A 56,839-nucleotide genomic window follows, 5' to 3' on the forward strand; every position below is an offset into this window, starting at 1 on the left:
GTAACCCTTGGCTTCTCCACCAATCAGGCGCGCCAACACGGTTGTGATCGCCGCTGTCAGTGTCGTCTTGCCATGGTCCACGTGACCAATCGTTCCAACGTTTACGTGCGGCTTCTTACGCTCAAACTTTTCTTTTGCCATGACGACCTCGATGCAAGCACCCAAAGCGGCGAGTGCGGAGTGTTAACAATAACTTGGTGCTCATGGGCAGGATCGAACTGCCGACCTCTCCCTTACCAAGGGAGTGCTCTACCACTGAGCCACATGAGCAACTATCTTTAAAGCCTGGAGCGGGTGAAGGGAATCGAACCCTCGTCTTAAGCTTGGAAGGCTTCAGCTCTACCATTGAGCTACACCCGCACACCTTGCACAACCCGAAGGCCGCACTCGGTTAAACTGCTTGAATTCTTGGTGGAGAGAGCTGGATTCGAACCAGCGTAGGCGTACGCCAACAGATTTACAGTCTGCCCCCTTTAGCCACTCGGGCATCTCTCCAAAAGAGAACCCCGGATTATGTCTTCAATTTTGAGTATCGTCAAGCCTTATGCCCCGCTTTCTACCGCCTTTCCGTCTTTTTTGTATTTTGGTTTTGGGTTTTTCCAGTGGATTGCCACTGGCGCTCACTGGCAGCACCCTGCAGGCCTGGTTAACCGTAGAAGGCGTGGACATCAAGACCATCGGCCTGTATGCGGTGGTTGGCTTTCCGTACACCTACAAGTTCATTTGGTCGCCTTTATTGGACTACATCAACCCAAAGCTTTTTGACCAGCGGCGCGGCTGGATCGTCTGGATGCAACTCGCGTGTGCTGGCCTGGTGGCTGGCCTGGCTTTTGTGGATGCGCACTCGGCCTGGACAGTGGCTGCCGTGGCTGTAGCGATTGCGTTTTGCTCGGCCACACAGGACATGGCGATTGATGCGTACAGAACAGATGTGCTGCCAGCCGAGGAACGCGGATTGGGCGCGGCCTATTATGTGACCGGCTACCGCGTGGCGATGCTCGTGTCCGGCGGGCTGGCGCTGATTTTAGCCGGGGAATGGCTGGGCTGGCGCGGCACCTATTTGTTGATGGCAGGCCTGATGGCCCTGTGTGCTGTGCTGGCGGCGTTCAGCCCAAACTTGAATGCTGCCGATGAGGCCCAAGAACCCGCCAAGCGGGCCTTGTTGGACATTGTGAAGCGATCTGCCAGCGATTTCTTGCGCAAAGATGCCGCTTGGGGCGTGCTGCTGCTGATTGTGCTTTACAAAATTGGCGATGCATTCGCTGGCTCGCTCACCACCGCCTTTTTGCTCAAGGGCCTGGGATTTACCTTGACCGAAGTCGGTGTGGTCAACAAAACCGTGAGCCTGATTGCCACATTGCTGGGCGCGTTTTTGGGTGGACACCTGATGAAACGCCTGGGGCTTTATCGCTCGCTGATGTTGTTTGGGATTGCCCAGGCTTTGTCGAACCTTACCTTCTGGGCTTTGTCGGTGACACCACCGTCCATCGAAACCATGGGCGCTGCGGTGTTTATTGAAAACCTGTGCGGCGGCATGGGCACGGCAGCCTTTGTGGCCCTGCTGACCAGCTTGTGCACGCGGGAGTTTTCGGCCACTCAATATGCCCTGCTGTCGTCATTGGCAGCGGTGGGCCGGGTTTATTTGAGCGCGCCGGCAGGCTATGTGGTGGCCAGCTTTGGCTGGAGCACCTTTTTCGTGCTGTCCACCGCTGCAGCAGTGCCCGGCTTATTGGCCTTGTTTTTCCTTCGTGCGAGCCTCCAGAAACTGGCGCGGTGAGCAATTGCGCCACTTCTGGAATGCGTGGATGAACGCCGAGGTGGATGCATAGCCCAGGCGAGCAGAGACTTCAGACACACTCAGCCCTGTAGAAACCAGCAACTCTTCGGCCATGGTTTGGCGCACCTCGGCCAACAAATCACGGAACGTGGTGCCCTCGTCGGCCAGCCGGCGGCGCAGGGTGCGTTCAGTCATGAAATGGTCACTGGCAATTTGGGCCAGACTGGGCGAGCTGGCGATGTTGGCCAACAACTTGTTGCGAATCCAAGCGGAGGTTCCGCCCCGTTGCTTGCGCAGGGACAGCAATTGCTGCATTTGACCCTCGTACAACCCAGCACTGGCCGGGCTTCCCTTGGGCAATGCGATGTCCATGGTGGAGGCATCGAACGCAATGCGGGAAACCGGCGCACCAAACGTCGGGGTACGCCCGAAAATGGCCTCGTAACGCGCCAGCTCACAACTGGGCTGATGGGCAAACTCAATCAGCTTGAGCGGCATGGCGACGCCAAACAATTCACGCTGAATAACCTGAACTGCAGAGGCATCGCGCTCAATGACGAACGTGCGAATGGCGGGCGGCAGGTCATCGGCACGCAGTGTGATGGCGGCCAAATCCTTTTCCTCCACAAACCCGATGTTGGAGAACGCATAGGTGAGGTCCAGATACCGCAAACCCAAATTCACGGCATCCCGAAATTTTGGGCTGGTGATGAGTGCATACCCCCAAATTCCAAAAGTGGTGAGGTGGTACTCCAGGCCAGCCATGAGACCCAGCCCCGGTGTGCCAGCCTGCAGACGAACCAGGTTGTGCACCACCTGCAATTCCTGCTCAGGCGTGATTTCCAGGTGCGGGTCCTGCAACTGGGCTGGCGAAATGGACGACCCTGCGAGCAAGGCGCTCAACGGTGTTCCCAACCGAGTACCCAGGGTACACAGGATGTTGACGCTGACCACGGTGCGGCGGGCTTGGGTTGCCTGACTCATGCTGGCTGGCTCAATGGGGATGTCGGCATGGGGGTCCATATGTCCGGAAATATCAATTGTCAAACCATTCTATCGAAGAATTTCTAGAACGTCTCCTCCTACACTGAACTTGGCCCATTTGTTGAATAATAGGCTGGCTGCAACCCCCACAAAACAAGAATCGGAGACCCCCTTTGAAAGCGCTGCTGAATGATTTCGGCCTGATGGGCCCCAGCTTTGAAGAACTGAAACAACGCCACGCATTGCCCAGCTCACGCTGGGTGAAATGCATGGGTGTGAATGTGCATGTGAGCATTGAGGGCAGTGGTCCGGATGTGGTGATGGTGCATGGCTTTGCCGCACACCTGCGCACCTGGGATGATGTGGCAGCCGTGTTGGTGAAACAGTACCGGGTGATTCGTTTTGACCTGCCCCCCTTTGGATTGACGGGCCCATTGCTGGATGCGCAAGGCGAACCGCGAAAGCTGGACGTGGCGTTTTACCAAGAATTTGTCGACACCTTGCTGGACACGCTGGAGATTCGAAAGTGCGTGATGATTGGCAATTCGTTTGGTGGGTTTTTGAGCTGGGACCAAGCGCAACGTCACCCTGAACGGGTTCGCGGCGCGGTGCTGAGCGATGCGGTGGCCTATCAACAACCCCTGCCCTTTTATATTCAGTTGTTCACCATCAAGCCGATTGCCTGGCTGACCAAACACACCATTCCCGGTTTCTTGCTGCGCATGGCCATCTCGGATGTGTACGGCGACAAAAGCAAAATTAAACCCGGTGTACTGGCGCGGTATTTGGATTTGTTCATGTACAAGCCGAACCGCAGCGCCGTGGGCAAGATGGTGGGCGTGTTTACCGACGGGGAACTGGGCGCCGAGCGACTGCCGAGCATTCAGTGCAAGACGCTGATTATTTGGGGCAGCGACGATCGATGGGTGAAACCCGCCATGGGCGAACAGATGCACAAGGACATTCCTGGCTCGGAATTGAAAATGTACCGCGGCGTAGGCCACATTCCGATGGAAGAAATGCCCGAACGCTTTGCGCAGGACTGTGTGGCGTTTATTGAATCCCTGTCGATGGAAACGGTGGCATGAAAAACAAGGTGGTGTTTATTACCGGCGGCGCACGCGGTTTGGGTGCTGGCCTGGCACAACGGGTGGTTACATCCGGCGGGAAAGCATTCATTGTGGACCTGAGCGAGAAGGCTGTGTTTGCGCAGATTGAAAGCCTGGGCAACAACGCTGCCGGCTGCGTGGCCGACGTGACCAAGCTGGGCGATTTGGAGCTGGCATTGGAGGCCTGCGCCACCCGCTTTGGCAAGGTGGATGTGGTGGTGGCCAACGCCGGCATTTTGAAAATGGGATCCATCGAGAACATGGACCCGGCCGACTTTGATGCCGTGCTGAAAGTGAATGTGACGGGTGTGTTCAACACCATTCGCGCAGCCATCCCACACCTTCGGGACTCGCAAGGCTACTTGCAGGTGGTGTCGTCGTTGGCAGCGGCCATTCACACACCCTTGATGGCCCACTATGCAGCCTCAAAAGCGGCGGTGGAAGCACTGGCTGATGTGGCTCGACAAGAGCTGGCATTGGATGGCGTGGATGTGGGTTGCGTGCACCCCACCTTCACCAACACGGCGATGATTCAAGAAACCAATGCGGGAGTGCTGTGGGGTGGCCACAAGGGTGCATTTGCTGCGGTTGAGCCCGCTGAAGTGATTGATGCCATGTTCAAAGGCATTCAAAAACGACAGCGCAAAATTATTGCGCCCAAACAAATTGCGCCGCTGGTGCTGGCACCAGGCCTGTTCCATTGGGTGGCGGAGCGGATTAGCCGTTTGCAGGGGTCTGATGAAGCGCTGAAAAAATTTCAGCGTGAAGAACGCAAAAGCCGGAAGGGCAAGAAACAGACCGCTTAAAAAGACCAGGCTCAATGCGTGAGCCTGGCTTGGTCACTCCACCGTCACACTTTTGGCCAGGTTTCGAGGCTTGTCCACGTCGGTGCCCTTGACCAAGGCCACGTGGTAACTCAACAACTGCAAGGGGAGTACATGCAAAATGGGCGACAAATGCCCAGCATGGTCCAGCAGCTTGATAACATGCACCCCTTCGGACGACTCAATTTGACTGTCGCGGTCAGCAAAAATGTACAGCTCACCACCGCGAGCGCGCACCTCTTGCAGGTTGGACTTGAGCTTTTCAATCAACGTGTCTTTGGGCGCCACCGCCACCACGGGCATGTCTGCATCCACCAGGGCCAGTGGCCCGTGCTTCAACTCACCGGCTGCATACGCTTCGGCGTGAATGTAGCTGATCTCTTTGAGCTTGAGCGCCCCTTCCATGGCAATGGGGTAGTGCACACCGCGCCCCAAAAACAGTGCATGGCGCTTCTCGGCAAAATGGGCGGCCAGTTGTTTGATCTGTGGCTCAAGCGCCAAAATGTTTTGCATGGCGGAGGGCAAATGGCGCAACTGGGCCAGCAGCGTTTTTTCCTGCTCAGCAGCCAATTGACCGCGCAGCTTGGCCATGACCAAGGTGAAGGTAAACAGTGCTGCCAACTGCGTGGTAAACGCCTTGGTGGAAGCCACACCGATTTCTGGGCCTGCCCGGGTGAGGAATTTCAAGTTGCTGGCGCGAATGAGTGCAGACTCGGGCACGTTGCAAATGGACAGCGCGTGCTCAACGCCCATCTGCTTGGCATGTTCCAGCGCGGCCAAGGTGTCGGCTGTTTCGCCAGATTGGGAAATGGTGATCACCAGGGTGTGCGGTGCCAGCACGCTTTTGCGGTAGCGGTATTCGCTGGCAATTTCAACCTGAGTGGGTACACCCGCAATCGACTCCAGCCAGTACCGCGCCACAGCGCCGGCGTGGTAGCTGGTGCCGCAGGCCAAGATGAGAATGTTTTGAATACCGGGCAGTACCTGCCCAGCGTCCACACCAAACAGCTCGGGTTTGACTGCTGATGCATTGCTGACCATTTCCAGCGTGGCGGCAATGGCGCCCGGTTGTTCGTACATTTCCTTTTGCATGTAATGCGCGTAAGGGCCCAGCTCAACGGCATCGGCGGACAACTGACTTTCAATCACCGCGCGCTCGACCAACTGCCCGTGGGCATTGAACACCCGCATGGATTGATGGGTGAGCTCCACCACGTCATTTTCTTCGAGGTAGCTGATGAACTTGGTGTAAGCCACCAACGCAGAAGCATCGGATGCGAGGAAATTTTCGCCCTGACCATGGCCCACCAACAGCGGTGCACCGCGCTTGGCGGCAATGATGGTGCCCGGTGTATTGTCGGCGATCACGCCGATGGCAAATGCACCTTCCAACTGGGCCACCGTGGATTGCACAGCGGCCAACAAGGGCTTACCGCTGAGCAGGTGTTGGTGCGTGAGGTGTGCAATCACCTCGGTGTCGGTGTCAGACAGGAACACATAGCCCTGTGCTGCCAAACGCTGCCGGACTTCTTCATGGTTTTCAATAATGCCGTTGTGAACCACGGTGACGGTGATGCCGTGGCCTTCGCTGATGTGCGGGTGGGCATTGCGTTCGCTGGGCACACCGTGCGTGGCCCAACGGGTGTGCGCGATGCCCACCTTGGCCTGCAAACCCTGTGCGGTGGCTTCCAGTTCAGCGACGCGACCCACACTGCGGGCCCGTTGAATGCGGTGGTCTGAATCCCCCTGCACGGCCAGGCCCGCCGAGTCGTACCCCCGGTATTCCAGCTTTTTCAGGCCATCAATGAGCACAGGTACACAGTTGGTTTTGGACAGCGCGCCGACAATGCCACACATGGTGAGGGTTCTCCGGTTCTTCTGGTTATTTGGCAGGCTTGGGCGCTTTCACGGGGCGCTTCCAGCCGTCGATGGTGACTTGTTTGGCCCGCGACACGGTGAGCGAGTCGGCTGGAGCGTCTTTGGTCAGCGTGGTGCCTGCGCCCAGTGTGGCGCCACGCTTCACAGTAACCGGGGCGACCAACTGCGTGTCTGAACCGATGAAGACATCGTCCTCAATGATGGTGCGGTGTTTGTTGGCCCCATCATAATTGCAGGTGATGGTACCCGCACCCACATTGACCCGTTCGCCAATGGTGGCATCGCCAATGTAGGCCAAATGATTGGCTTTGGAAGCTTTGGCGATGGTGGCGTTTTTCACCTCCACAAAGTTGCCGATGTGCACTTCGTCGGCCAACTGTGCGCCTGGGCGCAGGCGGGCATAAGGCCCAATCACAGCCTGCGCACCCACGGTGGCCTCTTGCAGGTGGGAATACGCTTCGATGCGCGTACCGGCTGCCACGCGCACATTGTTGAGCACGCAATAAGGGCCAATGCGCACGCCTTCGCCCAGTTCCACCGTGCCTTCAAACACACAACCCACATCGATGGACACATCGCCCGCGCAATTCAAGGTGCCACGAATGTCGATGCGTGCAGGGTCGAGGAGTTGAACACCCTGCGCCATCAAGGCATTGGCCTGGTGAAGTTGCCAAATGCGTTCCAGCTCGGCTTGCTGCTGGCGGGAATTTACGCCGCTCACTTCCCAGGCATGGGCAGGCTGAGCGGTGTGAATGGGCACGCCATCGGCATGGGCCATGGCGATGATGTCGGTGAGGTAATACTCGCCTTGGGCATTTTGGTTGTTGAGTTGACCCACCCAATGCGTGAGTTGTGCGGTGGGGCACGCCAAAATACCGGTGTTGATTTCAGTGATGGCGCGTTGGGCCTCGGTGGCGTCTTTTTGCTCGACAATACCAACCACTTGACCTTGCGCATCTCGCAAGATGCGACCATAACCGCTGGGGTTGTCCATGTGCAACGTCATGAGCCCAACCTGACCTTGCGCTGCTGCATCAACCAGGGGCTTTAAGGATTCGACCTGAATCAGCGGGACATCGCCATACAGAATGAGGGTAACCGCGTGATCAGCGAGTTGCTGGAGCGCACACCGCACCGCATGCCCGGTCCCCAATTGCTCCGCCTGCAGCGCGTACTGAAGCTCACCGAATGAGCCCAGGTGTTGCTCAACCGCAGCAGCGCCGTGCCCCACCACCACCACGAGATGGGCTGGGTTTTTGGATGTGCCCAGCTGGCGAGCCGTGCGCACCACACGCTCGACCATGGCCTGTCCAGCCACCGGGTGAAGCACCTTGGGCAACGCAGACTTCATGCGTGTGCCTTTGCCTGCTGCAAGAATGAGTACGTTCATAAATGGTTTGAAATACGCGATATTCAGGATTAAAAAAACAAGGCCAATACACCGGTGTACCCGTACAGGGCGCCCTTGAATATTTCGCCATTGGCAGAAAAACCAACCAACGGAATGTCGCCCAATTGCTCACGCACGATTTGCTGCTCGACACCTTGCTGACCAAACAACGCGGCACCCCGACCGTTGCAGGCAATGTACAGCGCACCACGCGGCTTGCGTTGAGCAATGATTCCAGAAAACCCGGCGGCTTGCAGTTCATTGAGCCGGGGCGCTGGCGCATCCAGATCTTCGCGCAGCTCGGCACACATGCGCGTGAGGTCGACCCGGGCAGAGTTTTCGTCCCGTGTGCAAAACGCCAGGTGGTCGCCAATCTTGAAATCATCGGCCACCGCGAGGGATTTTCGCCCCGGGTCCATGCCCACCACCGGGCGCACTTTGAGCTGGTGGGTTTCCACTTTGCCGCCGGCAAAACCCTTGCGAAGAATGGACTGCGCATGGGCCTTATCGGTGATGCCGACAAACAGACCATGAGCAAACCGCTTGGCCAAAAGCTCTGTGGTGTGCTCGGTCGAATTGTCTTCAATGGCTTCTGTACTTAAACCAAGGTCACTGAGCAGCACATCCAATGCAGGCTGACCGTCCAGTTCTTCGATGAAGTTGCCGCGAATGCCGGTGATTTCATGCTCGCCACCGACCATTTGCACGCCTTGGGTCATGCGCACTTCCAGCGGCACACCGTCGGCAAACACCACACCCGACACACCGCCAGCCAGTGGTTCAAGCGCCACATGCGACTTGGGATGGGCGGCCCCCACCAACCCGCCAAACACCTGGTTGCTGCTGACCTTCAGACTGAAGTCCTCGAGCAGGTCGTCGATGTCTTCGGTCAATGGGTCAACATGGACCAACGCGGAAGCCATGGCGTTTCTGCCAGCACCGTTCAAGGTGCCCGGCTTGGGCAGCGGGACCTTGCCGGAGAACACCCGCACCGTGTCGCCTGGAAACTCCATCAGCATCACGACCAGTGCAGGCTCCTGATAATACTCAACACCACTGCTGCAAACACCAATCGCCACGCCGCCCACCCACTGCTGCACACCGGTTCGACGCTTCAGTCCGTCGATGATGGAATCGAGATGTTCGGCAAAGGGTTCAGTGACATACACCAGCCCCAACTTCTGGGGCCTTGTTGGGTCTGCGGCAAACTGCTCCAGTTGCATTTGGCCTTCCAGTTGCACGTGCACAAGTTCAAGCGCCTCGCGCCAGTTGGGGTGTGTGGAATGGCCAAAGCGAAACATCATGAACGACTGCGGGTACGACGCGTGGTTGAGGAGGTGGTTTTTTTGGAACTGCTGCTGGACCGCCGAGGTTTGGTCGATGCGCTGTTCGCTGGTTTTTTGGATGAAGACGCGGTCGAAGCATCGGCTGCCTTGGCCGTGGCAGGCGCTGCGGCAGCAGACTTGTCAACCTCGTTCAAGCCTGAGCCTGACATGGCGGCTGTGGCCACTTTGTTGAATTGCTCCTGCAACAACCCCCACCAAGCAGTCGCGTTAGAAATGATGGCTTTGGAGGACTCGCTGACCGCTTCGGGCTCCGGATCGGGCAACTTGGGCTCAATGGGCTTGGCCTTGGGCACGGGCGGCACCGTGGGCGACACGGCGGCTGCCTGCATGGCATTGCGAATCAACTCCTCATTGACGGCTTGGTTGACTTCGCTGCTGCGGTCACCCAAACCGAGATTGGAACCAAAGGACTTGATGGTGGCAATGGTGCCACGCTGAACTTCCAAGCCCTGGATGGTTGCGCGCAGCATGCTGAGGTTGACGTTCAACCATTGCTCCACCGCCTTCAAATCGGAAATGCGTTTGTCGAGTTCGTCCAGGTCGGTGGTGGGGCTCATGACACTGGGAATGGGAAGACTGCCCCAGATTTTCTTCACAAAATCGAAACCGTCTGTGACAGACAGATTCGGGATTCTCCGATTGGACATGTCTCCCCCTTGGTGTGTTGAATCAGTGGCTGCGAATCATGGTGCCCACACCTTGGTCGGTCAAGAGCTCGAGCAACAAGCAGTGCGGCACGCGTCCATCAACAATGTGTACCGAGTTTACGCCACTTTTGGCGGCTTCCAGGGCACCGGCAATTTTTGGCAGCATGCCGCCCGAAATGGTGCCATCTGCAAACAGTTCGTCAATCCGCTTGGCGGTGAGGCCTGTCAGCAGTTTGCCTTCCTTGTCGAGCACGCCCGGCGTGTTGGTCATCATCACCAGCTTCTCGGCCTTGAGCACTTCGGCAATTTTGCCTGCCACCAAATCGGCGTTGATGTTGTAAGCCATGCCGTCTTCGCCGTAACCGATGGGGGAAATCACGGGAATGAATGCATCGTCCTGCAAGGCCTTCACGATGGCAGGGTCAATAGAGGCGATCTCGCCCACAAAGCCGATGTCGTGGAAGGTATTGGGATCGTTCTGGTCCGCCAGCTTCATTTTGCGGGCGCGGATGAGGCCACCGTCTTTTCCGGTGAGGCCCACTGCCTTGCCGCCATGCTCATTGATCATCATGACGATGTCTTGCTGAACCTGGCCACCCAACACCCACTCCACCACTTCCATGGTCTCTGCGTCGGTGATGCGCATGCCCTGTACGAAGGTGCCCTGCTTGCCGATCCGCTTGAGCGCCTCGTCAATTTGGGGGCCACCGCCGTGCACAACGATCGGGTTGATGCCCACCAGTTTGAGCAGCACCACGTCGTGCGCGAAGGACTTCTGCAATTCCACATCGGTCATGGCATTGCCGCCGTACTTCACCACCACGGTTTTGCCATGAAAGCGGCGAATGTAGGGCAGCGCCTCGGACAAGACCTTGGACTTGGTGGCAGAGGAGAGGATTTCGTTGCTCATGGGCATTCCGGACGAAAAAATGGGGAACGAAGGCCCATCCCAAAGGCGGGCCGCGGTTCCCCGTATTTTAAGTCAATGCCTGCCAGGGCATGCCCTGGCGGGTGATTTATTAAAGAATGAATTGAGCCAGATCCTCGGACTGGGCTGCTTCGCCCAAACGGGCATCAACAAAGGCTGCATCCACGCGCACGGCTTTGGCTGTGCCATCCGCCTCGAAAGCAACCTCTTCCAGGAGGCGCTCCATGACGGTGTACAGACGACGGGCACCAATGTTTTCGGTTTTTTCATTGACCGAGAACGCCACCTCAGCCAAGCGGTGTACGCCTTCGTCGGTAAATTCCAGCGCAATGCCGTCTGTGGCCAGCAAGGCCTGGTATTGGCGGGTTAAGCAGGCATCGGTGCTGGTCAGGATTCGCTTGAAATCCTCCACCGTCAGGGACTCCAGCTCCACGCGAATGGGAAAGCGCCCTTGCAGTTCGGGAATGAGGTCGGACGGGCGCGACAGGTGGAACGCGCCACTGGCGACGAACAGAATGTGGTCCGTCTTGACCATGCCGTATTTGGTGTTGACCGTGGTGCCTTCGACCAAAGGCAACAGGTCGCGCTGTACCCCTTGACGGGACACATCAGTGCCGCGCCCATCGGCCTTGGTGGCAATTTTGTCGATTTCGTCGAGAAACACAATGCCGTCCTGCTCAACGCGGGCAATGGCACGGGCACGCACTTCTTCCTCATTCACGCGCTTGGCAGCCTCTTCTTCCTGAATCACCTTCAGGGCCTCGGCCACTTTCAGTTTGCGGGTTTTTTTCCGGCCACCCGACAAATTGGCAAACATGGACTGCAATTGACCCGACAATTCTTCCATGCCCGGGGGGCCGACCACATCCAGCGAGGGCGCCGCCACAGCCACTTCAATCTCGATTTCGCGCTCGTCGAGTTCACCGTTGAACAGTTTTTCGCGGAACTTGATGCGCGTGCGGTTTTCCTCGGAATTCGCGGATTGGTCTGTAAAACCAAAGTCACGGGCGGGTGGCAGCAATGCATCCAGCACGCGATCAAATGCGGCGTCTTTGGCTTGTTCAATCACGGCCTGCTGAGCCTCCTCTCGGACCTGCTTGAGCGCAATCTCCATGAGGTCGCGAATGATGGTGTCGACATCACGGCCGACATAACCCACTTCCGTGAACTTGGTGGCCTCAATCTTGATGAACGGTGCGTTGGCCAGGCGGGCCAAGCGGCGGGCGATTTCTGTTTTTCCAACACCCGTGGGCCCAATCATGAGAATGTTTTTGGGGGTGATTTCGTGACGCAACGACGCGTCCACCTGCATGCGGCGCCAGCGGTTGCGCAGCGCGACCGCCACTGCGCGCTTGGCAGCGGCCTGGCCAACGATGTGTTTGTCCAGTTCAGTCACAATGTGCTGGGGGGAAAGGGTGCTCATGGTTTAACGCTCACAGTGACTTATTTGGATTGGGGTGCACCCAACACTTCAATGGTGTGGTGCTGGTTGGTGTAGATGCAAAGGTCGCCTGCAATGACCAGCGATTTCTTCACAATGTCTTCCGGGGACAGGTCGGTGTTTTCCAGCAGGGCCTTGGCAGCCGACTGCGCATAGGCGCCACCACTGCCAATCGCGACAATGCCCTGCTCGGGTTCCAGCACATCGCCGTTGCCGGTGATGATCAATGAGTGGTCTTCATCGGCCACCGCCAGCATGGCTTCCAGGCGGCGCAACATGCGGTCGGTTCGCCATTCCTTGGCCAATTCCACAGCGGCGCGCAGCAAGTGGCCTGAATGCTTTTCCAGCTGGGCCTCGAAGTGCTCAAACAGCGTGAACGCATCCGCGGTGCCGCCCGCAAAGCCGGCAATGATTTTGTTGTGGTGCAGGCGACGGATTTTGCGGGCTGAGCCCTTGACCACAATGTTGCCCAGCGTGACCTGACCATCGCCGCCGATGGCCACATGTTTGCCGCGGCGCACCGACAGGATGGTGGTTCCGTGATATTGCTCCATGTCATTCCTTGTTGTGGGGACACCTTTCAGCGGCCCTCATTGACCAATGGGAAGGACTTGGGGACGCTCAAGGCAAAATCAAGTCCTGCTTGATGACGGGTTTGACTTCAATCACCGAGGTCAGTTGAATGGCTGCTTCATTGGCCTGGTCCAACGATGAAAACGGACCGAGCAGTACGCGGTGCATGCCCGACTCAGACAGAATGCGACCACTGGCGGAGACATCCGCTCCCGAGGCATTGACCCGACTCAGCAGGCTTTCAGCCGAGGCCCGATTGCCGAAGGCCCCCACCTGCAAGTACACAGGCCTTCCAGCGGTTGTCGCTGTGGAGGGCTTGGTGGTTGCCGTGGACACGGGTTGTACAGCGACACCCGCATCCGCCAAGGCAGATGCAGATGCCGATGGGTTGGGCCCTTGGCCCGATTGCGCGATTTTTCCGGACGCCAGGTCGGCTTTGTAGGCAGCGATGTCGGTTGGGGTCAATTTTTCAACCAAAACTTCGGCGCTGCCGTGGCTGATGTAATCCAGTTTGTATGCGGCGGCATAACTTAAATCAATGACCCGGTTGCGCAAAAATGGCCCACGGTCATTCACCCGCACAATCACCCACTTGCCGTTGGACAAGTTGGTGACCTTGGCATAACTCGGCAAGGGCAAAGTAGGGTGTGCGGCGGTCATTTGGTGCATGTCATAAATTTCACCGGTGGCGGTCCGTGCACCATGAAATTTTCGGCCATACCAACTGGCCCGCCCCCGGGCTTTGTAGGGCTCTTCGAGCGTGGTTTGGGGGTAGAAGGTTTGGCCCAGGGCCTCATAGGGCTTTGTTTTGGCCACCAAAATAGGCTCAACCTGCGGGTCAGCCATGGGCAAGTCGGCCAGATTGCTGGGGCGCCAGTCTGCGGGGCCATCGTCCAGGTAGTAGCCGCCCCCCTTGGGCGCCGCCTCCCAGCCCTTGGGGGGGGTGCTGCCAGCACCTGGGCCAGCCGGGGTGTTTTTGGCGGTTGTGGCGGGTTTGAGCGGCACGGACGAACAGGCCGACAAGCTCAAGACCACAACAGCTGCGAGAGCACCGGCCGGCCAGCGGACAGGTACACAGAACACCCTTGAAAACTGCATGTCACCCCCTCCTCATGTGTACTGGACCAGCATGCCTCGGGGGCGCAGACCCAAACTCAGCCCTGACGTGCGCGCTTGATCAGCAGATCGGCCACGCGAAGGGCGTTCTCTTCCGTTCCGGCGATGGACGCCGAGGTCATGAACTTGCCGTCAATGCCCAATGTGGGCACACCGTCTGGACCATAAGCCTCCATCAAACCGGTGGCCTTGGCGCACTTGGTGCTGACCGCAAACGATTTGTACATGTTCGCAAACTCTTCGCGGTTGATGCCAATGCTGACCGCGAAGTCAAAAATTTGTGCATCGTTGGCCAGCGGGTTTTTGTCCTTGTGCATGGCATCGAACACTTTGGCGTGCGCCGCTGGCATTTTGCCCAAGGCTTCCAGCGTGAAGTACAGCTTTTGGTGACCTTCAAAGTTCACGCGATTGCTGGGCCAGCGCACAGGCACCTTCATGAAATGAACATCGCTGGGCAGCTTCTTGATCCACTCGTTCAACGCGGGCTCAAAGTGAAAGCAATGCGGACAACCGTACCAAAAAAACTCAACCACGTCGATTTTCCCGGGTGTGGTGCGGGGCACCTCTCGCTTGGCCTTCACAAAGGCCCCGGCCTCTTGGGCCTGCGCTTGGGGCAAGCCCAACACGGCCAGTGAGCCTGCCATCAACGCGCCTTTTACCACTTCACGGCGTTTCATTTGCTTACTCCTTCACAACGGTGGCCTCAAAACCACCTTTGGTCAATGGTACCCGTGCCTGATAGGCTTCTGTGGCCGAGCTGAACGGCCCCACACGAACGCGGTTCACAGTGGTGCCGTTGACCTCGCCGACGGAAATTTCAGACTCTGAACCCACAAAAGCCAATTTGGCCCGCAGTTGCTCTGCGTCTTCACGGTTTTTGAAACTTCCCAACTGCAGGAAGTATTGCGTTTGAGCCACGGGCGCCGCAGAAGTTGCATTGCTGGCGGTACTTGGAACAGCAGGGGCTGCAGCGGCCTTGGGTTGATCGGGGTCTACTGTGACCATTTGCGCGCTGTGTGCATTGGCCCGCCCATAGATGGCGGCATTGGGGTCGCGTGTGCTGCCGTTGTCGGGCAAGGCCGGCTTGGCATCGGCACCTTGCGTGTTGCTGCCGGAAAAGGGCAACTCGGTGCGGGTTACGAACAGTGCCACACCCAAGGCGATCAGCAGGCCAAATACCATGCCGAAGACAAAGGCTTGAACCGTGTTGCCGGAGGAAGTGCGACGGGCTTTGGCTTTGGATGCCGGGTTGCCCTGTTTGGCGGATGACGTCTTGGCCATGCGATGAGAACCTGTACTTGTGGAAGAATCCCGAGAATTATGCCCCAAGAAATGATGGGCCACGCCCGTGGCTTGGGGGCTCAGGCATTAAACTTCAAGGCTTGATTCGTCTGAATACCCCTCACAGGTGCCCCGTGGGTCTTGACTACTTAAAACGCATACTGACCGCCAAAGTGTACGATGTGGCCATCGAAACACCGTTGGAGCCTGCGCACGCCTTGTCGGTCCGCACGGGCAACCGGGTACTCCTCAAACGCGAAGACATGCAGGAAGTATTCAGTTTCAAGCTGCGTGGCGCCTACAACAAAATGGCGCACTTGAGCCCCATGCAACTGGAGCGCGGTGTGATTGCCGCATCAGCGGGCAACCATGCGCAAGGTGTTGCATTGTCGGCTTCACGCCTGAAGTGCCTGGCCACCATTGTGATGCCCACCACCACCCCCGCCGTCAAGATTGATGCCGTGAAGCGATTCGGCGGAGACTGGGTGAAGGTGGTGCTGCACGGCGACAGTTACAGCGACTCGGCCACCCATGCATTCAAACTGGCGGACGAACAGGCACTGACGTTTGTGCACCCGTTTGATGACCCTGATGTGATTGCAGGCCAGGGCACGGTGGGCATGGAAATTTTGCGGCAGCACCAAGCACCCATCCACGCCATTTTTATCGCGATTGGTGGTGGCGGCCTGGCTGCCGGTGTGGGGGCGTATGTCAAGCAGCTGCGCCCCGATGTGAAGGTGCTTGGTGTCCAGACGGTGGACTCCGATGCCATGGCTCAAAGCTTGGAACAACAGCAGCGCGTGACCCTGAGCGAAGTTGGGTTGTTCTCCGACGGTACTGCGGTGAAATTGGTTGGTGAAGAAACATTCCGTTTGTGCCAGCAGTACCTGGATGGGGTGGTGCGTGTGACCACCGACGAAACCTGCGCAGCCATCAAGGACGTGTTTCAAGACACACGCAGCATTTTGGAGCCTGCTGGCGCATTGGCTGTGGCGGGATTGAAGCAATACGCAGCAACCATGGGCCTGCAGGACCAAACGCTGATTGCAATTTCCTGCGGTGCCAACATGAACTTTGACCGGCTCCGCTTTGTGGCCGAGCGTGCCGAAGTGGGTGAGCAACGGGAGGCCGTGTTTGCAGTGACCATTCCCGAAGAAAGGGGCAGCTTCCGCAAGTTCTGTGACCTGCTGGGTCCGCGAAATGTGACCGAGTTCAACTACCGGATGGCCGATTCGAAACAGGCCAATATTTTTGTGGGTGTGCAAGTGGGCAACCGTGCGCAAGCCGATGAACTTCAGGCCCGGTTCAACGACAACGGCTTTCAAGCCCTGAACCTGACGGACGATGAAATGGCCAAACTGCACCTGCGACACATGGTGGGTGGGCGGTCGGCCTCAGCCGAGCACGAACTGGTGTACCGGTTTGAGTTTCCGGAGCGCCCGGGCGCCTTGACCCGCTTTTTGAACAGCCTGAACCCGGGCTGGAACATCAGCCTCTTCCATTACCGCAACCATGGTGCGGATTATGGGCGCATTTTGGTGGGCATCCAGGTGCCGCCGGTGGACCATGCAGAGTTCGAGAAGTTTTTGCAGACCTTGGGTTACCCGGCGGTGAATGAGACCGAGAACCCGGCGTATAAGTTGTTTTTGCGGTGAGTTAGCCCGGGTTCGGTGCCAGTTATTGCCCCCAGTTATACCGGTAGCCCGTGCTTTTTAGTTGCCCCTAGCAACACCGGGAGCCCGTGCCGAACGCCCCCCGAAGGGTAAAGGTTGCCCCGCGCTTTCGAACCGTCCCGAGAACTCGCCACTGCGTGGCTCAAACATCTCGGTCCGTGTGTTCGAACGCTGTGCGGGTCAAACCGATCGGGCGGCTGACTGTTCGGCGCCGGGCAAGCCGGCATTACTGTGGGCAAGTTTTGGCTACGATGAGCACCGGTGCATTTTGGGCCTGCGCAGTTCGCCTCCCCTGCAGCGACAGTGAGGACAATCTGCAAAACCGTGACAAGCAGATCAGCGAGACGTCAACACGCATCATCCGAATCAAACGCAATGTCACCCTCCGCACCAAACTGCGGCTTGGGGTCTCCAGGCTTGATGGTTTCAAACGGAAACAGTTTGCGGTCCATCAAATGCGAGGGCACCACGGTGGACAGTGAGGTGAATAGGTTGGCAATCCAGCGTGGGTTGTGTTTTTCCCACTGGGCCAGCAACTGGGCCATTTCCTTGCGCTTGAGGTTTTCCTGACTGCCGCACAGGTTGCACGGGATGATGGGAAACTGACGTTCTTCGGCATAGCGGGCCAAGTCCCGCTCGCGGCAGTAGGCCAGCGGACGAATCACCGTGTGCTCGCCATTGTCGCTGACCAGCTTGGGGGGCATGCCCTTGATGCGGCCACCATAAAACAGGTTAAGCAACAGCGTTTGCAAAATATCGTCCTTGTGGTGGCCCAGCGCAATTTTGTTGCAGCCCAGCTCTTTGGCCACGCGGTACAAAATGCCACGGCGCAGGCGCGAACACAGTGAGCAGGTGGTTTTGCCTTCGGGAATCACCCGCTTCACAATCGAATAAGTGTCTTGCTCTTCAATGTGAAAGGGCACGTTGATGGTGCGCAAGTAATTGGGCAGCACTTCTTCCGGGAAGCCGGGCTGTTTCTGGTCCAGGTTGACCGCAATAATCTCAAAGTCAATCGGCGCGCGTTGGCGCAACAACAGCAGAATGTCCAACAAACCATAGCTGTCTTTGCCGCCCGACAAACACACCATGACCTTGTCACCCGACTCGATCATGTTGAAGTCGCCAATGGCTTCACCCACATTTTTCACCAAGCGCTTTTGCAGCTTGTTGAACTCGAAGGCCTCTTTCTGCTCTTCGCGGGTGGGGAAAAACTGCAGGGTTTGTTCGGCAAACTGCGTCATGGCATTACTCAAGATTCAATGTCAAAAAATGGGGCATTCAGTCGGCTGATTTGAAGCGGAACACTTCAACCCCGGCCGATTCGCAATCGGGATAGACCTCGGATTTTTCGGCACGCACGCGGGCAGCCACCACCTTGGGATGCGCCAACACCAGGTCCAGCGTTTTATCGACCAGGCGCTCAAGCAAACCAATGTGTCCGGCCTGAATCAGCTTGTGAATACCCGGCCGCACAAAGTCGTAATCCACCACATCGACCAGCATGTCGCGGTCCGATGGTGTGGAGGCGCACTTCACCCAAAAATCGATGTTGATGCGCACGGCCTGCGTGCGCCCCAACTCCTGGGGAAACACACCAATGGCCGCGGACACATCGAAGTCGCGGATGAAAACGCGGCGGCAATCGGCCAGCCGAGGATCAAAAAACCAGTCTGTCATGGGTTCATCAGGCTAAAGTCGCGGGCCATGGGCACCAAATGTTGGCCACCATCCACCCACACGGCACTGCCAGTGATGGCCGGGCTTTGCACCAAGAACAACACCGTGCGGGCAATGTCCTGCGGCTCGCTGGATTTGTTCAGGGGCGATATGCGGTGGGTTTTTTCAAACTGCTCAGGGGACTGCAAATGGGAAATCAAGGTGAGACCGGGCGCAACACCCACCACCCGCACACGCGGCGCCAATTCCATGGCCAACAGGGTGGTTGCCGTCTCCAACCCGGCCTTGGTCAGGGTATAGCTTAGAAAATCGGGATTCAGGTTTTTAAGCTTTTGATCGAGCAAATTGACCACCACCCCATGCTCACCGGCGGGCACTGCCGCGTGCAGGCGCTTGGCCAATTGGATGGGCGCCGACAGGTTGCTGGCCATGTGGCGGTTAAACAAAGCCGCATCAAACTGCTGGCAGGAATCGAACTCAAACAGCGAGGCATTGTTGACCACGCACCGCACCCGACCCGCGGCTTCAGCCGCATCGAACAGGGCGTCCACCTCAACGGTGCTTTCAAGGTCGGCCTGCACAGGAATGCAGGGCACGCCCAGCGCACGGATGTCCTGCGCGGTGTCCATGGCCTCGGCTTGTGAACTGCGATAGTGCAGCACAATGCCCCAGCCGGCGCGCGCCAGTTCCAGCGCAATGGCGCGCCCCAAGCGTTTCGCACCGCCCGTTACCAAGGCGAATTCGGGTATTGCAGGCTGCATCGGTTAGAATCCATTGCTTGCAGACGCGGCCAGGCCACCGGGCCGGCATGCATCACCAAGGCTTTGTTTTTCAAAGAAGAACCCGTGATTGTAAACCACTCCAGCCCCCTCCTGTCGAATTTTGTCCAGCCGGTCCGGTTTGACCACTTCATGCAACAGGCCCTGTACCACCCCGTGCATGGCTACTATGCGCGTGGGCAGCAGGTGTTTGGTGCCGAGGGAGACTTTGTCACCGCGCCGGAATTAACCTCACTCTTTGGTCAAACCCTGGCCCGGGGCTTGATGCCCCTGCTGGACCGGTGCCCTCCCAGAATCATTGAATTTGGCGCAGGGCGTGGCAAGTTGGCACTGGACATTCTGAGCGTGGCGGACGAGCGCCTGACCGAGTATTGCATTGTAGAAGTGTCTGGTGGCTTGAAAGCCGTACAGCAAGCCACGCTGGCCGCGTTGCCAGAGCACATCCGGAACAAAGTGCGCTGGCTGGACCAGTTGCCTGCGCAATTGGAAGGCATCGTGCTCGGCAATGAGGTGCTGGACGCCACACCGGTGCGGCGCTTTCGCTGGAGCCCCACTGGCGTGGAAGAAGCGCATGTGCAGACCGAAGGGACACAACTGGCGTGGCACTGGTTGCCCGCCGATGAGACGCTGCGGCGTCATGCAAACGCACTGCAAGCCGAGCATGGGCCCTGGCCGGCCGGTTATGTGTCGGAATGGGCGGAACAGAGTGATGCCTTGGTGCGCACCCTCACCGATGGTTTGAATGGCGTGGTCATGCAGATTGACTACGGGCACCACGAGGCCCTGTACTACTCGCCTCACCGCACCGATGGCACCTTGCGGGCCACACACCGCCATGTTGCACACAACGACCTGCTAACCAACCCGGGCGAACAGGACCTGACCGCCCACGTGAACTTTTCAGCCGCTTGGCGTGCACTGGAAGAAGCGGGTGGGGTGCTGGAGGGGTATGTGAACCAGGCAGGGCTGTTGCTGGGCTTGGGTATTTTAGACCTTGCACAACAACACCCCGACCTGACCGACCCGGTGCGGGGCGGCACCCTTCGACAAGGTTTGAACACCCTGCTGTCCGAAGCGGACATGGGCGAGCAATTCAAGGCACTGGTGTGGTCCAAAGGTGTAGACCTGGACGGGACCCTGCTGCAACAGGTCTTGATTCAACACGACCGAAGCGGTGAACTTTGACCGCAATCAAGGCTGGGCTGGGCAATCCTGCAAATCGCCCTTGGGATTGAGGTCGTAAACAGCCTTCAAGCCACCCACCTGCGCGGCTGTGCCCCGCAACTCAAAATACACCCGCTTGGGGCCAAGCCGCTCGCGGATGTCAACACCCGCAACACCCTTGGCCACCAGGTCAGCCTGTTGCTGGCGCGCGCGGGTGAGGTCACGAAAGAGGCCCAGTGAAATGGTGCCTTGCATGGGTCCGGGCGCGGAGATGTAGAACATTTCCCGCACGCCCTTGGCCGCCAATTGAGACAAGCCAACCCCGCGATCCACCTCTGCCTTGGGCAAATACACCACGTAACCGATGGGCATTTCCCGTTCGGTTCGGCGGGTTTGACCGGGCCAGGTTTTCAGGGCCTCGGCAATTCGATCGGCCTCGTTGGGCACAAACGGCCCCCATTGTCGGCAGGCCTGCATCACCGGGGCCATCTGCGGTACTTTGGAAGCAGCCTCAATCGCAGAATTCAGCTCAAGCTGCCCCTTTGCCACATCAATTTTGGGTGTGATTGCCTTGGGCTCGGCCTGTATGGCACTGGCTTCCCAAGGCTTTTCGACTTGCACCCAGTCGGAACGCCAACCGGGATTGGAGATGGACGTGCCCGGCGTCAACCAGGTCCACAAACCCCAACCAAACATCGCCAAATTGAGCAGCGCCAACAGCGCCACGCCCACCCAGCCCAGAGGCCACCGCGAAAAACTCGAACGCACTGTCATGATTTTGCAAACGCCACACACAAGCCCTGCAACACGGCCTGCGGCAATACCCAAGCGTCTGGCAGGGCTTGCGCCATGGCTGTAGCACCGCCACCCGCCAACACACACTGAACGGACTGACCGGTCAAGGCCTGCAATTGCGCACGTCGAGTGTGAATAAAGTCCACTTGCATTTGAAACACGCCCGCCCCAATCGCACTGGCCGTGTCGGTGGGCCAACTGGCCTGAGCCAAATCCACCCGGGGCAATTGCGCGGTGTTGCTGTGCAGGCTGTCCAACATGGTCTGCAAACCTGGTGCAATAAAGCCACCGGGGTGTTGCCACACACCCGGGCGCGGCGTGTTGGGCAACACCGCATCCACCGTGGTTGCGGTGCCCAGACTGACACACAGCAGGGGGCAAACGCAGGCCTGTTGAACGGCCTGGTGGACAGCAGCGAGCATCAGCCCCCAACGGTCGCAGCCCAGTCGCTGGGGTTGCGCATAAGCGGTCTGCAACCAAGGCACATCGCCCACCCGCAGCACGCGCAAGGGAATGCCCGCTTGGACACAGGCGTGCCCAAGGGCTTGCTCGAACTCGTCACCCAGCACGCTGCAGAGCCACACCTCACCCACATTGCCCGGCGGGCGGCCCAACCATTGCGCAGCGATTTGTTCCATGCGGTCGGCCGCCCGGCTGCTGATGCGCGTGGCCGGCCAATCGTCGGTCATCAAGGCAGGTTGCCACGCCGCCGAGTCCAATCGGGTTAACTTGATGTGGGTGTTGCCCGCATCCACCAACAACACACCCTGCAAACCGCGCGTTGGGCCCTGTGTCATGCCGCCCTCCGAACCGAAAGGTCGCCCGCCACGATGGGTTTCAAGCCAGCCTCTGTGGCCAGCAAGTAACACCCATCCTCGGCCAAGCCCATGCCGATACCCTCCATCAGCACGGCACCAGAATCGACCACGCACAGCGACTGCCCCAACAATGCATCCCGCTCGCGAAAGAGTGCCCGCAGGGTGGTCCAGCCGCCTGGCGATGCCGCCAGGTCGATGGCTGACAGCATGGCCGGCACCATGCGCTCGGCGAGTTGTCGTGGCGTGGGAACGGGTTTGTCGGCCGACCACATCGACTGCAAGGCGACTGCAGGCCATGCCTGGCTTGGCAATGCGGCTGGCGCAGACGCGATGTTCAAACCCAAACCGATGATGACCTGCAACCCCTGAGGCGTCGACACCGTTTCACACAGCAGGCCTGCCAGCTTGCCTCCCGCCAGCAGAATGTCGTTGGGCCACTTCAGTTGCACAACCACCCCGAGCGACGCCAAAGCCTGGGCCACACCGACGCCGGCGCAAACCGGCCAGTGCGGCAGGGGTTGGGTCGTTTGAGCAGAAAACCCGACGGACAGCATCAAAGCAGCGCCTGGTTCGGCCAACCACTGGCGCCCGGCGCGGCCACGTCCGCTGGTTTGCACCTGCGCCAGCACAGCCTGTACCCCGGGCAATGGGCCTTTGGAATAAGCCTGCGACAACCAGGTGTTGGTCGAGTCGACCGACGCCAGTTCGGTCCAATGGATGTCGGCTTGGGTTAAGATCCCGGACATGGTGAGTCGTTTGGTTTGCATCAATCGGGCCCTCATCATACCCTTGAGCCCTGCGCCCTCCAATGCCAAGCACCAATCCATGCCACCGATTCACGACAGCCTGAGCACCCGCAAGCCCTACCAAGGCCTGCTGATGTTTGCCGCGCTGTACGCCTGTGTGGTGGTGCACCTCAGCCTTTACCCCTATGCCAACTGGCGCAGCATTGGCATAGGTCCGTTTGAATTTTTAAGTGGCCCATGGATTCCGATCTACCAGACCGTGCTGTGGACTGACATTGCGGTCAACGTGTTGGGCTATATACCCCTCGGTTTTTTGTGGATGGCCGCACTGAATCGACGCCCGTCCTCTTGGGACAAGGTGCGCGTGTTGTGCCTGTGTGTGGCCTTGTCATTCTCGTTGGAATCCCTGCAGACCTATTTGCCCACGCGGGTGCCCTCCAAAATGGATTGGCTCACCAACAGCATTGGCGCGGCCTTGGGCATTGTGTTGGCCATGGCCGTCAATGCGGTGCCCGGCCTTGCAGCGCGGCTCAACCACCGCATTGAAAGCTGGCTGATTCAGCGTGCATGGTTGGGCATGATCACATTGACCCTGTGGTTTTTGTGCATTTTGGCCCCTCAAAACCCGCCTTTCAGCACCGGGCTTTGGCTGGGCAACCTCTTCGATGTTCCGGGCCCGCAACAAAACGGCACGCCCTTTGGACTGCCCATGAACGTGATTTTGGCGGTTGAACAGCTGGCCCCCAACTTCATCAACTATTGCACGCTGACCTGTGCGTGGCTGATTGGCCTTGCGCAAACCCAGGCTGGCTCGCCACGCTTGCGGCTCAGCCTCATTTTGATGGCTTTCACCTTGCTGCTGCGGGCCATGGATGCCTTGGTCACCCAGGCCGCCAGCGCTTGGTGGTACCAGGCAGGCTTGTGGCTGGAAGCCAATGGCTGGGGGCTGTGCATGGCCATGGCCGTGGTCATTGCCATTGCCCGATTGAAATTGGCCTCGCACCAACTGGCCCGATTAAGCCTGCTGCACCTGCTCGCAGGTTGGCTCATCACCATGCTACTGCCCGGTGTGTACGACCCTGACCTGGACGTGCACGGTGCAGGTTTAGAAGGTATCTTCAGAGCGCTGCAAGAGGCCGGGCGCTGGATCAGCGAACTCTGGCCCATTCTTGCACTCACGGTTTTGGCCTTTCTCAGCAAGCCTGAGCGCCGATTTCAGCGATAATTTCACTTTGATTCACGCCACTGGGTGTGCTTGCCATGGGCTATTTCGACAAACATGTATTTTTCTGCACCAATCAGCGGGACAACAATGAAAACTGTTGTGCCAACTGCAACGCGTCGGAAGTGCATGCCCACGCCAAAGCACGCATCAAACAACTGGGCTTGAATGGCGCCGGAAAAATCCGGATGAACAAGGCTGGCTGCCTGGACCGTTGCGACGAAGGGCCTGTGCTGGTGGTCTACCCTGAGGGCGTTTGGTATACCTACGTGGACCAAAGCGACATTGACGAAATCATCGACAGCCACCTGGTGGGCGGCCAGGTGGTGGAACGGCTGCGCTTGCCATGAACCCGAAAACACGCCATGAGATTTGGCAAGGTGCAGCTGGCCCCATCGAAGTCTCGATTGATGAACCGAGTGGAGACCTGAAGGGCTTGGCGGTGATTGCACATCCGCACCCGCTGTTTGGTGGCACCAAAGACAACAAAGTGGTACAGACCCTGGCCCGTGCCTTTCTGCAACTGGGCTACGTCACCCTGCGGTTTAACTTTCGCGGTGTGGGCCAAAGTGCTGGCACCCATGACCATGGGCACGGCGAAACCGATGATCTGGTGAACTTGCTGAACACAGCGCGGTCTACCCTGCTGCCGACTCACTTGCAGCACGAGCCGGTGGCGCTGTCCGGGTTTTCATTTGGTGCATTCGTGGCCAGCCATGCTGCGCTGCGCCTGCGCGAGCAAGGCGTACCGATGGGAAAACTCGTCTTGGTGGGCACAGCCACCAGTCGTTTTCAAGTGGCCGATGTACCGGCAGACACCTTGGTCATTCATGGTGAAACCGATGACACCGTGCCTTTGACCAGTGTTCTGGAGTGGGCGCACCGTCAACAGCTGCCTGTATTGGTGATGCCCGGCGTCGAACATTTTTTTCATGGCAAGTTGCCTCAACTGAAAGACCTGGTGGTGCGTTACTACCCTGCCTGATCGATCGACCGCTGTCCCTCGGTTGTTGAAGCCAAAGCCCAACCCATCCCATCAAGAGGAGCCTGTTTTGTTTAAGTCTGGATTGTCCCGTTTCACCCGCTGCTTTGGCCTTCTTGCAGTGTCTGCAAGCCTGGGTCTGAGTTCCTTGTCTGCCCAAGCGGGCGTGATGCCCCCTTCACCTGAAATTGGTGCCAAAGGCTATGTGCTGCTGGATTTGACCACCGGACAAACCCTGGCCGATTTCAACAGCCACGAGCGCCTTGAACCCGCCTCGCTGACCAAGCTGATGACGGCTTACCTGGCTTTTGCAGCGCTGGAGTCCAAACAGATCAAGCCCGATCAGGTGGTCCCCATTTCCACCTATGCGTGGAAAGCAGAAGGCTCACGCATGTTTGTTGAACCCAACAAACCCGTGACCGTGGATGAGCTGCTGAAGGGCGTGATTGTGCAATCCGGCAACGACGCTTCACGGGCCATTGCCGAACTGCTGGCGGGTGATGAGGCCAACTTTGCAACGCTGATGAACCGCGAAGCGCAACGCCTGGGCATGAAGGAAACCAGCTTCAAAAATGCCACCGGCCTGCCCGACCCGCAGCACTACACCACCGCCAATGACCTGGCCATTCTGGCCAAGCGGATTATTCTGGACTTCCCCACCCACTACAAGCTGTATTCCACCAAGGAATACACCTACAACGGCATTCGACAGCCCAACCGCAACCGTTTGCTGTGGATCGACCCCTCCGTGGACGGCATGAAAACCGGCCACACCGAATCGGCAGGCTACTGCCTGATCAGCTCGGCCAACCGCAAACTACCCAACGGCAGTGATCGCCGCTTGCTGGCCGTGGTGCTGGGCACCGCATCGGACCAAGCCCGCACGCAGGAGAGCCTGAAGCTGCTCAACTATGGCTTCCAGATGTTCGACACCGTGAAGTTGTACTCAGCCCGCCAGCCCATTGCCACCAGCGTGGTGTACAAAGGGCAGGAAAAAGAAATCAAGCTGGGTGTACCCAAAGACCTGCTGATTAACGTGCCCAAGGGGGCTGCAGCCAACCTGAAAGCCTCGGTTGAAAAGAAGGAAAGCCTGGTGGCCCCCATCAAGGCTGGCACCGTGCTGGGCAACCTCAAGTTGACGCTGGACAACGAAACGCTGGCCACTGTGCCGCTTCAGGCCTTGAGCAACGTGGAAGAAGCGGGCTTTTTTGGTCGCATGGTGGACTCGGCCAAAATGTGGATCAACAACTAAGCACTGGGGTGTTGTATGAATGTCATCGGTTCAGACCCTGAAAAGAAAAGCCTGATTGAATTTCCGTGCCATTTCCCCATCAAGGTGATGGGAAAAAATGTGCCCGAATTTGCACAGGTGATTTGTGATTTGCTGATTGAAATCAACCCAGGGTTTGAACCGGCTGGCGTGAACATGCGCCCCAGCACCAAAGGCACTTACATCAGCCTGACCTGCAAAGTGCGGGTGGAGAGCCAGGACCAACTGGATGACATTTACCGCGCGTTGTCTGGGCATGAATTGGTGTCGGTGGTGCTGTGATGTTGCCGGGCTCATGACGTGAGCCGGATCTGTACAACCCCTCAGCAAAACCGGTTGCCCGTGCCGAACGCCCCCCGAATGAAAAGGTTGCCCCGCGCTTTCGAACCGTCCCGAGAACTCGCCACTGCGTGGCTCAAACATCTCGGTCCGTGTGTTCGAATGCTGTGCGGGTCAAACCGATCGGGGGGCTGACTCTTCGGCGCCGGGCATACCGGCATTGCTGGGGCATGGCACCGAGCTTGTTGGCGGAACCGGTTCTGCGGCCTACGCGGTTCACCTCCCCTGCAGCGACAGTCAGGGCCATTGGCCCGAGCGCGACAAACAGGCGCGGTGGGCGCAGCCGCTAGGCTGGCCCAGAGGTCGATCCCGACTCGCTGTTTGGAGGGGCGACCTCAGCGATCGTGAGGCTCAGCGAGGGAAACACCAATGGACCGTCGCCAAGGGGTGTGACCGTGAAGTGCCGCAGTCAACCCAACGCCAACAGCGAGCCATACATCCAATTAGCGGCGTGTAACGCGATTAAACCCCATACCGCGAACGGTATTCCTTCACCTTCTCGTACCACCCCGCCAGGCGCACATTGGCCGACTGGGTCAACAAGTAGCGCAGCAAATCGGCTAGGTTGGCAATGGCAATCACGGGAATGCCGTAGTGCTGTTCAACTTCCTGAACAGCCGAGTGCTCGGTGTCTGCACCATCGCGCACGCCTTTCTCCATGCGGTCCAGTGCAATCAGCACGGCAGCCGGCTCTGCACCACTGGCGCGAATGATGTTGACCGACTCACGCACGGAGGTACCTGCAGAAATGACATCATCAATAATGACCACTTTGCCTTCCAACGGAGCACCCACCAGGGTGCCACCTTCGCCATGGTCTTTGGCCTCTTTGCGGTTGTAGGCAAAGGGCACATCGCGGCCCAAGCGGGCCATTTCCATGCTGGTACCCGACACCAAGGGAATGCCTTTGTAAGCAGGGCCAAAAATCATGTCGAACTGAATGCCGCGCTCGGCGGCTTTTTGCATCAAGGTTTGTGCGTAAAATTCAGACAGGCGCTGTAGCGACGAACCAGTGTTGAACAAACCCGCATTGAAGAAATACGGCGACATGCGGCCAGCCTTGGTTTTGAATTCACCGAATCGAAGCACCTGCTTTTCAACGGCAAACTGAAGAAACTGGTCGGACAATGTTGATTGGGACTCGGCCACGGGCAACCTCACACTTTCTAGATGCACTGCACAATGACACGCATTATCTCAGCAAATCTGAACGGAATCCGTTCTGCACACACAAAAGGTTTTTTCAACTGGATGGCCCACAGTGGTGCCGACGTGGTGTGTGTTCAGGAAATCAAGGCACACCTGTCGGACCTGAGCGACGAGCACAAAGCGCCCGCAGGCTACATTGGCCATTTCATGGCCGCCGAGAAGAAGGGGTACAGCGGCGTGGGTTTGTACAGCCGAGTAGCACCTCTAAACGTGGCGTACGGTTTGGGCAACGCCGAGTTTGATGCGGAAGGCCGCATGGTGACCGCCGAATTCGACAACCTCGTGGTCAGCTCCATTTACTTTCCATCGGGCAGCAGCGGCGAAGAACGGCAAGAAGCCAAGTTTCGCTTTCTGGACCATTTTCAGGGTGTGCTCGACCGGTTTGAACACAGTAAAAAACCGGTGGTGCTGTGCGGTGACTGGAACATTGCCCACCGCGAAATGGATTTGAAAAACTGGAAAGGCAACCTCAAGAACTCCGGCTTTTTGCCCGAGGAACGCGCCTGGATTGGCGAAGTGATTGGCAAACGCAATTGGGTGGACACCTACCGCGAACTGTACCCCGATGAAACCGACGGTTGCTACACCTGGTGGAGCAACCGTGGTCAAGCCTACGCCAAGAATGTGGGGTGGCGGATTGACTACCAAATGGCCAGCACGCACCTGAAAGGCAAGATCAAAGCGGCCAGCGTGTACAAGGCTGAAAAGTTTTCAGACCATGCCCCGCTGATTGTCGATTACGACCACCCGCTTTGACCCACCAAGCACAGGCTCACGCCGTGAGCCTGGCCTTCAAAATGTCATTCACCTGGGCTGGGTTGGCCTTGCCACGGGCAGCCCGCATCACCTGGCCCACCAGGAAGTTGAATGAGGCTTCCTTGCCAGCCTTGTACTCAGCCACCGGCCCGGGGTGGGCAGCCAGCACCTCATCCACCATTTTTTCAACAGCGCCGCTGTCTGAAATTTGCTGAAGGCCTTCCCCTTTGATGCAGGCATCCACATCGCTGTATTTGCCGTCCCACAGGGCAGCAAACACCTGCTTGGCGGTTTTGTTGTTCAACGTGCCATCGGCAATTCGGGCCACCAATGCCGCCAGTTGTGCGGGTGCCAAGGGCGCTTCAGCGGGTGTTTTCTCATCGCGGTTCAGGCTGGCAGAGAACTCGCCCAACAACCAGTTGGCAACGGTTTTGGCCTTGTCGTTTCCTGCCACCGCCAGGGTGGCTTCGAAGTAGTCGGTCATCGCCCGGCTGGCGGTCAAGGTTACTGCATCGTAAGTGGGCAGACCCAGTTCGCTTTCGTACCGGGCCTGCTTCTGGCCGGGCAACTCAGGCATCTCACCCTTCACCCGCTCAATCCATTCGCTCGCAATCGTCAGCGGTGGCAGGTCGGGGTCGGGAAAGTAACGGTAGTCCTCGGAGTCTTCCTTGCTGCGCATAGATCGGGTCTCGTTGCGGTCCGGGTCGTATAGGCGGGTTTCCTGTTTGATCACACCACCGTCTTCAATGATCTCGATTTGCCGCTGGGCCTCGTACAAAATGGCCGCGTGTAAAAACTTGAAGCTGTTGAGGTTTTTGATTTCGCAACGGGTACCAAATTTTTCCTGGCCCTTGGGGCGCACCGACACGTTGGCATCGCACCGGAAACTGCCTTCCTGCATGTTGCCGTCGCAAATGCCCAGCCAGGTTACCAGCGTGTGCAGGGCTTTGGCATAGGCCACGGCCTCGTCGGCACTGCGCATGTCGGGCTCGGTCACAATCTCCAGCAACGGGGTGCCTGCACGGTTCAGGTCAATGCCCGATTGCCCGGCGAAGTCTTCGTGCAGGCTTTTGCCAGCATCTTCTTCCAGGTGTGCGCGAGTCAGCCGCACGGTTTTCATTTGGTCGCCCAGCAAGAAGCTGACCGAGCCACCTTGCACCACCGGGATTTCAAACTGGCTGATTTGGTAGCCCTTGGGCAGGTCGGGGTAAAAATAGTTTTTGCGGGCAAACACCGAGTGCTCGGCCACCTTGGCCCCCACCGCCAAACCAAAGCGAATGGCATGCTCCACGGCGCCCTTGTTCATGACCGGCAGCACACCGGGCAAGGCCAAATCCACCGCGCAGGCTTGCACGTTGGGCTCGGCGCCAAAAGCAATGCTGGCACCCGAAAAAATTTTGGACTTGGTCATCAATTGGGCGTGGGTTTCAAGACCCACCACGATTTCCCATTGCATGTGGAAACTCCTTTAAGCCGGGGTGCGAAGGTGCCAGTCGGTGGCCTGCTGGTAATGGTCTGCCAAGGCCAACAATTCACCTTCCTTGAAATAATTGCCGATGAGCTGCAAACCCACCGGACGGTTTTTGGCGCCAAAGCCCACGGGCACGCTCATGCCGGGCAAACCGGCCAGGCTGGTGCTCAGGGTGTAGATGTCGGCCAGGTACATTTGCACCGGGTCTGCATTCAGTTCGCCAATATTCCAAGCCACCGTGGGGCTGACCGGGCCAGCAATGAAGTCGCACTGCTGAAAAGCGGACTGAAAGTCCTGCGCGATGAGGCGGCGCACTTTTTGCGCCTGCAGGTAATAGGCATCGTAATAGCCATGCGACAACACATAGGCCCCCACCATGATGCGGCGCTGCACCTCCAGCCCAAAGCCCTCGCTGCGGGAGTTCTCATACATGGACTTGAGGTCGGTGTAGTCGGTGGCGCGGTGGCCATAACGCACCCCATCAAAGCGCGACAGGTTGGAACTGGCCTCGGCGGGCGCAATCACGTAATACGCAGGAATCGACAACTCGGTGCGCGGCAGGCTGATGTTCACCAATTGCGCACCCAATGCTTCCAGCTGCTTTAACGCCTGGTCAATGGGTGAGCGCACATCGGCGGCCAGGCCATCGCCAAAAAACTCAGCCGGCAAACCCACCCGAACGCCGGCCAAGGGCTTGGCGGCATCACCACCCCGCAGGGGCTTGCCCAGCAAGGCAGTGAAGTCCTCGGGGCCCTGCGCAGCGGCTGGGCGCTGCACACTGGTGCTGTCCTTCGCGTCAAAACCCACCATGGCATTGAGCACCAGTGCACAATCCCGCGCATTGCGGGCCATGGGGCCGGCCTGGTCCAGGCTGGAGGCATAGGCAATCATGCCGTAACGGCTACACGAGCCATACGTGGGCTTAATCCCGGTAATGCCGCACAGAGAAGCGGGTTGGCGAATGGAGCCGCCGGTGTCGGTCCCGGTGGTAAACGGCACGGTGCCCGCCGCGACAGCCACGGCGGAGCCACCGGATGAACCCCCAGGTACCGCAGACGTGTCCCAAGGGTTCAGGCAGGGTCCAAAGGCGCTTTTTTCGTTGGACGAGCCCATGGCGAACTCGTCGCAGTTCAACTTGCCAATGTTCACAGTGCCCGCTTTGTTCAAGCGGTCCACCACCTCGGCATCGAAGGGGCTGATGTAGCCCTTCAACATCTTCGAGCCTGCTGTGCTGGCCCAGCCACGGGTCACAAAAATGTCTTTGTGCGCCGTGGGTATGCCCAACAAGGCACCCGTTTCACCAGCGGCCAAGCGGGCATCGGCGGCTTTGGCCTGTTCCAGCGTGAGTTCTTCGCGGATGTCGATGAATGCATTCAGGGCACTGTTGGCTTTGGCATCGGCCAATGCTTGCTGTGCCAGCTCCGTGGCACTGGCCTGCTTGCCGTCGAGCAAGGCGCGCAGTTCGGAAATTCCTTGGGGTTTGGAAGACATCGGGGTCACCAGAATTCGGAAATCGGTCGAATTGAAAAAGAAAGGGGCGAGTCAACGCAGGTGCCACACGCCCCGTTACGGGTGTGTGGTCATTCAATGACCTTCGGCACAAGGAACAAGCCGTCCTGGGCTGCAGGCGCGTTGGCCATGTTGAGCGCCCGCTGGTTGGCCTCCGTGACAGCATCTTCGCGCAAGCGAAGGGCAATGGGCTGAATCAGCGACAGCGGGTGGGCCAGTGGCTCCACCCCCTCGGTGTTGGCACTGGCCAGGCGATCGGCCAAGGCCATGATGTTGTTCAATTGCTGTTCCAGCGCCGGGGCCTGCTCAGCCTGCAGTTTCAGGCGTGACAGGGCTGCAATTTTGGCGATTTGACCGGAATCAAGCGACATAAAAATCTCCGCGTCGGGGCAGGCCTGAACATCGCCTCTAAACGATGCAAAAGCCGCCGGGTGAAAGTCTTGGTTCAATCAAGAAGCATTATTTTATAGGTTATCATCAGGGATTACGCCAATTAAGAACTGAAGCATCACATTAATGGCGTCTCGGGACATCATAGAGCTCCGCGGGCTTGGCGGCTCTCCAACCACACGTACAGGTTAAATTCACACCATGTTTGGCTTTCTTCGCAGCTATCTCTCCAACGATTTGGCCATTGACTTGGGCACGGCCAATACCCTGATCTACGCCCGCACCAAAGGCATCGTGCTGGACGAGCCGTCGGTGGTGGCCATTCGCCAGGAAGGCGGCCCCAACGGCAAAAAGACCATCACAGCGGTTGGCCTGGAGGCCAAGCAGATGCTGGGCAAGGTGCCGGGCAACATTGAGGCCATTCGCCCCATGAAAGACGGCGTGATTGCCGACTTCACGGTTACCGAGCAAATGCTCAAGCAGTTCATCAAGATGGTGCACGAAAGCCGTCTGTTCTCCCCCAGCCCGCGTATCATCATTTGCGTGCCCTGCGGCTCCACCCAGGTTGAGCGCCGCGCCATTCGCGAAAGCGCCTTGGGTGCGGGTGCATCCCAGGTGTACCTCATTGAAGAACCCATGGCCGCTGCCATTGGTGCAGGCCTGCCTGTGTCCGAGGCTTCTGGTTCCATGGTGGTGGACATCGGCGGCGGCACCACCGAAGTGGGCATCATTTCACTGGGCGGCATGGTGTATGCCGGCAGCGTGCGCGTGGGCGGCGACAAATTCGATGAAGCCATCATCAGCTACATTCGCCGCAACTACGGCATGATGATCGGCGAACCCACCGCCGAAGCCATCAAAAAGCAAATCGGCTCTGCATTCCCCGGTTCCGAAGTGAAAGACATGGAAGTGACTGGACGCAACCTGTCCGAAGGCATTCCACGCCGCTTCACCATTTCGTCCAACGAAATTCTGGAAGCGCTGACCGAACCGCTGAACCAGATTGTGTCGGCTGTGAAGTCTGCGCTGGAACAAACACCGCCCGAACTGGGTGCCGACATTGCCGAGCGCGGCATGATGCTGACTGGCGGTGGTGCACTGCTGCGCGACCTGGACCGCCTGTTGATGGAAGAAACTGGCCTGCCCGTGCATGTGGCCGAAGACCCGCTGACCTGCGTGGTGCGCGGCTGTGGCCTGGCACTGGAACGGATGGACAAGCTGGGCACGATTTTCACCAGCGAGTAAATTCAACACCGTTCGCAAAGGGTGGCAATAATCCGCCCTTGCAGAACCCCTGACAAGCCGACCACCCAACGGCTTGCCGCATGCAACACCCAAAGCCTGGCCCTGCGCCGGGCTTGCTCAATTTAGGCCCTGGCCTGAAAGATGCCCATGGAGTACACACCACCGCCACTGTTCAAGCAAGGTCCGTCGGCCCGGGTGCGGCTGCTGGCCTTTGTTGCGCTGTCGGTGTTGCTGCTGTTTCTCGACGCGCGCTACAGCGCCATGGAGGTGGTGCGCAAGGGTTTGGGCACGGTGCTCTATCCTCTCCAAAGGCTGGCCAGCCTGCCGGTTGAACTGACCGAGGAGGGGATGGACTACCTCACCAGCCTGGACGCACTCAAAACAGACAATGAGCAGCTCAAGCGCGACCGCCTGTTCAATCGACAAAAACTGCATGAACTGGACACCCTGAAAGCGGAAAACCAGAAGCTTCGCAAACTCATGGGCGTGGGTTCGGTGTTGCAGGTTAAGCGCACACTGCTGACCGAAGTGGTGAGCGATGCCAGCGACCCGTTTTCCAAAAAGATCGTGTTGAACAAAGGCCTCATTCAGGGCGTGAAAGAAGGCATGCCCGTGATTGATGAACTGGGCTTGGTTGGGCAAGTAACGCGCGCCTTTCCCAGCCGGGCAGAGGTGTCACTGATCACCGACAAAGAGCAGATCGTGCCGGTGGAAAGCCTGCGCAATGGTTTGCGCAGCGTGGCCTACGGCGGGGCCGAAGGTGGGCTGCTGGAGCTTCGTTTTCTGGCACCCAATGCCAACATCGACAAAGGCGACCTGCTGGTCACCTCCGGCCTTGATGGCGTGTACCCACGCGGCATCCCGGTGGCCCGGGTCAACAGCGTGGAGCGCAATGCCCGCTACGCGTTTGCCAGCGTGTACTGTCAACCCATCGCCGGTGTTGAAAGCCACCGCTTCATGTTGGTGCTGGACACCGAGAAACCGGCTGAGCCTGCCGAAGCTGCCAGCAAAGCACCGGACAGCACAAACACGCGAGTCATCCCCCCGCCTCCAACCAGCCACAGCCCAACCCATGTTCCCAGCAAACCTGCGGAGGTGAAAAATGGGCCTTAATGCTGCCAACAGCCCCGAGATCCTCCGGCCAGTGAACCCCTGGTTCATGGCGCTGTCCCTGTTTGTGGCCATGCTGTTGCGTTTTATTCCAGTTGACCGCGACTGGCTCATGCCCGACTTTCTGGCGCTGGTGCTGGTGTTCTGGAACATTCGCCAACCCCGACGCATTGGCATTGGGGCAGCCTGGTGCTTTGGCGCCATCATGGACGTGCATTCTTCGAGCGTGTTTGGTGAACATGCCCTGGCGTACACACTGTTGTCGTACTTCGCCATCACCATCCACCGCCGGGTGATGTGGTTCTCGCCGCTGATGCAGGCCGCGCACATTTTGCCGCTGCTGCTGGCTGCACAGGCTGTCACAGTTGTTATTCGTGTGCTGTTTGGTGCCAACTTCCCCGGCATGTGGATTTTTGCGGAAAGCTTTTTGACCGCCGCCCTGTGGCCGCTTACACAATTTGTGCTGATTGCGCCACAAAAACTGCCGATGAACAGGGATGAAGACCGGCCGATATGACTGAGTTCAACCACCCCGAACAGATCCTCAAGCAATTCCGGTTTCGACTGTTTCTCGCCGGGGTTTTTGTGGTGTGCCTGTTCGGTGTGCTGGTGGCCCGCTTGTTGTGGCTCCAAGTCATCAGTTATGACAAATACAAATCCATCGCGGAAGACAACCGAATCAGCATCGTACCCGTAGTGCCCAACCGTGGTCTGATTCTGGACCGCAACGGCGTGGTGATGGCCAACAACTACTCCGCCTACACACTGGAAATCACCCCGTCGAAAATCAAAAACCTCGACGACATGCTCAATGATCTGTCCGAGGTGGTGGACATCACTGCACTGGACAAAAAGCGCTTCAAAAAGCTGAAAGCTGAAACCAAGCGCTTTGAGTCCATACCCATCCGCACGCGGTTAAGTGATGAGGAAGTGGCCCGGTTTGCGGTGCAAAGCTACCGCTTCCCCGGTGTTGAAATTCGGGCGCGACTGTTTCGCCAATACCCCCATGGCCCGTCGGCCGCGCACCTGCTGGGCTACATTGGCCGCATTTCCCAAAAAGACCAGGAGCGCATTGAAGACCTGGACATGCAGGACAACTACCGGGGCACCACCTACATTGGCAAAGACGGCCTGGAAAAGCGCTACGAAACCGAGCTGCATGGCTTGACCGGCTTTGAAGAGGTGGAAACCTCGGCCGGCGGACGCGCTGTGCGGGTGCTGTCCAGAAAACCCGCTGTGCCAGGCCGCAACCTGATGCTGTCCATTGACATACGCCTTCAACAAGCCGCCGAAAAGGCACTGGAAGGCCGTCGTGGCGCGTTGGTGGCCATCGACCCGGCCACGGGCGATGTGCTGGCCTTTGTGAGCGCCCCCAGTTTCGACCCCAACCTGTTTGTGGAAGGGATTGATTTTGAGAACTGGAAAGCCCTGAATGAAAGCCCGGACAGGCCCCTGTTGAACCGCCCGATTGCCGGCACCTACCCACCCGGCTCCACATTCAAACCGTTCATGGCCATGGCCGCGCTGGAAAAGGGCTTTCGCACCTACGGACAGGTGCTGCGCGACCCCGGATTTTTTGATTACGGCGGCCGCCGCTTCATGGACGACAAAATTGGCGGCCACGGCGCGGTGGACATGTACAAGTCCATTGCTGACTCCTGCAACACCTACTACTACATGCTGGGCAGCGAGATGGGCATCGACAACATTTCCGACTTCATGGCGAAGTTTGGATTTGGCCAACACAGCGGCATCGACCTGGACGGTGAGCGCATCGGCGTGTTGCCATCCAAGGAATGGAAGGCCAAAACATTCAAGCGACCCGAGTTGAAACGCTGGTACAACGGCGAAACCGTGTCGGTGGCCATTGGCCAAGGCTACAACGCCTACACCCCGCTACAACTGGCGCATGCAGTGGCCATGCTGTCCACTGGCGGACTGGACGCCAAACCCCGGTTGGTGAAAGCATTCCAGAACCCGGTCAACGGTGAAATTGAAGACCGCCCTGTGGACAGTCACCAAACCCTGGAATTGAAAGCCAACAATGTAGAGAACATCAAGGCTGCCATGCGGGGGGTTGTGCTGGAAGGTACGGCCCGTGCGGTGTTTGCCAATGCCCCGTACGAAGTGGCGGGTAAAACTGGCACTGCGCAGGTGTTTGGTCTGAAAAAGGGCGAATCGTACAAGGACAAAGCGCAGGAAGAACGCTACCGCGACCACGGCTGGTTCATTTCCTTTTCGCCCCTTCAAAAGCCCCGCATTGCGCTGGCTGCCATTGTTGAAAACGCAGGCTTCGGCAGTCAATCGGCTGCGCCCGTGGTGAAGGCCGTGCTCGACAAATTCTGGGAAATTGAAGGCATCCCGAACCCGGTAAAACCGGTGGGCAAAGCCGTGCCGCCTGTGACCGATGAGGAGCGCCAAGGTGAATAGATCCATTCAGCGCGAGCCCCTGTGGCCAAAAATCAAACCCTATTTCTCGGTGTTTGACCCGGCACTGACCACGGTGCTGTTCATCGTGATGCTGTTTGCCCTGGTGGTGCAGTACAGCGCAGCCTACAACTTTGAAGGCCGCATGGCCGACCACCTGCGCAATTTCATGGTGGCGTTTGTGGTGATGTGGGCCACCGCCAACTTAAAGCCCCAGTTCATGATGCGGGTGGCCCCGCCACTCTATATTTTGGGGGTCATCCTGCTGATTGCCGTTGAACTGTTTGGGGACATTTCCAAAGGCGCGCAGCGCTGGCTCAACCTGGGCTTTGTGCGCATTCAACCCTCGGAGATCATGAAAATCGCCATGCCGCTGATGCTGGCCTGGTTTTTCCAGCAACGCGAGAACGTGTCAGGCTGGCGGGAATTCGTGGTGGCCACCGTGCTGCTGGGCATTCCGGGTGTTCTCATTCTGAAGCAACCTGACTTGGGCACCGCCATGCTGGTGTTTGCATCGGGCTTCTTTGTGATTTTCTTTGCGGGTTTGTCATGGCGTGTCATGGGTGGCCTGTTGGTGGCCTTTTTGGCCAGCCTGCCCGTGTTGTGGAACTTGATGCACGACTATCAACGCCAACGCGTGCTCACGCTGATTGACCCCACGTTGGACCCCCTTGGCAAAGGCTTTCACATCATCCAGTCGACCGTGGCAGTGGGCTCGGGCGGCTTCACCGGCAAGGGTTTTCTGCAAGGAACACAAACCCACCTGGAGTTCATTCCCGAACGCACCACCGACTTTATTTTTGCCGTACTGGCCGAAGAGTTTGGGCTGCTAGGGGCCTTGGTGCTGTTGCTGCTGTACACCTGCCTCATCATCCGGGGGTTGACGATTGCAGCCAACGCGCCCACCCTGTTTTCCCGTTTGCTGGCAGGAGCCATTTCCCTCATCTTCTTTGTGTACGGCTTTGTGAACATTGGCATGGTGAGCGGCATTTTGCCCGTGGTGGGTGTGCCATTACCCATGATGAGTTACGGCGGTACCGCCATGGTGACCTTGGGCATGGGCGCTGGTATTTTGATGAGCATCAACCACAACAAGAAGTTGGTGCAAACCTGATGGAAGTCACCCGCGATTGGGCCCGTCTAAACCTGACCCCGGCGTTTGAGCCATTCGCCCGGCGCTGGCGCGACGCAAACAGCCCGGAATCATCGCAATTCATTCCCTTGTTGATTGAAGATGCAGGCTCACGCACAGGCTCAATCCATGAGCCTGTGCAAGGCTTCATTCAACAAACCCGCGTGCAAACCCTTGAGGCCGCACTTCAACACCTGCAAATTCCCCACGGGTGGGCGGGCACAGCCTTACAGATGTCGCCACAACAACCGGGCAATTCCACCAACAGCTTTCAGCGCTTGGCAGAATACCTGCGAGACCAACATGTGTTGACTGGCTGGCGCGGCGAAACCCAAGCCATACAGGCCAAGCGGGGCCAAGTGATTGCCCATGCGGAGCGGGCCTTGTTCAAGTGGTTGGGCCTGTGCAGCGAAGCGGTGCATGTGCATGTAGAAACACCCGACGGCCTGGTGTGGCTGGGGGTGCGTTCCGACCGAAAAACTGAAAACCCGGGCATGCTGGACAACCTGTGCGCTGGTGGCGTGTGCAATGGCGAAACACCTGAAGCCACACTGTCTCGGGAACTGCTTGAAGAAGCCGGTCTGACATTGAACGATTTTGAACAGCTGGAATGGCTGTACGGCCCCGATGCCCCATTGCGCATGAATCGCCCGTTGCTGGTCGGCGGCTGGCACCATGAATGGGTGCATGTGGTCCGTGCCGTGATCAAGCCTGGGGTGTGGCCCCGCAATCAGGATGGCGAGGTCCAAGCGTTCAACTTGATGAGCCGAGCCGCTTGCATCCAAGTCGTCAATGACGGGCGCCTGACGCCCGATGCCGGGCTGTGCACAGCTCTGGCCCTGTCCAAACACTGAAGGAAAAAGTCGTTATGTTGTTGGGAATGAAAGGCGTGTCACTGCGCATCGGCACCATGGTGCTGCTGGACCAAGTGGACTTTTCGCTGGAAGAACGCGAGCGTGTGGCCTTGCTGGGCCGCAACGGCACTGGCAAAAGCACGCTGTTTCGTGTGCTGATGGGGCACACGCAACCGGAAGACGGGCAAGTTATCCGCCGTGATGGACTGCGCGTGAGTTGTCTGGAACAGGCCGTGCCCCATGAAGTGGACGCCACTGTGTTTGACGTGGTGGCTCAAGGGCTGGGGCCCATCGGGCGCTGGGTCAATGTGCTGCACACCAGCCACGCCAACCCCGGCGCCATCGACAACACGCAACTGGAGCAGGCACAGCATGAACTGGCCGAGCACCATGCATGGCACCTGGAAAGTGAGGTGGAGCAAACCCTGTCGCGCTTCAAGCTGGATGGCGGGCAGCCCTTTGCCAAGCTTTCCGGCGGCATGAAGCGCAAAGTGATGCTGGCCCGCGCCCTGGTGAGCAACCCCGATGTGCTGATGCTGGACGAACCCACCAACCACCTGGACATTCCCAGCATTGAATTGCTGGAAGAGCAGATTCGCCAGTTCAGAGGGGCGGTGATTTTTGTCAGCCATGACCGCAGCTTTATGCGCAAGCTGGCCACCCGGGTGTGCGACCTGGACCGAGGCCACTTGAAAAGCTGGTCCGGTGGCTATGAAGGTTACTTGAAAGGCAAGGCCGAGTTTTTGGCAGCCGAAGAAAAGGCCATGGCCCTGTTCGACAAAAAGCTGGCCGAGGAAGAGGTTTGGATACGTCGTGGCATTGAAGCGCGCCGCACCCGCAATGAAGGGCGTGTGCGCGCCTTGATGGACATGCGCCGCCAGTTTTCGGAACGGCGCAATGTGTTGGGCACCGCCCGTGTGCAGGTGCAAGAGGCGGACCGCAGCGGCAAAGTGGTGGCCGACATCGAAGGGCTCAGCCTGACGCTGGATGGTTTTCCGATTTTGCAGAATTTCAGCAACGTGATTTTGCGCGGCGAGAAGATTGGTTTTTTGGGCCCCAACGGGGTTGGGAAAACCACCGCCCTGAAAGCACTCTTGGGGCAAATCAAGGCGGACGCCGGCACAGTCAAACTGGGTACCAAGCTGGAGATTGCGTACTTTGACCAGTTGCGCAGTCAATTCAATGAAGCTGACACTGCGGTGGACATCATCGGGGCAGGCAAGGAATTCATCACACTGGATGGGCAGCCTCGCCATGTGATTGGCTACCTGCAAGACTTTTTGTTCACACCCGACCGCGCACGCCAACCGGTTCGCAGCCTGTCCGGTGGCGAACGCGCCCGCCTGCTGCTGGCCCAGTTGTTCTCAGCCCCGTCCAACGTCATGGTGCTGGACGAACCCACCAATGACCTTGACATTGAAACCCTGGAGTTGCTGGAAGACAAGCTGATGGCCTACCAGGGCACATTGATTCTGGTCAGCCATGACCGGGAATTTCTCGATCAGATTGTGACCCGCTGCTGGGTGTTTGAAGGTGACGGCCAGGTGGGCGACTATGTGGGTGGATACACCGACTGGTTGCGCCAACGCACTGTAGACCCCTGGCAGGACAAGCCGATGGGCAAGGCAGCAAAGCCGGCAGAAGCTTCCAACCTGCAGGCTCAACCTGTGAGCCCGGCGCCCAAGGGAAAAAAGCTGAGCTACAAGGAACAACGGGAACTGGAAAGCTTGCCCAGTTTGATTGAACGCCTGGAGGCTGAGCAAGCTGAGCTGGTGAATACCATGGGGGAACCGGCGTTTTATGAACAAGCAGCTGATGCAATCACCAAGGTACAACAACGCATGCAGACGCTGGAAACCGAATTGGCCACGGCCTATGTGCGCTGGGAAGAACTGGAAAGCAAGATCAACGGATGAGCCCGCACAGCGGCGGCTCATGCACAATCATCGCAGTCGCCTTGGGCGGCCAGTGGAGTCCAGCACAATGCCCAGCGACTCCCAAATTCGGCTGGCCTCCTCATAGGCGCAAGCCAGCTGCAAACGCATGCCGTAAAATGCCAAATCCTCACGGGGCGTGCTGGGTAGATTGGGCACACGGGCTTCCAGCAGGTTGCGTGCAGTCCATTCACTGGCGATGGAAAAGCTACCCGCCAGAACGCGCCCACCAGTCAGTTTTCGAACTTCCCAAGTGAAGTTTTGCCCCCACCCAAATTCGACCGAATTGGGAAAATGCACCCGAACATCATCCAGCTGCTGCACCCAAAAGCGTTTGCCTTGACCATCAAAAATCAGGAGTGACCCTTCCCGAGGCAAATCACCCTTGAACACAAACTCGGGAAATCGATTGAGCAACATCGCACCATCCTTGGGGGACACAACATCCAAACCCAAAAAGCGCGGCTCGGGTTGGTTGCCCCGCCGTGGATACCTCACCAGCCATTGTTCCGCAATGTCATGTTGCAATGGCGTTAAAGCCTGCACCGTGGGCTGTGCGCCAAAACGCACCGACACAAACTGGTCTTTCAACAGCAACCTTGCCGGCCCCTGATACACCCGTCGGTTGCCAGTGGCCCGCACCATGAGTGACAAGCGTGCCCCCTTGGCCAACACAATGCTGTGGCCAGGCACCAAACGGTGCAAAGGCAGGGCATCGTAGGTTTGGCGGTTCTCGTTGGTGATGGACACCCGGCCCGACACGGCCAGCACCAAGGCCGTGGGCTCCAGGGGCAACAAATCACCAGACGGCAGCGCATGGGCCGTGTGGAGCTGAAAAAAAATCAGCGCGCCGCAGAACAACAGCCAAACTTTTTTCAATACCATCCCACCAGCGAGAAACCCACGCCCAAGTAATCCGACTTGTAATTGTAGTCAATCAAGCTCTCGCCATAACCGCTGAAATACTGGATATGCCCCCGCAGATTGCCGCTGATGGGAATTCCCCAGTCCAACTGGATGGCCCCGCGGGAGCGGTCGCCCCCCCGGAAGGTGTGACGCGCCAGCATGGACAACTCGTGGCCGTGGGTTTTGTGTACCAGCAAAATATCGCCACGCCCCATGTAGTCGCTGATGTCGGGGTTGTCGTCTGTTTCCTTGGCTTCGGAAATGCGCACCCAAGGGCGAATTTGCAGCAGCGTGTTTTCACGCTCCAGCCCAACCATGCCGATCACCCGGTTCCATGAACGCGACAAGGGCAATGCGCGGCCATTGGACTGGTGATTCAGGCTCAACCCCAACAGCCGGGGCTTCCAGCCCGTGGCTTCGGCAAATTCATTCCAGCTGCTGCGCCAGGTGAACATCACCTCCGGCTCGTAATTGGTTTCCCGAAACGGTTTGGATATGGCACTGTTGTAGACCTGCCAGCGGCTGGACTGGGTGTAGCCAAACCAGACATCACCATTGTCACCCACGAGGTTTTCCAACACCTTGGTTTTCAGACTGAGCTGGAACTTGGCCTCGTTCTGGTCCAGGTTCTCGGGTGTGGTGACGGTGTTCAGTGGGTTGGGGCTGCTGGGGCGGGTGTTGGGTGTGCGGTTGTGAATCAGCGGCAGCAGGTAAACCGGCTTGTACGGGCGCACCTGGAAAGTGCCTCGCTTGGATTCTGGCGACAATTCCCACCGCTGGTCCAGCCAGGACAAGGTGCTGTCGCTGGTGTTTTTGTACAGCAGCAAGCCGCCATCCAGTGGTGCTGCCACCTCGGGCGCTTTGCCACCTTGCGCCACTTGCGCGCGCCCGGTCGCGTCGTCAAAGCAGCGCAAACGCAATTGGTCATCTTCCAGGAACAAACATTTCCGCAATGCCTGCTCATCCAGGGTTTTGTAATGAATGTCCTCGGCATGTGCCGAAGCCAGTGCCCCCAGAAGGGCAGTCAACAACAAGGTGCGCTTCATGATTTGGACTGTAAAGAGGATGCGTTGGCGAAAGTCTCTCACATTTGGTTACAATCACAGCATGGTTTCTTTCCGGTTCAAGAAAAGTTCATCGACCAAAGACCCGTCCGCCACCGGCGCAGGACGGGAATACACCATTGATGAATTGGCCCGAACGGCCAACACCACGGTGCGCAACGTGCGGGCTTACCAAGACCGTGGCCTGTTGGCACCGCCCGAAAAACGTGGGCGCGTTGGCTTTTACAGTGAAGACCACCTGTCACGGCTCAAGCTGATTGGCCAAATGCTGGGCCGGGGCTACACCTTGGGCAACATTCAGGAAATGCTGGATGCCATCGACAAAGGCTACGACCTGCGGCAATTGCTGGGTTTAACGCATGCCATCACCAGCCCGTGGACGGACGAGGCCCCCAAGAATTTCAACCCGGTGCATTTGGCCACAATGTTTGGCACCAACCTCAGTCGGGGTGCTTTGGCCCGCACCATTGAATTGGGTTTGCTGGAACCCGATGGCTTGCGTTACCGGGCCACCAGCCCCAAGATTTTGCACGCCGGCGCTGAAATGGCCGCTGCCGGCATTCCGCTGATGGACCTGCTGGAGTTGATTGCCTCGCTGCGCAGTCACTTGGAAAGCTTCTGCGACCAGGCCGTATCCCTGTTCGTCAAAGAGCTGGACCAGTACGGCGACAACCTGCCGCCCAAAGAAGAGTTGCCGCGCTTGGCACAACTGATCTGGAAAATTCGGCCATTGGCCATGACAGCGATTGAATCGGAAGTGTCGCGTGCGCTTCAAAAGTCAGCCAGCAAGTTTGTGGACGAACGCATCATGGGTTTGCTGGACAAAATGGCCGAGGAGGCACTGCCCGGCCTGAACCTGTCTGGCATCAAACCCGATTGGTCCATGCCCGCTGCCCCGTCTCAAAGCGAACCACCAACCGAAGCCTGATCAGGTCTGCACTGGCGGCTGCTGCCGACCATGCTCATTCAACACCAACCACAAGGTGTTGCCCTCTGTGGTGGATTCGTAATCAAAACGGGATGAGATCAGGTGAATGAACTTCAACCCCATGCCACCTTCCGGCAATCGATTCAGCTCGGTCTCGTCATTGATGGTGCAGCGCTGTGCGATGGCGTCCAACACCATCGCGGGAATGGGTTTGCCGTGGTCGCTGATGACAATGCCCAAGGCGTGCTCAAAGGCCAGCACTGCAATCACGGCGGGCTTGGGTCGTTCGGCCCGAAAACCATGCACCATCACATTGGTCAAGGCTTCGGACACGGCCAGATCGGCGTTGTACGCCACCTGGTCGTCGTAGCCCAAGCGTTCTGAAAATGCGCGCACCGCTTGGCTTACCGTGCCAATGCTGGTCGTGTCGCACACCAAGCGATAGGCCATGCTGTCGCGCAAGTCGCCCAAATGCAGGGTTTCGCATTGTGCCTCCAGCCGGTCGCGGGTTTGCACGGCAAGGCTCAGCAACCGCTGCTTCCAGTATTCCATCTGGTTCGGCGCAAAGTCCCAGGTTTGTACATCAAACTGCTCGCGCCACTGAATACCACTGAGCATGAAATCCTGCAGGTTGTATTCAAGCACCGGGTTCAAACTCAATAAGCGGGCAAACTCGTCCTCAAGCCTGCAATTGCCCTGCCAACGCGCATCATCGGGCAACAAAACCGACTCGGTCCACACGGCTGGGTCAGTCAGGCCAAGGCCTTCAGCGCACACGGACGGGTAAATGAACAGTCGGCTGCCGGGCTTGACCAAGTCCTGAAAAATGACCTGCCCCTGGGGTGCATTCACGGCCTGAAAAAGCGGTGCCTCGCCGGGCTGCGCAATCAACACAGACCAGTTACCCAAGCCGGCCAGCAACAGCGAACCCTGATCAAGATTCAACAAGCCATACAGCAAATCGAACGGTCGACGTTTGGCTCCCAAGGAAGGGGAAATTTCCATCAACTCGGCTTGAACCAACGCCGGTGAGGCCAAGTGGCGGCGCAACTTTGAACTCGACGGGTCTTGCGGGAACAGCACCTGGGTCGCGCGGTCCAGCGAGAACCAACGGGACAGGGCCATGGCCTGCAAGGCGGTGGAGGTGTCGTCGCCCGGCATGGAAATCATGAAAAAACCGTACTCATTGGGCTGGGTTTCCAGCAAGCCCATTTGCTGACCACAGACATAAGCCTGGGGCTGATACAACATTTGCAGGGCAAACGGCCAGGGTTCGGTTCGGGTTTTGGGCAACAGGGCACGCTGAATGCGGGACACTTCCCGCATGTCACGCTGCAAGGCATCGTACAGTGCAGCCAGTTCGGAATGGCGTGACTCGAGACTGGTGTGAAGGTCTGCAATGCGTTCGGCTGTCTTGAGGCGAACCTTCAATTCACTGGGATTGACCGGCTTGGTGAGAAAATCGTCAGCGCCCACCCGCAAACTGTTGAGCAAGTCATTGCGGGTGGCAAAGCCCGTGATCATGATGATGTAAATGTACGAGTCCTGATGTGATCGAACATACTCACACAGTTCAATCCCGCTCATGCCCGGCATGTCCCAATCGGTCAGCACAAAATCGGGTTTGACCGAATCAATCAGGGCCACCGCTTCATGGCCATTTTTCGCCGCGTGAACGCGATAGCCCCAGCTGTTCAGCATGGCCTCGAAAATCCGGAGGAAGCTCTTGGAATCGTCCACAATGACAATCGACCTGGGCGCCAGATTGTCGTCGGTGTACAGCACATGGGCCGGCAATATCTCCTGATGCCGAAACACCGTCTCGCTGGCCTCTTGAGCAGCGTCGGACTCTGCTCCATTGGGCACTGCGACTGGCGACAGGAAACTGTCGGCGGAAAGCATCAGAATGGACACATCGTCCTGAAAGCCATGCTGTTGCACCGCTTTGCCGCCCCATTCGCGAATGCTTTCCTCGATGAGCTTGGGCAGTTGGCCGGGCAGGCCGCCATGCGCATGCACGCGGGACTCGATGCTGCGCAACAATCGTTCTTCACCGAAGCCTTCATCCTGTGGCGACATCACCTCGGTGACACCATCGGAATAAAGCATCAACACATCACCCTGCTCAAGCTGCAGGTCAATGTCCTCGAAATCATCGGTGTCGAATAAACCCACCGGATAACCGCCACCGCCCAGCGTGCGCACGCGCCCATCGGCCTTGATCAACAGGGGCGACGGGTGGCCGGCCTGGCACAGCGAGACTCTCCGGGTCCGCGTGTCGATGAGGCCATAGATCATCGTGAAATAAGACAAATCGGTGTCGGTCTGCTGAAACAGGCGATTCAGCCGTGCCACCACCCGGGAAGGTTGAGCCACGGTGCGGGCTGTCTGGTTACCACCGCCTTGGTCGTACAGCAGGCTGGAGGACGACTGGTCGGCAAACATCTGGACCAACTGCATCGATTTGACAGCGGCCGGCACCCCATGGCCAGACACATCCAGCAAATAGAACCCGTAGACATTGGCTTCAAGCTCGAACACATGCAAGTGGTCGCCTGACACGTACATGGACGGCGCAGACAACCACTGATAATGCAGCCCCGAGAATGGCGACACGGCAGGGGGCAGGTAGCTGCGCTGCAATGCAGAGACTGTTTTGAGGTCATCGGCAATCGCCTTGTGCGCTTGGGCCAGGGCATCGGTTTGGTGCTTGAGTTGGGCCTGTAGCTCAATCCGGCGAACCGCGGACTGCAAACGGGCCTCCAGCTCATTGCTATCAATGGGCTTGCTCAGCACATCGTCGGCGCCCGCGTCCAGCGCCTTGATGAGAAACTCTTCGTCGGACTGCGCCGACATCAAAATCACATAGGTGTATTGTTCAAGTGCCAGTTCACGAAGCTGTTGGCACAGCTCGGTGCCTTGCATGCCCGGCATTTGCCAGTCGGCCAGCACCAACTGGAATTTGTCGTTCTGGATGCGGGTCAGAGCCTCTTGACCACTGGACGCCACTTCAACCCCATAGCCCCACTTGGAAACCATGTGGACGAACAGGCTGCGTTCAACCACCGAGTCGTCCACCACCAGAATGCGAGGCAGTGCCCGGTCAATCATCGGGCTGCTTGAAGGCATCAGTTTTTGCGGAGCGCATCCAGCGCTTTGGGCACATCGTCCACCAGCAAAAACTGGCGATCCATGCGGGACAACTCGAACATCATTCGCACCGATTTGTGCATGCCCACCAGCGCCAGTTTGCCTTGGTGACTCATGACATTTTTCAGCAGCGCCACCAATGCGCCCAGTCCGCCAGAATCCACCAGCTTGACCTGACTGATGTCCACCGCGATTTTGTTTTGTGTGTCAATTTTGGACACCACGGTGTTGCGAATGATGGTACCCACGGCGCTGTCCAGTCGGACTGCGTCAACCCGGACCACCAGTGCGCCATCGAGCTCTTCAGTTGAAATCATGATTCATTGTTCCTTGATGAAGGCCCGTTCAGTCGCGTTGCCAGAATCATCCAAACCCCTTCGTTGTCATGAATAAATGACATGAATACCTTAGCATACGGCGAATATTAAGATATCGTGTGAACAGCGGGTTAATTTGCTGTGTAGTTTTAAGTCACATTGACAAAAACAGTGGGTTTCCAGCCGACTTTCGCAGGTAAACCTCTTCAAAGCCCAATCGCTGAACACACGACCGAACGTTATGCGCCCATTGCTTCCGCTTACCCTGTTGACCGTGGCAGCCTTTGCCATTTCGGCCCAGGCTCAACCCGTGACCCTGCAGCCAACCACTGCAGCGACATCCATTTCCACCGCGTCTAACGCGACACCGGCCGCATCTGCGAATGCCGAACGCACACTGACCCTGGCCAACATGGGCCAACCCAGCGGCATCAAGCTGACCGGCGTGAACAAATCGGTTGAGTTGAATTCAGGTGTTCGGCTCGATGAACTGGTCAAGCAGGCCAGCCTCAATCTGAAAATGATCTACCCCTCCGGCATGCGACACGACCAGTCGTTTCTGCGGGTGTATGTCAACAATCAACTGGCGGCCATTTCCCCGTTGACCGAGAACAAGGCAGGCGTATTGCACACCACTCGGATTGACCTGGACCCCGCGCTGTTCACCGATTTTTCGGCGATCCGGATTGAGCTGGACGCCACGTACGACACAACCTGCCGCGACCCCAACAACCCGACCTTGCGGGTTGATATTCGACCGGACAGCACGCTGACTTTGGCCACAGAACCTTTGACGCTGGTGGACGACCTGGCGGTGCTGCCAGCCCCGTTCTTTGACCCACGGGACAACCGAAAGCTGAAGCTGCCCGTGGTACTGCCCGCCAAAATTGACGCCAACAGCCTGAAGGCTGCCGGGGTGCTGGCCTCGTGGATGGGTGCCCAAGCCTTTTACCGGCAAGCCGAATTTGACGTGTTGCCAACGCCTGCAACAGACCGGCACAGCGTTGTTTTGAATGTGACGGACCAATTGCCAGAGTCGCTGGGTGGCAAGGCGCTTGAAGGCCCCACACTGGCCATGGGCTCATCAGCGGACAAACCCTGGATCAAGCAATTGTACGTCTTGGGCCGCAACGACGAAGAGCTCCTCCAGGCCGTATACGGACTGGTGGTGGAAGGCCAAGTGCTGAGTGGCAAAGTGGCGGTGGTCAAGAAGGTGAACCTGGGCGCACCCCGCAAGCCCTACGATGCCCCGCGTTACGTGGCCACAGACCGACCGGTTCGATTTGCGGAACTGATGGACTACCCCACGCAACTGGAAGCCAGCGTGGAAAACCCCAAAGTGCGGCTGAACCTGCGCTTGCCACCCGACCTGTTCAGCTGGACTGGCCGCAACGTGCCACTGGCGTTGAAATACCGATACACAGCCCCATCCAAGTGGAACGACTCGCTGCTGAATGTGGAAATCAACAGTGCCTTGGTGCAGTCGTTCCGACTGGCCCCCCGGTCGGAACAGGGTCAAAACCGACTCAACATTGACTTGTTGGGCCAGGCCGAACTGGCCAGTGAAACCGCATTCCAGATTCCAGCGTTCAGGGTCGGCGGCAGCAATGAACTCACCTTTGGATTTGGCTTTATGCCAGAGGGCGGCAGCGCCTGCGTCACCCAAAATCAAACAGCTCGCGGGGCCATCGACCCGGAGTCCACGGTGGATTTTTCCGATTTGCCGCACTACACCAAAATGCCCAACCTGACTGCATTTGCCAATGGTGGGTACCCCTTCTCTATTTTTGCAGACTTGTCGGACAGCGCTGTGGTGCTGCCCGAACAACCCACCAGTGCGGAGATTCGGGCCTACCTGAACCTGATGGGACTGTTTGGTCAATGGACCGGCTTGCCAGCCAACCGGGTGTCTGTCATCACTGGCGACCCCAAAGCCAGCGTGGGCACCAAACACTGGGTTGCCCTGGGTCGCAGTGATCGCCTGCCCTGGCTTGCAGCCGAGCAAATGAGCCTGCCGATGGTGCTCAACAACACCGAACGCAGCATGGGCTTGTCCCCCGTAGTGGGTTGGCTCGATCGAATTTGGGCCAACCGGGAAGACCTGCCCCCCACAGAACAAACCCGCGCCTTGATCCAAAGTGGCGGCACATTGGGTGCCATCCTGGGCTTTGAATCGCCGTGGGGCAGCAAAAAGACCGGCTTGGTGGTGACGGGTTCCAATGAAGAAGGCTTTGAACGGGCCGTGTCTGCGTTTGGCAACTACACCGACATTGCCAAAATTCGCGGCAGCGTGACCCTGATTCGAGGGGACGAACTGCAGGCTTACCACATCGGCAACACCTTCATCAGCGGCAACCTGCCTTGGTGGCTGCGCATCCGGATTGCCTTCTCCGAGCACCCGGTACTGATTGCGCTGGGCGGTGCCCTAGCAGGCATGGCCCTGGCATTGATTGCGTATGGCTGGTTGTCCAGAAGGGCGTCGCGTCGCATCAAGGGCGACTAAGGCATGAGCATGCGGGGTTTTCCAAGCCTGGTGTGTGCAGTGGTGTTCGCGGGCTTGCTCACCACAGCCTGTCAGGCTTCCAACCGCTGGCCCGCCTGGGAAGGCTACCAGCAGGCATTCATCAGCAGCGATGGCCGGGTGATTGATCGGAGCCAAACGGACCTGCGAACGGTGTCTGAAGGCCAGGCCTATGCCTTGTTTTTTGCATTGGTGGCGGGCGACCGTCAGCGCTTTGACCAATTGTTGAAATGGACTGAGGACAACCTCTCGAAAGGCGACCTGAGCCGCACCTTGCCCGCCTGGATTTGGGGACGACAAGGGGAGCAGTGGGGGGTTATCGACCCCAACAGCGCCTCTGATGCAGACTTGTGGATCAGCTATGTTCTGTTGGAGGCAGGCCGTTTGTGGTGCAACCCCGCGTACCAAGCCAAAGCACAGGCGGTGGGCCAACTCATTCTTCAACACGAAACATTGACCGTGGACGGTCTGGGTGTGAGCGTGCTGCCCGGGCCACAGGGTTTTGTTGCGGCCGATGGCACCGTCCGGCTCAACCCCAGTTACGTGCCGCCCTTCCTCATGATGCGACTGGCACAGGCCTGGCCAGACGATGCCCGTTGGGCGCAACTCTACCTTGGCAGCCAGCATTTGTTGCTGGCCTCGGTACGCGACGGCGCTTTCCCGGACTGGGTTGAGGTGACGCATGGACAAGTGACGTGGGCAGGGGATGACCGCCGGGGCGATTACGATGCCATTCGAACATATTTGTGGATTGGACTCACCCCGTCCACCGACCCTGTGCTGGGTGCACTCAAGCAGCAAACCCGCCCCGTGCTCAACATTCTTCGGGCACAACAATCCATGCCAGAATGGTTTGAATCGGGAGACAAAGTCACCCCGGCCGACCATGCCGGGCCCGAGGGCTTTCAGGTGGCCATGGCCCCTTATGCGGCAAGCCAGGGCGAACCGGTTTTGGCTGCCGCCCTGTTGAAACAAGGGCTGCGGCAGGCGTCGCGCGAGGCATGGGTGGCCTATGGTTATTACAATGCATCACTGACCCTGTTTGGCGAGGCTGCCATGGACAAACGTTTCACCATCGGCTCGCATGGCGAGTTGATACCCGCCTGGAAGGGAGCCAACCCATGCAGTTGAAACCCATCGTGATGGCCGTGCAGTGTGTTCTGCTGACTGCTGCTGTACCGGCAGGTGCGTGGGCAGCGCCCGCCGCATCCACCCAAGAGGCCAGCAATCTGCAAGTGCTGGAGGACAAGGGGCAATATTGGCTGGAACGCAACCGGTACGACCTGGCCAGCCAGATGTTCAACAAAATGCTGCTGGTGGACCCAGACAATGCCTCTGCCCTGCGCTGGCAAGGCCTGGTCGAATTGCGCAAAGGCGAGGTGCAGGCCGCAGGCGTTTGGGCCAAACGGCTTCAGGGCCTGGTGGGCATGGACCACCCCATGGCACTGGAACTGAACCAGGCCATCGAACTGGCGGGCACCAAGCGCCAGAAGTTTGCCGAATTGAAATACCTGGCCAACAGCGAGCGCGTACCCACCGACTTGCCCACCCGCTTGCAGTCGTTGCTGGACAAACCACCGGTGGGAGAAGCTGCAGTCCAGATTTACGGACTGATGGCCCGAACGCCAGAAGGCAGGGCCATGGCTCGCCAACGCCTGAGCAGCTTGAGCAGCCAGTTCCCACAGGACAAGCGGTACCGCACGGCATTGGCTGAACTGGGGGGCGGCACTGCCCTGGCGGCCACGCCCACCACACGCCCGGCTGGCAAGCCAGGCACGTCCAACACCCCAGGCAACAACACAACGGTGGCGCAAGGCAGTGGTGGTGCAACATCTGCAACAGGGCCAACACCGGCAAACACGCCGGGCAACTTTGAACAGGGCCAACAGCTCAGTGACCAGGCTCAACAAGCCAAACAACGGGGCGACACAGCCAGTGCCATGGCCTTGTTGAACAAAGCGGTGGCCCTGAACCCAGACTATGCGTGGTTCAGGTTTGACCTGGCCGGCCTGCAAAATGATTTGAACACCCGGGAAGGTCGCGCAGCCGCCCAACAAACCATGCAGGATGGCTTGGCCATCAACGCGGACCCTGACATGCGCTTTGCAGCCGCGTTGATTGCCGCCCGACAAAACCGCAACGCCGATGCGCTGGCACTGCTTCAACCGGTTGAACCCGCAGCGCGCACTGAGGGCATGAATGCCTTGGTGCAACGGATTCAACTGGGTGAGTACCGGGCTCAAATGGCGAGCCTGGAAGACGCCGGCCGCTACAACGACCTGGCAGACTATTTGAAGAAGCCCAGCCCCTGGCGTGCTGAACCCACCGTGTTTGCCAAACAGCAGGAATTGCAGGAACGCCTGCGCCCCAAAGCGCGCATGGGTTATGAGAGCAGTACGATTGATGGCAGCCCGGGGGTGTCGGGTATTCAAAGCACGGAAGTGCCCATTCAGGTGGACCTGCCACTGGACTTTGAGAAACGGCTGTTTGTGCGCCTGGACCAATTGCAAGCCAAGGCAGGGCAGGTGGATGTACCCAACGCCACCAACTTTGCCCAATTGGGGACGACGGTGGCCAACGACCCGGCGATTCAGTCACGCTTCCTGAATCAGAACTATCGCGGACAAGTGGTGGGTGTGGGTTTGCAAACCGACACCTGGCGCGCCGACTTGGGCAGCACGGTGGGCGACCTGCCGGTGAACAGCTGGGTGGGTGGCTTGCAGTGGAAAACCCCGGTGGGTGCCAATGGCTCGCTTCGCCTGGATGTGGCCCGTCGCATGGTGGGGGGCAGCGTGCTGTCCACCACCGGCGCCATTGACCCCTTGACGGGGCAACGCTGGGGTGGTGCGCGACGAAACGGCGTCTCAGCCGTCTATTACACACCACTGTCCCCCACAGTGGACTTTGTGGGCATCGGCAAAGCCAACCTCATCACGGGCGAGCACATACCCGACAACACCGAGCTGAACCTGCAAGGCATTTTGAGCAAAACGGTGTATCAAAACAAAGGCCAGAAGGTGGAGGTTGGGGCATCGCTCTATTTGTGGTCATTCCAGAAAAACCTGCGTTTTTACACCTATGGCCAAGGTGGCTATTACAGTCCTCAGGCCTTTGGGTCGTTCACCATCCCGGTCACCTGGACTGGCAGAAGCGACAAGTGGTCATGGCGGGTGCAGGCCAGTTTGGGTGCCAGCGAATCGAAAGAGGACGCAACCAACCTGTACCCGCTGGACCCTCAATTGGCTGCTGCAGCCGCGGCGCGTGGTAACCCCACGCGTGACCCCGGAGGCCCGGGTGGCGGCACCAGCACAGGCCTTCGAGCCCAGGTGGAGCACCAGTTGATGAAAAATCTGGTGGTGGGCGCGTTCATGGAAATTGACCGATCAGAGGGCTACAACCCGGACCGGGCGCAGGTGTACCTCAAGTATTCCTTTGGTGGGCTGTTTGACATCAGCGTTCCGCCAGAGGGCATCACCCCCTATTCGCGGTTCTGAATGGGGTTGGCATGATTCAAAACACCGACGCCGGCGTGTATGCGATCCGATCTGCCAATGCGCAGGGCACTGCCCAGGGCATGGTGCAGGGGTGGTTGCGGCAAGACCCGGACTTTGGGGCCATTCGGGGTTGCCTGTGGATGACAGCCAGCCCGCAAGGCCGTGTGCGCAGCTTCCTGCAGCCTTACCTGCAGAAACGCTCGTCAGCACCCAAGGGACTGGATGTGGTGTCGGTTCGGCATCTGCTGGCCCGGGAAGGCGGCGAGGAAGGGGTCAAGCAACTGTGTCGGTCCTTGAACAGCCTGGTGGTGCTCAAACCCGGCCTGGTCATTCTGGAACACCCAGACTTGTGGTTTGACCATGGGGACGCAGAATTGTCAGCCTTGAACCCGCTGTTTCAGATGCGGTTGATGCAGCGCTGGGCACGGTATGCCCACTGCAAGGTGCTGTTGTGCATTGAAGGAGAAATCCCCCATTGGTGCGCCTTCGCCGATGGCTTGGCCGAGCTGGATGAACGCGGCGAACCCGAGTTTTTGCCTTGGTGGCCGGTGGGCAAAGGCGCATTTCAATCCGCCCTTTGGAACCCCAATGAACACACCGCTGAGCTGGCCTGTGTGGTGGTTCGGGAACAGGACTGTGGCAGTCTTCAGCAATTGGGGCACACCGTACACAGCGCTCGTTTTAATGCAGACAGCCCCTTGCGCATTTTGGTGCAACTGAACAACCCTGACACCTTGACCGATGCATCGGTGTTGTTGAGGTTGGGGGCTGATGAGGTCACACTGCCAGCCCAGGCCAACAACCTGCAGCCCGTGACAGGCGCCGTGATGACCCCGGCGTTGATTGACGATACCCAAGGCTCGTTGTTCAGTCGGGATCTGCACGAAATTTTCATGCCGGGCCAGTTGTCCCTGTTGTCCAACCATGCATTTGCGCGGTTGGGCCTCATGATGCTGGGCGTGGCCAGCCATTGGGACATGCAGTGCACCATCACGCGCCTGTCGCTGCAAGGACACATCACAGCCCAAACAGCCATGAAGCTGGTCAATTTCGGTGAAGCGGCCTGCATGTTCACTGCAACCCGAGAGGCCATTTATCTGATGAAATTGTGGTCTCAGACTCCGACCGATACGCATTTGAGCGAATGGCTGGACCAATGCTTTCGAGAGCGAATTCCAGTGATTGCCAGCGGGCATGTGCACGTGGTGGACGCAACAAGCCAAGCCGACTTGCTGGCAGACCTGGAGGGTGAGCTGGAACCCATTGCGCCGGAAATGCTGATGACCGACGCACTGAATACCCCCGAGCAATTGGCCGAGGTGTGGTCTGACACGAACAACATCCACAACAATCGCCCTTGGGGGCAACGCATGCTGTATTGGTCGCAGGAACAGGTGAAGTGATGATGAATTGGTTGATATTGGGTGCAATCGGCCTGCTGGCGGGCATCCTGTTCTCCGTGTGGCTGATTAACCGCTTGCTCAAAGTACCCACTGCACGGGTCTGGCTGTCCGATTGGGCCAACTGGAGCAACAACCAAATTCCCGATGGCTGCTATCAAATGGTTCGGCATGGCAAATGGGTTGCCCATGCGGACCACAGCGAGGACACATGATCACGATCGCCCTGATTTCCAGCATTGGCGGCGCAGGCAGGACCAGCCTGGCCACGGCGCTGGCTCACCACATGAGCCTGCTGGGCCGGTCCGTACGCTTGGTTCAACTCGACCCCAAGAACAACCTGCCTTTTCAGCTGGGCTTGAATTCACCCGCCGAGCGGGGCGTTTTTCAAGCCGTGCAGCACCAGCTGTCCATGCTGGACATTCAATTGCCGGTGGATGCACCGTTTCAGGCCTGCGCATTCGGCAACACCACGTTGTCGCAGCTGTGCAGTTTTGAACACCAGTTGGTTGACAACCCCCAAAGCCTGACCACCGCCCTGTTTCGCGACACCCAGGCTGGTGTGATTCAATTGCTGGACCTGCCGGCCTGGCCCAGCGCGATGGCCAATGCAGCGCTGTCATTCACAGACTTGAACCTGGTTTTGTTGACACCCGACACCCATTCCGTGCTGGGCATCGACCCTTTGCTGCCGCATTTGCTGCGCAGCCGCGGCGCATCGTATTTTTTGATGAACCGGTTTGACTCCACCAAAGTGCTGCACCTGGACCTGTGGACCCTGTGCAAAACCAAGCTTGGGCACCGCCTGCTGCCGTTCTATCTGCACGAAGACCAAAGCCTGCCCGAGAGCACGGCCGCTGGCACACCGCTGGGAGCATACGCGCCAAAGTCGCAGTTGCTGGAAGATCACCAGAAACTGGCCAACTGGATTGACGCGGAGTTGACATGAGCGCCGCGCACACCGCCCTGGAACGCGTCCTGGTCCGCATCGAACTGTTGCTGGACCTGCGGACCTATCCCAATCTGGGCTTGTTCCAGCGTTTCAAACGGATTTTTTTGTCGATGTGGCTTCGCCCGGACAGCCTCAATGCACTGTCCAGCGACGCCAGTAACCCCTCAAGGCAGTCTGCAGTTGGCTTGATTGGGCGAATGGTCGGCGCGGCGGTGCACGATCTGTTTTACCCGGTGATTTGGCTCTACAACACGCTGCTTCGCCAACCTTACCGTATTGCCCGCAACCGCACCGGCAAGGGTGTCGACCGCCTGGCCCAAACCATTCAACTGGAACGCCGGGTGAACAACATCAGTGCCGTGGTGCAAGCATCACGCCCCATTCGCTGGCTGTTGGGTTTTACAGCGTTGGTGTCTTTCCTCTTCACGGCCCAGGCCTCATTGCCCATTGCCGGGCAGTGGATGTTCATTCTGGTGTGCTATTTGCTGGCCATGGCCTTCAAGCGCTTGCCCGAACGCTTTTCACACCTGTGCCTGATGGCACTGACGATTTTGGTCTTGGCCCGGTATGTGTTTTGGCGCTTCACCAGTTCGCTCGACCTGAACAGCGGTATTGAACTGTTTCTGGGCTACACCCTGGTGGTGGCTGAAGCCTACACTTGGCTCATTCTGATTTTCGGATTCATTCAAACCGCATGGCCACTGAAGCGTCGGCCTTTGCCCTTGGACCTGAATTTCGCCGAATGGCCCACCGTCGATATTTACATTCCCACCTACAACGAACCGCTATCGGTGGTTCGGCCCACGGTCTACGCCGCCAAGGGCATCGACTGGCCAGTGGACAAGGTGACGGTGTACATTCTGGACGACGGCCACCGCCCCGCCTTTGAAGAATTCGCACGACAGGCAGGCGTGGAGTACATTTCGCGGCCCGACAACTCGCACGCCAAGGCTGGCAACATCAACTATGCGCTGCGCCAAACCCATGGCCAGTACATTGCGATTTTTGACTGCGACCACATTCCCACCCGTTCATTTCTGCAAACCAGCATGGGTTGGTTCCGCCGCGACCCCAAGTGCGTGCTGGTGCAAACACCGCACCACTTTTTCTCGGCCGACCCATTTGAACGCAACTTCAACTTTTTCCGGCAAATGCCCAATGAGGGCTCGCTGTTCTATGGCCTGATTCAGGATGGCAACGACTACTGGAATGCCTCATTTTTCTGCGGCAGCTGTGCCGTGATTGAGCGCAAAGCCCTGTTGGAAGTCGGTGGCATTGCGGTCGAAACGGTCACGGAAGATGCGCACACCG

General features: G+C 58.3%; 51 protein-coding genes, 3 tRNA genes and 1 pseudogene (1 of these 55 cut by a window edge). 26 read left to right on the forward strand and 29 right to left on the reverse strand.

The features are described from left to right. The 4 genes from VGE55_RS14155 to VGE55_RS14170 form a co-directional block, all read right to left on the reverse strand. On the reverse strand, window positions 1–141 hold a 141-nt coding region (locus tag VGE55_RS14155), incomplete at its 3' end, for a GTP-binding protein (RefSeq protein WP_331132320.1). Between the two features lie 54 nt (window positions 142–195). Then, a tRNA-Thr gene (locus tag VGE55_RS14160) sits at window positions 196–270 on the reverse strand. A 16-nt stretch (window positions 271–286) separates the two neighbouring features. Beyond that, window positions 287–360: transfer RNA gene (locus VGE55_RS14165), tRNA-Gly, on the reverse strand. A gap of 49 nt (window positions 361–409) precedes the next feature. Continuing rightward, window positions 410–495, reverse strand: a tRNA-Tyr gene (locus VGE55_RS14170). A 49-nt stretch (window positions 496–544) separates the two neighbouring features. Here VGE55_RS14170 and VGE55_RS14175 point away from each other — a divergent pair. After that, window positions 545–1,777 (forward strand): AmpG family muropeptide MFS transporter, encoded by a 1,233-nt coding sequence (locus VGE55_RS14175; RefSeq protein ID WP_331132322.1) that lies wholly within the window; start codon window positions 545–547, stop codon window positions 1,775–1,777. On the opposite strand, the gene VGE55_RS14180 is transcribed toward VGE55_RS14175, so the two are convergent. After that, window positions 1,727–2,800, reverse strand: a complete 1,074-nt coding sequence (locus VGE55_RS14180) for an AraC family transcriptional regulator (RefSeq protein ID WP_331132323.1) — start codon at window positions 2,798–2,800, stop codon at window positions 1,727–1,729. The two genes, VGE55_RS14175 and VGE55_RS14180, sit on opposite strands and share 51 nt — an antisense overlap. A 134-nt stretch (window positions 2,801–2,934) precedes the next feature. Between VGE55_RS14180 and VGE55_RS14185 the strand changes: the two genes are divergently transcribed. Further along, window positions 2,935–3,849 (forward strand): alpha/beta hydrolase, encoded by a 915-nt coding sequence (locus VGE55_RS14185; protein ID WP_331132324.1) that lies wholly within the window; start codon window positions 2,935–2,937, stop codon window positions 3,847–3,849. Continuing rightward, window positions 3,846–4,676 carry an SDR family NAD(P)-dependent oxidoreductase gene (locus VGE55_RS14190; RefSeq protein ID WP_331132325.1) on the forward strand — a complete coding sequence of 277 codons (831 nt, stop codon included), beginning with the start codon at window positions 3,846–3,848 and terminating at the stop codon, window positions 4,674–4,676. The genes VGE55_RS14185 and VGE55_RS14190 overlap by 4 nt, the downstream gene beginning before the upstream one ends. 33 nt (window positions 4,677–4,709) lie before the next feature. Here the strand turns inward: VGE55_RS14190 and glmS are convergent, their stop codons facing one another. The 10 genes from glmS to VGE55_RS14240 all read right to left on the reverse strand — a co-directional run bounded on the left by glmS (window position 4,710) and on the right by VGE55_RS14240 (window position 15,294). Next, window positions 4,710–6,551: a glutamine--fructose-6-phosphate transaminase (isomerizing) gene (gene glmS / locus VGE55_RS14195; protein WP_331132326.1), complete on the reverse strand. Its 1,842-nt coding sequence runs from the start codon at window positions 6,549–6,551 to the stop codon at window positions 4,710–4,712. A gap of 25 nt (window positions 6,552–6,576) precedes the next feature. Continuing rightward, complete coding sequence (glmU, locus tag VGE55_RS14200) at window positions 6,577–7,962, reverse strand: bifunctional UDP-N-acetylglucosamine diphosphorylase/glucosamine-1-phosphate N-acetyltransferase GlmU (RefSeq protein WP_331132327.1); 1,386 nt, start codon at window positions 7,960–7,962, stop codon at window positions 6,577–6,579. Window positions 7,963–7,991: 29 nt separating this feature from the next. Beyond that, on the reverse strand, window positions 7,992–9,266 hold the full coding sequence (locus tag VGE55_RS14205) for an FIST signal transduction protein (protein ID WP_331132328.1): 1,275 nt from the start codon (window positions 9,264–9,266) through the stop codon (window positions 7,992–7,994). Next, window positions 9,263–9,955, reverse strand: a complete 693-nt coding sequence (locus VGE55_RS14210) for a PhaM family polyhydroxyalkanoate granule multifunctional regulatory protein (protein WP_331132329.1) — start codon at window positions 9,953–9,955, stop codon at window positions 9,263–9,265. Before VGE55_RS14210 ends, VGE55_RS14205 begins: the two co-directional genes overlap by 4 nt. A gap of 22 nt (window positions 9,956–9,977) precedes the next feature. Continuing rightward, window positions 9,978–10,865, reverse strand: a complete 888-nt coding sequence (gene argB / locus VGE55_RS14215) for an acetylglutamate kinase (RefSeq protein WP_331132330.1) — start codon at window positions 10,863–10,865, stop codon at window positions 9,978–9,980. Between the two features lie 109 nt (window positions 10,866–10,974). Further along, on the reverse strand, window positions 10,975–12,306 hold the full coding sequence (gene hslU / locus VGE55_RS14220; protein ID WP_331132331.1) for an ATP-dependent protease ATPase subunit HslU: 1,332 nt from the start codon (window positions 12,304–12,306) through the stop codon (window positions 10,975–10,977). A gap of 20 nt (window positions 12,307–12,326) precedes the next feature. Further along, complete coding sequence (gene hslV, locus VGE55_RS14225; RefSeq protein WP_331132332.1) at window positions 12,327–12,878, reverse strand: ATP-dependent protease subunit HslV; 552 nt, start codon at window positions 12,876–12,878, stop codon at window positions 12,327–12,329. Between the two features lie 67 nt (window positions 12,879–12,945). Then, complete coding sequence (locus VGE55_RS14230; protein WP_331132333.1) at window positions 12,946–13,995, reverse strand: septal ring lytic transglycosylase RlpA family protein; 1,050 nt, start codon at window positions 13,993–13,995, stop codon at window positions 12,946–12,948. Between the two features lie 56 nt (window positions 13,996–14,051). Then, window positions 14,052–14,690 (reverse strand): thiol:disulfide interchange protein DsbA/DsbL, encoded by a 639-nt coding sequence (locus tag VGE55_RS14235; protein WP_331132334.1) that lies wholly within the window; start codon window positions 14,688–14,690, stop codon window positions 14,052–14,054. A 4-nt stretch (window positions 14,691–14,694) separates the two neighbouring features. Next, complete coding sequence (locus tag VGE55_RS14240) at window positions 14,695–15,294, reverse strand: SPOR domain-containing protein (RefSeq protein WP_331132335.1); 600 nt, start codon at window positions 15,292–15,294, stop codon at window positions 14,695–14,697. 134 nt (window positions 15,295–15,428) lie between these two features. On the opposite strand from VGE55_RS14240, the gene ilvA reads away from it, so the two are divergent. Next, window positions 15,429–16,949: a threonine ammonia-lyase, biosynthetic gene (gene ilvA, locus VGE55_RS14245; RefSeq protein WP_331132336.1), complete on the forward strand. Its 1,521-nt coding sequence runs from the start codon at window positions 15,429–15,431 to the stop codon at window positions 16,947–16,949. A 365-nt stretch (window positions 16,950–17,314) separates the two neighbouring features. Here ilvA and ttcA read toward each other — a convergent pair. From ttcA to VGE55_RS14260, 3 genes and pseudogenes are all read right to left on the reverse strand, one after another. After that, window positions 17,315–18,169: pseudogene (gene ttcA / locus VGE55_RS14250) on the reverse strand (tRNA 2-thiocytidine(32) synthetase TtcA); the annotation flags it as partial. Window positions 18,170–18,245: 76 nt separating this feature from the next. After that, on the reverse strand, window positions 18,246–18,644 hold the full coding sequence (locus VGE55_RS14255) for a dihydroneopterin aldolase (RefSeq protein ID WP_331132338.1): 399 nt from the start codon (window positions 18,642–18,644) through the stop codon (window positions 18,246–18,248). Next, window positions 18,641–19,405, reverse strand: a complete 765-nt coding sequence (locus VGE55_RS14260; protein WP_331132339.1) for an SDR family oxidoreductase — start codon at window positions 19,403–19,405, stop codon at window positions 18,641–18,643. Before VGE55_RS14260 ends, VGE55_RS14255 begins: the two co-directional genes overlap by 4 nt. 84 nt (window positions 19,406–19,489) lie before the next feature. On the opposite strand from VGE55_RS14260, the gene VGE55_RS14265 reads away from it, so the two are divergent. After that, window positions 19,490–20,608: a class I SAM-dependent methyltransferase gene (locus VGE55_RS14265; protein WP_331132340.1), complete on the forward strand. Its 1,119-nt coding sequence runs from the start codon at window positions 19,490–19,492 to the stop codon at window positions 20,606–20,608. Window positions 20,609–20,614: 6 nt separating this feature from the next. Here VGE55_RS14265 and VGE55_RS14270 read toward each other — a convergent pair whose 3' ends face one another. Genes VGE55_RS14270 through VGE55_RS14280 form a run of 3 tightly spaced genes read right to left on the reverse strand, consistent with a single transcriptional unit; the run spans window position 20,615 to window position 22,946 of the window. Continuing rightward, window positions 20,615–21,361, reverse strand: a complete 747-nt coding sequence (locus VGE55_RS14270) for a hypothetical protein (protein ID WP_331132341.1) — start codon at window positions 21,359–21,361, stop codon at window positions 20,615–20,617. Then, a complete protein-coding gene (locus tag VGE55_RS14275) occupies window positions 21,358–22,179 on the reverse strand; it encodes a type III pantothenate kinase (protein WP_331132342.1) in 822 nt (273 codons plus the stop codon). The genes VGE55_RS14270 and VGE55_RS14275 overlap by 4 nt, the downstream gene beginning before the upstream one ends. After that, complete coding sequence (locus VGE55_RS14280) at window positions 22,176–22,946, reverse strand: biotin--[acetyl-CoA-carboxylase] ligase (protein ID WP_331132343.1); 771 nt, start codon at window positions 22,944–22,946, stop codon at window positions 22,176–22,178. The genes VGE55_RS14275 and VGE55_RS14280 overlap by 4 nt, the downstream gene beginning before the upstream one ends. On the opposite strand from VGE55_RS14280, the gene VGE55_RS14285 reads away from it, so the two are divergent. The 5 genes from VGE55_RS14285 (at window position 22,945) to VGE55_RS14305 (ending at window position 26,702) form a co-directional block, all read left to right on the forward strand. Continuing rightward, the gene (locus VGE55_RS14285; protein ID WP_331132344.1) at window positions 22,945–24,171 is read left to right on the forward strand and encodes a VanZ family protein; all 1,227 of its coding nucleotides are present in this window, start codon (window positions 22,945–22,947) and stop codon (window positions 24,169–24,171) included. The two genes, VGE55_RS14280 and VGE55_RS14285, sit on opposite strands and share 2 nt — an antisense overlap. Before the next feature lie 35 nt (window positions 24,172–24,206). After that, a complete protein-coding gene (locus VGE55_RS14290) occupies window positions 24,207–24,518 on the forward strand; it encodes a (2Fe-2S) ferredoxin domain-containing protein (RefSeq protein ID WP_331132345.1) in 312 nt (103 codons plus the stop codon). Beyond that, a complete protein-coding gene (locus tag VGE55_RS14295) occupies window positions 24,515–25,153 on the forward strand; it encodes an alpha/beta hydrolase (RefSeq protein ID WP_331132346.1) in 639 nt (212 codons plus the stop codon). The genes VGE55_RS14290 and VGE55_RS14295 overlap by 4 nt, the downstream gene beginning before the upstream one ends. A gap of 67 nt (window positions 25,154–25,220) precedes the next feature. Then, window positions 25,221–26,402, forward strand: coding sequence for a D-alanyl-D-alanine carboxypeptidase family protein (locus tag VGE55_RS14300; protein ID WP_331132347.1), 1,182 nt, complete (start codon window positions 25,221–25,223; stop codon window positions 26,400–26,402). Window positions 26,403–26,417: 15 nt separating this feature from the next. Next, entirely contained in the window at window positions 26,418–26,702 is a 285-nt protein-coding gene (locus tag VGE55_RS14305; RefSeq protein WP_414675046.1) for an HP0495 family protein, read from the forward strand. A 519-nt stretch (window positions 26,703–27,221) separates the two neighbouring features. Here VGE55_RS14305 and pyrE read toward each other — a convergent pair. Next, window positions 27,222–27,908 carry an orotate phosphoribosyltransferase gene (pyrE, locus tag VGE55_RS14310; protein ID WP_331132348.1) on the reverse strand — a complete coding sequence of 229 codons (687 nt, stop codon included), beginning with the start codon at window positions 27,906–27,908 and terminating at the stop codon, window positions 27,222–27,224. 33 nt (window positions 27,909–27,941) lie between these two features. On the opposite strand from pyrE, the gene VGE55_RS14315 reads away from it, so the two are divergent. Continuing rightward, window positions 27,942–28,724 carry an exodeoxyribonuclease III gene (locus VGE55_RS14315; protein ID WP_331132349.1) on the forward strand — a complete coding sequence of 261 codons (783 nt, stop codon included), beginning with the start codon at window positions 27,942–27,944 and terminating at the stop codon, window positions 28,722–28,724. Window positions 28,725–28,740: 16 nt separating this feature from the next. Here the strand turns inward: VGE55_RS14315 and gatB are convergent, their stop codons facing one another. From gatB to gatC, 3 genes are all read right to left on the reverse strand, one after another. Next, window positions 28,741–30,180 carry an Asp-tRNA(Asn)/Glu-tRNA(Gln) amidotransferase subunit GatB gene (gatB, locus tag VGE55_RS14320; RefSeq protein ID WP_331132350.1) on the reverse strand — a complete coding sequence of 480 codons (1,440 nt, stop codon included), beginning with the start codon at window positions 30,178–30,180 and terminating at the stop codon, window positions 28,741–28,743. A gap of 12 nt (window positions 30,181–30,192) precedes the next feature. Further along, entirely contained in the window at window positions 30,193–31,686 is a 1,494-nt protein-coding gene (gene gatA / locus VGE55_RS14325) for an Asp-tRNA(Asn)/Glu-tRNA(Gln) amidotransferase subunit GatA (protein ID WP_331132351.1), read from the reverse strand. Window positions 31,687–31,775: 89 nt separating this feature from the next. Continuing rightward, a complete protein-coding gene (gene gatC, locus VGE55_RS14330; protein WP_331132352.1) occupies window positions 31,776–32,075 on the reverse strand; it encodes an Asp-tRNA(Asn)/Glu-tRNA(Gln) amidotransferase subunit GatC in 300 nt (99 codons plus the stop codon). Between the two features lie 220 nt (window positions 32,076–32,295). Here gatC and VGE55_RS14335 point away from each other — a divergent pair, with 220 nt between their 5' ends. The 7 genes from VGE55_RS14335 to VGE55_RS14365 all read left to right on the forward strand — a co-directional run bounded on the left by VGE55_RS14335 (window position 32,296) and on the right by VGE55_RS14365 (window position 40,778). Beyond that, window positions 32,296–33,339, forward strand: coding sequence for a rod shape-determining protein (locus VGE55_RS14335; protein WP_256763082.1), 1,044 nt, complete (start codon window positions 32,296–32,298; stop codon window positions 33,337–33,339). Window positions 33,340–33,486: 147 nt separating this feature from the next. Beyond that, on the forward strand, window positions 33,487–34,452 hold the full coding sequence (mreC, locus tag VGE55_RS14340; RefSeq protein ID WP_331132353.1) for a rod shape-determining protein MreC: 966 nt from the start codon (window positions 33,487–33,489) through the stop codon (window positions 34,450–34,452). Then, on the forward strand, window positions 34,442–34,966 hold the full coding sequence (mreD, locus tag VGE55_RS14345) for a rod shape-determining protein MreD (RefSeq protein WP_331132354.1): 525 nt from the start codon (window positions 34,442–34,444) through the stop codon (window positions 34,964–34,966). Before mreC ends, mreD begins: the two co-directional genes overlap by 11 nt. Beyond that, window positions 34,963–36,879, forward strand: coding sequence for a penicillin-binding protein 2 (gene mrdA / locus VGE55_RS14350; RefSeq protein WP_331132355.1), 1,917 nt, complete (start codon window positions 34,963–34,965; stop codon window positions 36,877–36,879). The genes mreD and mrdA overlap by 4 nt, the downstream gene beginning before the upstream one ends. Then, complete coding sequence (gene rodA, locus VGE55_RS14355) at window positions 36,857–37,990, forward strand: rod shape-determining protein RodA (protein ID WP_331132356.1); 1,134 nt, start codon at window positions 36,857–36,859, stop codon at window positions 37,988–37,990. The genes mrdA and rodA overlap by 23 nt, the downstream gene beginning before the upstream one ends. Continuing rightward, complete coding sequence (locus VGE55_RS14360; RefSeq protein ID WP_331132357.1) at window positions 37,990–38,862, forward strand: NUDIX domain-containing protein; 873 nt, start codon at window positions 37,990–37,992, stop codon at window positions 38,860–38,862. Before rodA ends, VGE55_RS14360 begins: the two co-directional genes overlap by 1 nt. Before the next feature lie 14 nt (window positions 38,863–38,876). Next, complete coding sequence (locus VGE55_RS14365) at window positions 38,877–40,778, forward strand: ATP-binding cassette domain-containing protein (protein ID WP_331132358.1); 1,902 nt, start codon at window positions 38,877–38,879, stop codon at window positions 40,776–40,778. Window positions 40,779–40,805: 27 nt separating this feature from the next. Here the strand turns inward: VGE55_RS14365 and VGE55_RS14370 are convergent, their stop codons facing one another. Then, window positions 40,806–41,675 carry a hypothetical protein gene (locus tag VGE55_RS14370; RefSeq protein WP_331132359.1) on the reverse strand — a complete coding sequence of 290 codons (870 nt, stop codon included), beginning with the start codon at window positions 41,673–41,675 and terminating at the stop codon, window positions 40,806–40,808. Beyond that, window positions 41,672–42,748, reverse strand: a complete 1,077-nt coding sequence (locus VGE55_RS14375) for a phospholipase A (protein WP_331132360.1) — start codon at window positions 42,746–42,748, stop codon at window positions 41,672–41,674. Before VGE55_RS14375 ends, VGE55_RS14370 begins: the two co-directional genes overlap by 4 nt. Before the next feature lie 61 nt (window positions 42,749–42,809). On the opposite strand from VGE55_RS14375, the gene VGE55_RS14380 reads away from it, so the two are divergent. After that, on the forward strand, window positions 42,810–43,694 hold the full coding sequence (locus VGE55_RS14380) for a MerR family transcriptional regulator (RefSeq protein ID WP_331132361.1): 885 nt from the start codon (window positions 42,810–42,812) through the stop codon (window positions 43,692–43,694). On the opposite strand, the gene VGE55_RS14385 is transcribed toward VGE55_RS14380, so the two are convergent. Then, the gene (locus VGE55_RS14385) at window positions 43,695–46,823 is read right to left on the reverse strand and encodes a response regulator (protein WP_331132362.1); all 3,129 of its coding nucleotides are present in this window, start codon (window positions 46,821–46,823) and stop codon (window positions 43,695–43,697) included. It lies immediately after the preceding gene. Further along, entirely contained in the window at window positions 46,823–47,161 is a 339-nt protein-coding gene (locus tag VGE55_RS14390) for an STAS domain-containing protein (RefSeq protein WP_331132363.1), read from the reverse strand. Before VGE55_RS14390 ends, VGE55_RS14385 begins: the two co-directional genes overlap by 1 nt. A 241-nt stretch (window positions 47,162–47,402) precedes the next feature. Here VGE55_RS14390 and bcsB point away from each other — a divergent pair, with 241 nt between their 5' ends. The 7 genes in view from bcsB to bcsA are tightly spaced (at most 11 nt apart) and all read left to right on the forward strand, a layout consistent with a single transcriptional unit that may run on beyond the window. Next, a complete protein-coding gene (gene bcsB / locus VGE55_RS14395) occupies window positions 47,403–49,664 on the forward strand; it encodes a cellulose biosynthesis cyclic di-GMP-binding regulatory protein BcsB (RefSeq protein WP_331132364.1) in 2,262 nt (753 codons plus the stop codon). Window positions 49,665–49,667: 3 nt separating this feature from the next. Then, window positions 49,668–50,813 (forward strand): cellulose synthase complex periplasmic endoglucanase BcsZ, encoded by a 1,146-nt coding sequence (gene bcsZ / locus VGE55_RS14400; RefSeq protein WP_331132365.1) that lies wholly within the window; start codon window positions 49,668–49,670, stop codon window positions 50,811–50,813. Beyond that, window positions 50,804–53,176, forward strand: coding sequence for a cellulose synthase subunit BcsC-related outer membrane protein (locus VGE55_RS14405; protein ID WP_331132366.1), 2,373 nt, complete (start codon window positions 50,804–50,806; stop codon window positions 53,174–53,176). Before bcsZ ends, VGE55_RS14405 begins: the two co-directional genes overlap by 10 nt. Window positions 53,177–53,187: 11 nt before the next feature. After that, window positions 53,188–54,579: a hypothetical protein gene (locus VGE55_RS14410; RefSeq protein ID WP_331132367.1), complete on the forward strand. Its 1,392-nt coding sequence runs from the start codon at window positions 53,188–53,190 to the stop codon at window positions 54,577–54,579. Next, the gene (locus VGE55_RS14415; protein ID WP_331132368.1) at window positions 54,579–54,791 is read left to right on the forward strand and encodes a hypothetical protein; all 213 of its coding nucleotides are present in this window, start codon (window positions 54,579–54,581) and stop codon (window positions 54,789–54,791) included. Before VGE55_RS14410 ends, VGE55_RS14415 begins: the two co-directional genes overlap by 1 nt. After that, entirely contained in the window at window positions 54,788–55,525 is a 738-nt protein-coding gene (bcsQ, locus tag VGE55_RS14420) for a cellulose biosynthesis protein BcsQ (RefSeq protein WP_331132369.1), read from the forward strand. Before VGE55_RS14415 ends, bcsQ begins: the two co-directional genes overlap by 4 nt. Continuing rightward, on the forward strand, window positions 55,522–56,839 hold the 5' portion of the coding sequence (gene bcsA / locus VGE55_RS14425; protein WP_331132370.1) for a UDP-forming cellulose synthase catalytic subunit. It continues 1,184 nt past the right edge of the window; only the first 1,318 of its 2,502 coding nucleotides appear in the window; the start codon lies at window positions 55,522–55,524; the stop codon falls past the right edge of the window. Before bcsQ ends, bcsA begins: the two co-directional genes overlap by 4 nt.

Origin of the sequence: Limnobacter sp. (assembly GCF_036405155.1) — a bacterium.
Classification (GTDB): Bacteria; Pseudomonadota; Gammaproteobacteria; order Burkholderiales; family Burkholderiaceae_B; genus Limnobacter.

What these genes read in the sequence shown, in the direction of transcription:
- VGE55_RS14175 (WP_331132322.1), top strand. Translation starts at nt 545, where the DNA reads ATGCCCCGCTTTCTACCGCCTTTCCGTCTTTTTTGTATTTTGGTTTTG.
- VGE55_RS14180 (WP_331132323.1), bottom strand. Translation starts at nt 2,800, where the DNA reads ATGGACCCCCATGCCGACATCCCCATTGAGCCAGCCAGCATGAGTCAG.
- VGE55_RS14190 (WP_331132325.1), top strand. Translation starts at nt 3,846, where the DNA reads ATGAAAAACAAGGTGGTGTTTATTACCGGCGGCGCACGCGGTTTGGGT.
- glmS (WP_331132326.1), bottom strand. Translation starts at nt 6,551, where the DNA reads ATGTGTGGCATTGTCGGCGCGCTGTCCAAAACCAACTGTGTACCTGTG.
- glmU (WP_331132327.1), bottom strand. Translation starts at nt 7,962, where the DNA reads ATGAACGTACTCATTCTTGCAGCAGGCAAAGGCACACGCATGAAGTCT.
- VGE55_RS14205 (WP_331132328.1), bottom strand. Translation starts at nt 9,266, where the DNA reads ATGATGTTTCGCTTTGGCCATTCCACACACCCCAACTGGCGCGAGGCG.
- VGE55_RS14210 (WP_331132329.1), bottom strand. Translation starts at nt 9,955, where the DNA reads ATGTCCAATCGGAGAATCCCGAATCTGTCTGTCACAGACGGTTTCGAT.
- argB (WP_331132330.1), bottom strand. Translation starts at nt 10,865, where the DNA reads ATGAGCAACGAAATCCTCTCCTCTGCCACCAAGTCCAAGGTCTTGTCC.
- hslU (WP_331132331.1), bottom strand. Translation starts at nt 12,306, where the DNA reads ATGAGCACCCTTTCCCCCCAGCACATTGTGACTGAACTGGACAAACAC.
- hslV (WP_331132332.1), bottom strand. Translation starts at nt 12,878, where the DNA reads ATGGAGCAATATCACGGAACCACCATCCTGTCGGTGCGCCGCGGCAAA.
- VGE55_RS14230 (WP_331132333.1), bottom strand. Translation starts at nt 13,995, where the DNA reads ATGCAGTTTTCAAGGGTGTTCTGTGTACCTGTCCGCTGGCCGGCCGGT.
- VGE55_RS14235 (WP_331132334.1), bottom strand. Translation starts at nt 14,690, where the DNA reads ATGAAACGCCGTGAAGTGGTAAAAGGCGCGTTGATGGCAGGCTCACTG.
- VGE55_RS14240 (WP_331132335.1), bottom strand. Translation starts at nt 15,294, where the DNA reads ATGGCCAAGACGTCATCCGCCAAACAGGGCAACCCGGCATCCAAAGCC.
- VGE55_RS14255 (WP_331132338.1), bottom strand. Translation starts at nt 18,644, where the DNA reads ATGACAGACTGGTTTTTTGATCCTCGGCTGGCCGATTGCCGCCGCGTT.
- VGE55_RS14260 (WP_331132339.1), bottom strand. Translation starts at nt 19,405, where the DNA reads ATGCAGCCTGCAATACCCGAATTCGCCTTGGTAACGGGCGGTGCGAAA.
- VGE55_RS14270 (WP_331132341.1), bottom strand. Translation starts at nt 21,361, where the DNA reads ATGACAGTGCGTTCGAGTTTTTCGCGGTGGCCTCTGGGCTGGGTGGGC.
- VGE55_RS14275 (WP_331132342.1), bottom strand. Translation starts at nt 22,179, where the DNA reads ATGACACAGGGCCCAACGCGCGGTTTGCAGGGTGTGTTGTTGGTGGAT.
- VGE55_RS14285 (WP_331132344.1), top strand. Translation starts at nt 22,945, where the DNA reads ATGGTGAGTCGTTTGGTTTGCATCAATCGGGCCCTCATCATACCCTTG.
- VGE55_RS14280 (WP_331132343.1), bottom strand. Translation starts at nt 22,946, where the DNA reads ATGTCCGGGATCTTAACCCAAGCCGACATCCATTGGACCGAACTGGCG.
- VGE55_RS14290 (WP_331132345.1), top strand. Translation starts at nt 24,207, where the DNA reads ATGGGCTATTTCGACAAACATGTATTTTTCTGCACCAATCAGCGGGAC.
- VGE55_RS14295 (WP_331132346.1), top strand. Translation starts at nt 24,515, where the DNA reads ATGAACCCGAAAACACGCCATGAGATTTGGCAAGGTGCAGCTGGCCCC.
- VGE55_RS14305 (WP_414675046.1), top strand. Translation starts at nt 26,418, where the DNA reads ATGAATGTCATCGGTTCAGACCCTGAAAAGAAAAGCCTGATTGAATTT.
- VGE55_RS14315 (WP_331132349.1), top strand. Translation starts at nt 27,942, where the DNA reads ATGACACGCATTATCTCAGCAAATCTGAACGGAATCCGTTCTGCACAC.
- gatB (WP_331132350.1), bottom strand. Translation starts at nt 30,180, where the DNA reads ATGCAATGGGAAATCGTGGTGGGTCTTGAAACCCACGCCCAATTGATG.
- gatA (WP_331132351.1), bottom strand. Translation starts at nt 31,686, where the DNA reads ATGTCTTCCAAACCCCAAGGAATTTCCGAACTGCGCGCCTTGCTCGAC.
- gatC (WP_331132352.1), bottom strand. Translation starts at nt 32,075, where the DNA reads ATGTCGCTTGATTCCGGTCAAATCGCCAAAATTGCAGCCCTGTCACGC.
- VGE55_RS14335 (WP_256763082.1), top strand. Translation starts at nt 32,296, where the DNA reads ATGTTTGGCTTTCTTCGCAGCTATCTCTCCAACGATTTGGCCATTGAC.
- mreC (WP_331132353.1), top strand. Translation starts at nt 33,487, where the DNA reads ATGGAGTACACACCACCGCCACTGTTCAAGCAAGGTCCGTCGGCCCGG.
- mreD (WP_331132354.1), top strand. Translation starts at nt 34,442, where the DNA reads ATGGGCCTTAATGCTGCCAACAGCCCCGAGATCCTCCGGCCAGTGAAC.
- mrdA (WP_331132355.1), top strand. Translation starts at nt 34,963, where the DNA reads ATGACTGAGTTCAACCACCCCGAACAGATCCTCAAGCAATTCCGGTTT.
- rodA (WP_331132356.1), top strand. Translation starts at nt 36,857, where the DNA reads ATGAGGAGCGCCAAGGTGAATAGATCCATTCAGCGCGAGCCCCTGTGG.
- VGE55_RS14360 (WP_331132357.1), top strand. Translation starts at nt 37,990, where the DNA reads ATGGAAGTCACCCGCGATTGGGCCCGTCTAAACCTGACCCCGGCGTTT.
- VGE55_RS14365 (WP_331132358.1), top strand. Translation starts at nt 38,877, where the DNA reads ATGTTGTTGGGAATGAAAGGCGTGTCACTGCGCATCGGCACCATGGTG.
- VGE55_RS14375 (WP_331132360.1), bottom strand. Translation starts at nt 42,748, where the DNA reads ATGAAGCGCACCTTGTTGTTGACTGCCCTTCTGGGGGCACTGGCTTCG.
- VGE55_RS14380 (WP_331132361.1), top strand. Translation starts at nt 42,810, where the DNA reads ATGGTTTCTTTCCGGTTCAAGAAAAGTTCATCGACCAAAGACCCGTCC.
- VGE55_RS14385 (WP_331132362.1), bottom strand. Translation starts at nt 46,823, where the DNA reads ATGCCTTCAAGCAGCCCGATGATTGACCGGGCACTGCCTCGCATTCTG.
- VGE55_RS14390 (WP_331132363.1), bottom strand. Translation starts at nt 47,161, where the DNA reads ATGATTTCAACTGAAGAGCTCGATGGCGCACTGGTGGTCCGGGTTGAC.
- bcsB (WP_331132364.1), top strand. Translation starts at nt 47,403, where the DNA reads ATGCGCCCATTGCTTCCGCTTACCCTGTTGACCGTGGCAGCCTTTGCC.
- bcsZ (WP_331132365.1), top strand. Translation starts at nt 49,668, where the DNA reads ATGAGCATGCGGGGTTTTCCAAGCCTGGTGTGTGCAGTGGTGTTCGCG.
- VGE55_RS14405 (WP_331132366.1), top strand. Translation starts at nt 50,804, where the DNA reads ATGCAGTTGAAACCCATCGTGATGGCCGTGCAGTGTGTTCTGCTGACT.
- VGE55_RS14410 (WP_331132367.1), top strand. Translation starts at nt 53,188, where the DNA reads ATGATTCAAAACACCGACGCCGGCGTGTATGCGATCCGATCTGCCAAT.
- VGE55_RS14415 (WP_331132368.1), top strand. Translation starts at nt 54,579, where the DNA reads ATGATGAATTGGTTGATATTGGGTGCAATCGGCCTGCTGGCGGGCATC.
- bcsQ (WP_331132369.1), top strand. Translation starts at nt 54,788, where the DNA reads ATGATCACGATCGCCCTGATTTCCAGCATTGGCGGCGCAGGCAGGACC.